This is a genomic window from Caldovatus aquaticus (assembly GCF_019458025.1).
Lineage (GTDB): Bacteria > Pseudomonadota > Alphaproteobacteria > Acetobacterales > Acetobacteraceae > Caldovatus > Caldovatus aquaticus.
The window spans coordinates 1-51,682 of sequence record NZ_JAHZUY010000019.1; the positions used below are offsets into that span (position 1 = coordinate 1).

The window sequence follows — 51,682 nt, forward strand, 5'->3', positions numbered from 1 at the left end:
CCCGCCGCCGCCCCGCCCCCGCCGCCGCGCGACCTGCTCGCCCCCGGCGCCGCGCCGCCGCCTCCGCCGCCGCCCGATCTGCTCGCCCCGCCTCGCGGCGGATGACGCTCCGCGGTATGGTCGGCGTCCCATCGCCGTGAGCCCTGCCCGATGACCGAGGAATTCCACCGCATCCGCCGCCTGCCGCCCTACGTCTTCGCCGAGGTGAACGCCGCCAAGGCGAGGGCGCGCGCCGCCGGCGAGGACATCATCGATCTCGGCATGGGGAACCCGGACAGCCCGACGCCGCCGCACGTCGTCGCCAAGCTGGTCGAGGCGGTGCAGGACCCGCGCACGCACCGCTACTCCGTCTCGAAGGGCATCCCCGGGCTGCGCAAGGCGCTCGCCGGCTACTACGCGCGCCGCTTCGGCGTCACGCTCGACCCGGAGACGGAGGTCGTGGCCACCCTCGGCTCGAAGGAGGGGCTGGCGAACCTGGCGCAGGCGATCGCCTCGCCGGGCGATACCATCCTGGTGCCGAACCCCTCCTACCCGATCCACCAGTTCGGCTTCATCATCGCCGGCGCCTCGGTGCGCTCGCTGCCCTGCACGCCCGACGAGGCGATGCTGCGGGCGATGGACCGCGCGGTGCGCCATTCGGTGCCGAAGCCGACGGCGGTGATCGTCAACTTCCCCTCCAACCCGACCGCGCTGCTCGCCGACCTCGACTTCTACAAGGAGCTCGTCGCCTTCTGCCGCCGGCACGAGCTGTTCATCCTCTCCGACCTCGCCTACGCCGAGCTCTACTTCGGCGACCGCGTGCCGCCCTCGGTGCTGCAGGTGCCGGGGGCGAAGGAGGTGACGGTGGAGTTCACCTCCATGTCCAAGACCTACAACATGCCGGGCTGGCGCATCGGCTTCGCCGCCGGCAATCCGCGCCTGATCGCGGCGCTGGCGCGGGTGAAGAGCTACCTCGACTACGGCGCCTTCACCCCGATTCAGGTCGCCGCCGCCGCTGCGCTCAACGGGCCGCAGGATTGCGTCGAGCAGATGCGCAGGCTCTACCGCGAGCGGCGCGACGTGCTGGTGAAGGGGCTGCGCCAGGCCGGCTGGGAGGTGCCGGCGCCGGAGGGCAGCATGTTCGTCTGGGCGCCGATCCCGGAGCGCTTCCGCCACCTCGGCAGCGTCGAGTTCGCCAAGCTGCTGCTCGCCCGCGCGAAGGTCGCCGTCTCCCCGGGCCTCGGCTTCGGCGAGCACGGCGACGAGCACGTCCGCATCGCGCTGGTCGAGAACACGCAGCGCATCCGCCAGGCGCTGCGCGGCATCCGCGCCTTCCTCGCCGGCGACAACGCGGGACCCGCCGAGGCGCCGCAGCGGGAACTCACCGACGCATGACCCGCCCGCTCGCCGTCGCGGTCGCCGGCCTGGGCACGGTCGGCGCCGGGGTCCTCGCGCTGCTGCGCGAGAACGCGCCGCTGATCGCCGCGCGCGCCGGGCGGCCGATCGCCGTCACCGCCGTCTCCGCCCGCGACCGCGCCAAGGACCGCGGCGTGCCGCTCGCCGGCCTGCGCTGGTACGAGGACCCGGTGGCGCTCGCCGCCGACCCGGGCGTGGACGTGGTGGTGGAGCTGATCGGCGGCAGCGAGGGCCCGGCCCGCGCCCTGGTCGAGGCCGCCTTGCGCGCCGGCAAGCCGGTGGTCACGGCGAACAAGGCGCTGCTCGCGGTGCACGGCGCGGCGATCGCCGGGCTCGCCGAGGCGCGCGGCGTGCCGATCGCCTTCGAGGCCGCGGTGGCCGGCGGCATCCCGGCAATCAAGCTGCTGCGCGAGGGGCTGGCGGCGAACCGCATCCGGCACGTCGCCGGCATCCTCAACGGCACCTGCAACTACATCCTGACCACGATGCGCGAGCACCGGCGCGAATTCGCCGAGGCGCTCGCGGAGGCGCAGCGGCTCGGCTACGCCGAGGCCGACCCCTCCTTCGACATCGACGGGGTGGACGCGGCGCACAAGCTCGCGATCCTCGCCGCGCTCGCCTTCGGCCGGCCGGTGGACCTCGCCGCGGTGCATGTCGAGGGCATCCGCGAGATCTCGGCGCTCGACATCGCGCTGGCCGAGGAGCTGGGCTACCGGATCAAGCTGCTCGGCATCGCGAGGCGCGAGGAGGGCGGCATCTCCACCCGCGTCCATCCCTGCATGGTGCCGGCGGCGGCGCCGATCGCGCGGGTGGACGGGGTGTTCAACGCCGTGGTGGCGGAGGGCGACTTCGTCGGGCGCATCGTGATCGAGGGGCGGGGCGCCGGCGCCCGCCCGACCGCGAGCGCGGTGGTCGCCGACCTGATCGACCTCGCGCGCGGGCGGCACACCCCGGTCTGGGGCGCCGCCAACGGCGCGCTGGACACGACGCCCGCGGTGCCGATGGAGCGCCATGTCGGCGCCTACTACCTGCGCCTGATGGTGGTGGATCGCCCGGGCGTGATCGCCGACGTGACCGGGGTGCTGCGCGACCTGCAGATCAGCCTGGAATCCATGCTGCAGCGCGGCCGCGCCCCGGGCGAGGCGGTGCCGGTGGTGCTGGTGACCCACGACACCGAGGAGGCGGCGATGCGCGAGGCGCTGCGGCGCATCGCCGCGCTCGACGCGGTGCTGGAGAAGCCGGTCCTGATCCGAATCGAGCCTTTGTAGGCTCCCGCCTCCGGGCCGTTCCGCGCTAGTCTGCGCCCCGATTCGGAGGACGCAGCCATGGCCGAGACGAACGACGCCGGCGCCCCGCCGCCCGGCATGGTGGTGGATCGCAACCTCGCCCTCGAGCTGGTGCGGGTGACCGAGGCCGCGGCGCTGGCCGCGAGCCGCTGGATGGGCCGCGGCGACAAGAACGCCGCCGACGGCGCCGCGGTGGACGCGATGCGCCGCGCCTTCGACACGGTCGCGATCAGCGGCACCGTGGTGATCGGCGAGGGCGAGATGGACGAGGCGCCGATGCTCTACATCGGCGAGAAGATCGGCCTCGGCGGGCCGGAGGTGGACATCGCCGTGGACCCGCTCGAGGGCACCTCGATCACGGCGAAGGGCGGGCCGAACGCGATGGCCGTGGTGGCGCTCGCGCCGAAGGGCGGCTTCCTGCACGCGCCCGACATCTACATGGACAAGATCGCGGTCGGCCCCGGCCTGCCGCCGGGCGTGGTGGACCTCGACGAGACGCCGGAGAGGAACCTGCGCGAGCTTGCCAAGGCCAAGAAGACCGACATCTCGGACCTGGTCGTCTGCCTGCTCGACCGCGACCGGCACAAGGAGAAGATCCGCGCCATCCGCGCCGCCGGGGCGCGCATCATGCTGATCCCCGACGGCGACGTCGCCGGCGTGGTCGCGGTCTCGCAGCCGGAGACGGGGGTGGACATGTATCTCGGCTCCGGCGGCGCGCCGGAGGGGGTGCTGGCGGCGGCGGCGCTGCGCTGCATCGGCGGGCAGATGCAGGGCCGGCTGCTGTTCGAGAACGAGGAGCAGATCGCGCGCGCCCGCGCGATGGGCATCACCGACCCGAACCGCAAGTACGAGCTCGAGGACATGGCGCGCGGCGAGGTGATGTTCGCCGCCACCGGCGTCACCACGGGCGCGATGCTGCGCGGCGTGCGGCGCTTCGCGGGCGGCGCGATCACGCATTCCATCGTCATGCGCTCGAAGTCGGGGACGGTGCGCTACATCGAGGGGCACCACAACTTCGCCACCAAGCCGCGCGCCTTCGTCTCGTGAGCGCCGCCATGGCGCCCGGCGCAGGGGCGGAAGGCCCGGCCGCGGCCGGCGGCGCGCCGCGGCGCGCGGGGGGCGGCGCGTGATGGACGGCCTCGACGCGGCCGCGCCCGTGCTCGGCGTCGCCCGCAGCGTCACCGGGCGGCGCTGGGTCTGGCGCCTCGGCGACGCGCGCACCGGGCTCGGCATCGCGCAGCGCCTCGGTGTCGCCGAGGTGGTCGGGCGGCTGCTCGCCGGCCGCGGCGTCGGCGTCGAGGACGCCGGGCACTTCCTCGAGCCGACGCTGCGCGTCCTGCTGCCCGACCCCTCCTCGCTCGCCGACATGGACGCCGCTGCCGACCGCCTGGCGCGGGCGGTGCGCGCGGGCGAGCGGGTCGCGGTGTTCGGCGACTACGACGTGGACGGCGCCTGCGCCGGCGCGCTGATCGTGGGCTTCCTGCGCGACCTCGGCTGCGAGGTGCTGCCCTACGTCCCCGACCGGCTGAAGGAGGGCTACGGCCCCAACGCGCCCGCCATCGCCGCGCTGTGCGACGCGGGCGCGACCCTGATCGTCTGCGTGGACTGCGGCATCGCCGCCCACGCGGCGCTGGAGGCGGCGCGCGGGCGCGCCGACGTGGTGGTGCTCGACCACCACAAGGCGGAGGGGCCGCCGCCGCCCGTCCTCGCCGCGGTGAACCCGAACCGGCTCGACTGCCGCTCCGGCCTCCGCCACGTCTGCGCCGCGACGGTCGCCTTCCTCGCCGCGGTCGCGACGGTGCGCAGCCTGCGCCGCGCCGGCTGGTTCGCGCGCATGGGCGAGCCGAACCTGCTCGGCCTGCTCGACCTCGTGGCGCTGGCGACGGTGTGCGACGTGATGCCGCTGACCGGCCTCAACCGCGCCCTCGTCGCGCAGGGGCTGAAGGTGATGGCGCGGCGCGAGCGGCCCGGCATCGCCGCGCTGCTCGAGGTGGCGGGCAGCCGCGACGCGCCGACCGCGCACACCCTCGGCTTCGTGCTCGGCCCGCGCATCAACGCCTCCGGCCGCATCGCCGAGCCCGATCTCGGCCTGCGCCTCCTGCTCTGCGACGATCCGGTCGAGGCGCGCGCCATGGCCGAGCGGCTCGATGCGGTGAACCGCCGCCGCCAGGAGGTCGAGGGCGAGGTGCTCGGCGCCGCCTTCGCCGAGGCGGAGCGCCAGGCGGAGGCGGGCCGGCCGGTGCTGCTGGTCTGCGGCGCGGGCTGGCATCCCGGCGTCGTCGGCATCGTCGCCGGCCGGCTGCGCGAGCGGTTCAACCGCCCCGCCTGCGTGGCCGGCCTTGCGGGCGGCATCGCCAAGGGCTCGGGACGGTCGGTGCCGGGGGTGGATCTCGGCGCGGCGGTGATCGCGGCGCGCCAGGCGGGGCTGCTCGAGACCGGCGGCGGCCACGCCATGGCCGCCGGCTTCTCCTATCTCGCCGAGCGGCAGGAGGCGGTGCACGCCTTCCTCAGCGAGCGGCTCGCCCACGCCGCCGCCCTGCCGGCGGCGGCCGATCTGCTGGTCGAGGGCGCGCTCGGCGTGCCCGCCGCCACCGCCGACCTGGCGCGGGAGGTGGAGCGCCTCGCCCCCTTCGGCCCGGGCAACGAGGAGCCGGTCTTCGCCATCGCCCGCGCCCGCGTGGTGCGCGCCGACCGCGTCGGGCGCGAGGGCGCGACGGTGCGCGCGATCGTCGAGGGCGAGGGGGGCGGGCGGCTCAAGACCATCACCTTCCGCGCCAAGGATGGCCCGCTGGCGCAGCTCCTGCTCGCCGGGGACCGCGTGCCGCTGCACCTGTGCGGGCACCTGCGCGCGGAGCGCTGGAACGACGAGGTGACCGCCTGCCTGCAGGTGGTGGACGCGGCACCGGCTGGCGCACGATGAGGTTCCTCGCGCGGCGGGCGGCGCCCAGAGCGGATCGCGGACGGCCGGGGACAGCCGGGAGCGTGGATCCGCTCGACAGACGATGCGCCGGCGCCGTTGCCGCGAGCCCGGCCGAGCGGAAACGGCTCTAGCCGGGCGGGGGCGGCGCCGGCCGGGGCTGCGGGCTGGGCCACCGGGCCGAGGCGCGGCCGTGCGGCAGGGCCCGCGGCGCCCCTGCGGCCGTGCGCCCCCGGCCCCGTGGCGGGCGGTGCGGACCGGTCCGGCCTCTCGCGCTGAACCGCCCGCGCCGCGCCGGTTCGCCGCGGCCGCCCCGACCGCCGGCGGCGATCGCCGCGCCGCCGCCTCGCCTCACATTTCCGCGAGCGAGCCCGTTTCGTCGCCGCGCGGGGCGTGCTAGGGCAGGGGCCGCGTGATGAATCGCCCCCGATGCTCCGGCGGCTGACCCGCCTTCCCGCGGTCCAGGCGATGCTCGCCTGGCTGCTCGGCCACTATCTCGCCCTGGTGATCCGGACCACGCGCTGGTCCGTGGTGGGCGGGGGGCACGGCCTGCCCTTCCTCCGCTGCCGCACCCCGGTCGTGATCGCCTTCTGGCACGAGCGCCTGGCGGTGGTCCCCGCCTTCGCGGTGCTGGCGCGCCGCCTGTTTCCCGGGGCGGGCATCCGGCCGCACGTGCTGGTCTCGCGCCATCGCGACGGCCGCTTCATTGGCGCGGCGGTCCGGCGGTTCGGCCTCGCGACGGTGCACGGATCGTCCTCGCGCGGCGCCGCCGCCGGCGCGCGCGCGCTGGTGCGCGCCCTCCGCGCGGGCGAGATCGTCGCCATCACGCCGGACGGGCCGCGCGGCCCGCGCCGCGTGGCGGCGCCGGGCGTGGCGCAGCTCGCCGCGGTCTGCGGCGTGCCGGTCCTGCCGGTCGCGGCGGCGACCTCGGCCCGGCGCATCCTCGCCCGCACCTGGGACCGCATGGTGTTCCCGCTGCCCTTCGGCCGTGGCGTGCTCGCGATCGGCGCGCCGATCGCGGTGCCGCGCGACGCGCCGGAGCGGGCGTTGCCGGCCATCGCGGCGGCGCTGACCGCCGCCTGCGACGTCGCCGATGCCGCCGTCGCCGATCCGGTGGCGCATCCGGCCACGCCCTGGCGGAGCGTCCTGCCGTGAGCCCGGCCGCCGTGCCGCGGCCGGGCCAGGGGGGCGGACGGGCGGCCCGGGACGTTGTCGCGCGCTCCGCGCGCCGCGGCGGGCGGCGGCGATGACCGGGCCCGCCGCGCTCCTGTGGCGGGCGGCCGGGACGCTGGCCGCGCCGCTGCTGCCCTTCTATCTCCGCCGCCGCGCCCGCGCCGGCCGCGAGATCGCCGAGCGCCTGGCGGAGCGTCGCGGTGTCGCGGGCGGGCCGCGCCCGCCCGGGCGGCTGCTCTGGATCCACGCGGCGAGCGTCGGCGAGACGCTCTCGGTGCTGCGCCTGATGGACGCGCTCGCCGCGCGGCTGCCCGACCTCGCCTTCCTGGTCACGACCGGCACCGTGACCTCGGCCGGGCTGCTCGCGCAGCGCCTGCCGGCCGCGCTCGCGCCGCGGCTGCTGCACCGTTTCGTGCCGCTCGACGTGCCGGCCTGGACGGCGCGCTTCCTCGATTCCTGGCGTCCCGACGCCGGCGTGTTCGTCGAGAGCGAGCTGTGGCCGAACCTGATCGCCGCGGCGCACGCGCGCGGCATCCCGCTCGCCCTGGTCAACGCCCGGCTCTCCGCCCGCTCGGCCCGGCTCTGGGGGCGCGGCGCGCCGGGGCTGGCGCGCGCGCTGCTCGGCGGGTTCCGCCTCGTGCTGGCGCAGTCGCAGGCCGATGCCGAGCGCCTCGCCGCGCTCGGCGCCCCGCGCGCGGCCTGCTGGGGGAACCTGAAATACGCCGCCGACCCGCTTCCCGCCGACCCGGCCGAACTGGAGCGGCTGCGCCGGCTGACGGCCGGGCGCGAGATCCTGCTCGCCGCCAGCACCCATCCGGGAGAGGAGGTGCTGGCCCTGGTCGCGCATCAGCGCCTCGCCGCGCTCTATCCGCGGCTGCTGACTATCCTCGTGCCGCGCCATCCGCAGCGCGGGGAGGCGGTGGCGCTGGAGGCCGACGGGCTGGTCGGCCGCGACGCCGAGGCGCCGCGGCTGCGCGTGGCGCGCCGCGCGGCGGGGCAGGAGCCGGGGCCGGGCACGGTGGTCTATGTCGCCGACACGCTGGGCGAGCTCGGCCTGTTCTACCGGCTCGCCTCGGTCGCGCTGGTCGGCGGCTCGCTGGTCCGGCACGGCGGGCAGAACCCGCTGGAGCCGGCGCGGCTCGGCTGCCCGATCCTGCTCGGGCCGCACACCTGGAACTTCGCCGAGCCGGTGGCGCGGCTGGTGGCGGCGGGCGGGGCGGTGCAGCTCGCCCCGGGCGCGGACCTCGCCACCGCGCTGGCCCGCGAGGCGGCCGCCGTGCTAAGGGACCCTCACCGCGCGCGGGCCATGACGGCCGCTGCCGCCGCGGTCGCCGCCGATCAGGCCGGCCTGCCGGCCCGCATGGCGGAGGCGCTCGCCGAGGCGCTGCTGCTGTCGCCGCGACCGTCGTCGGTCGCGACGGAGTCGGGGCCGGTCCCGGCGGCGCAGGAAAGGGAGAGGGACTGACCGAGCCCATGCGGGCCCCCGAGTTCTGGGGCGGGGACGGCAAGGGAATCCTGCCGACGCTGCTCTCGCCGCTGGCCAGCCTGTATGCGGCCGCGACCGCGCGCCGCGTCGCCCGTCGCGGCTGGCGCGCGCCGGTGCCGGTGATCTGCTGCGGGAACGCCACCGCCGGCGGCTCGGGCAAGACGACGGTCGCGCTCGACCTCGGCCGGCGGCTGGCGAACCGGGGCGTGGCGGTGCACTTCCTGCTGCGCGGCTATGGCGGGCGTCTCAAGGGGCCGGTGCGCGTGGACCCGGCGCAGCACGACAGCCGCGCAGTCGGCGACGAGGCGCTGCTCCTCGCCGCCGAGCGCCCGACCTGGGTGGCCGCGGACCGCGGCGCCGGCGCGCAGGCGGCGGTCGCGGCCGGCGCGCAGGCGATCGTGATGGACGACGGGCTGCAGAACCCGACGCTGGAGAAGGACCTCTCGCTGCTCGTCGTGGACGGCAGCTTCGGTTTCGGCAACGGCCGCGTCATCCCCGCCGGGCCGCTGCGCGAGCCGGTGGCGGCGGCGGCGGCGCGCTGCCGGGCAGCGATCCTGATCGGGGCGGACGAGAGCGGCGCGCTCGCCCAACTGCCGCCCACCCTTCCGGTTCTGCGGGCGCGCCTCCGGCCGGGGCCGGAGGCCGAGGCGCTCGCCGGCCAGCCGGTCTTCGCCTTCTGCGGCATCGCCAATCCGCGCCGCTTCTTCGCCACGCTCCAGGAGGCGGGGGCGGTGCTCGCCGGCCGGCTCGCCTTCGCCGACCATTATCCCTACGACGCCGGCGACATGCGCGACCTGCTCGCCGAGGCGGAGGCGCTGCGGGCGATCCCGGTCACCACGCGCAAGGACTTCGTCCGCATCCCCCCGGCCTTCCGCGCGCGCGTGACGGTGCTGACGGTGCGCCTCGAATGGGAGGAGCCGGCGCAGATCGAGCAATTGCTCGAGCCGCACGCCGCGCGGGTGCCCGTGCCGGCGTGAGCCTTTGGCCCCCGCCGTGCGGGGCGTCCGGCCGGCCCGTCTTTCGGGCCCGCCGCCCGCCCGTCCCGGACGCCGAGGTGCGCGGGCCGCAATCCGAAGGGTGATCGCCATGCGCCGCCGACTCGTTCTCAGCCTCGCTGCCGCGCTGCCGACGTGGGGGCGCGCGCCGCGCGCCCAGACCGCGCCGCCGATCGAGGTCTCCGCCGCCTGGAGCCGCGCCGCGCCGCAGGGGGGGACGGGCGCCGGCTTCCTGGTGCTGCGCAACCGCGGCGCAACCCCGGACCGCATCGTCGCCGCGAGTTCCCCCCTCGCCCGTGCGGTCGAGCTGCACACGCACATCCGCGAGGGCGACGTGCTGCGCATGCGCCCGGTGCCGGCGATCGAGCTGCCGCCCGGCGCGGAGGTCCGGCTGGCCCCGGGCGGCCTGCACCTCATGCTGATCGGCCTGCAGCGCCCGCTGCGCGAGGGGGACCGCGTGCCCGTCACCCTGACGCTCGAACGCGGCGGCACCCTGACCGTGGAGCTGGAGGTCCTGGCGGCGGGCGCGCGCGGCCCGGCGGCGTCCGCGCCGGGGGGCGGGCATGGGGCGCCCGGCGGGCATGGCGGCGTACGTCCGCATTGACGGCGCGAGGCGCTGCCGCGAGCCTGACGCCGCATCCGGAGGGACGAGGAGGCCATGGCCCGTTCCTGCCTGCCGCTGTTCGCGGCGGCGCTCGCGCTGCTCGTCTTCGCCGCGCCGGGAGCCGCCGCTGTCCGGCCCGGCGCCGCGGCGGCGGTGCGTCCCCCGACCCTGGCGCAGCAGCCGCAGCCCGATCCGCCGCGCGGTCCTGTCCCGCCCTCGCCCGCGCCGCGGCCGTCGCGCTGCCGCCCGGCGCCGGCGCCGCCGACCAGTTGAGGGCGGCCGGCCGGCGGCGCGGCGGGGACGGGCGGCAGTCGCCGCGCGCGCCATCCGCCGGCGCCCCGCGCCGCGCGTGGCGGCGCCTCAGGCCGTGGCTCGCGCCCGTCGCGCCGTGCGTCGCCATCGCCGCGGGCGGCCGGGCGACGGCGCAGGATCCGCGCGGCGCGTCGCCGGGCGTGCCGCGTCCGGGCATCGGCGCCGAGGACCCGCGCCGGCCGGTCGCCGACCGGAGCGCCGCGCCCTGGCGCGCCCTCGGGCGGGTGCAGACGGAGCTCGGGGCGCGCTGCACGGGGGCGCTGGTCGGCCCGCGCCTGGTGCTCACCGCCGCCCGCTGCCTGCGGGGACGGGGCGGGGCTGGGATGGTGCGGCCGGAGTCGGTGCACTTCCTGCTCGGCTATCACCTCGGCGGGTGGACCGCGCACGCCCGCGTGGCCGCCTTCGCCACCGGCGCCGGCTTCACGCCGCATCCGGTGCGGCCGGGCACGCGCTGGCGCTGCTGCGCGGGCCGCTGCCGCCGCACACGCCGCTCCTGCTGGCCGGATATCAGCAGGACCGGCCGGAGGTGCTGCTCGCCGGCGCGGGCTGCCGGGTCCTCGGCGTCGAGCGCCGCGCGGCGGGGGAAAGCCTGCTGGTGCACGACTGCGCCGGCGCGCGCGGCCGCGCCGTCCCGGCCGGCACGATCGGACCGGTGCCGGACGGGCCGCGCTGACGGGGGAGAGGGCGGGGCGCGGCTACCGGCTCGGATAGGTGCGCGGATAGGTGACCTGCTCGGGCGGCCCCGGCGGGCGCACCGGGCCGACGCGGCCGCAGGCGGCGAGCAGCGTCGCGGCCGTGGCCAGCAGCATCGCCGCCGCGAGCGCCGCCGCCCGGCGCCGGCGCGTCGTCGGCATCATGCCAGCCGCTCCTTCCACTCCGCCGCCATGCGGGCGACGTTCGCCGGCGCCGTGCCGCCGTAGGAGGTGCGCGAAGCGACCGAGGCCGCGACCGTCAGCACCGAGAACACCTCGGCGGTGATGCGCGGCTCCACGCTCTGCATCTCGGCGAGCGTGAGGCCCGCGAGGTCGCAGCCCTTGGCCTCCGCCATCGCCACCAGGCGCCCGGTGACGTGGTGCGCGTCGCGGAACGGCATGCGGAGCACGCGCACCAGCCAGTCGGCGAGGTCGGTCGCGGTCGAGAACCCGGCGCCGGCCGCCTCGGCGAGCCGCGCCACGTCCGGGCGCATGTCGCGCACCATGCCCTCGACGGCGGCGAGGCAGAGGGCGAGGGTCTCGGCGGCGTCGAAGACGCCCTCCTTGTCCTCCTGCAGGTCCTTGAAATAGGCGAGGGGGAGGCCCTTCAGCACGGTGAGCAGCCCGACCAGGGCGCCGGTGACGCGCCCGGTCTTGGCGCGCACCAGCTCCGCCGCGTCCGGGTTGCGCTTCTGCGGCATGATCGAGGAGCCGGTGGTGAAGGCGTCGGAGAGCCGGACGAAGCCGAAATAGGGGTTGGTCCAGAGCACCAGCTCCTCGGCGAAGCGCGAGAGGTGGGTGGCGCACATGGCGCAGGCGAACAGGAACTCGGCGGCGAAGTCGCGCGCGGCGACGGCGTCGAGGCTGTTGCGCATCGGCCCGCCGGCGAAGCCGAGGGCGGCCGCCGTCATGTGGCGGTCTATGGGGAAGCTGGTGCCGGCCAGCGCCGCGGCGCCGAGCGGGCACTCGTCGAGCCGCGCGCGGCAGTCGCGGAAGCGGCCGCGGTCGCGCGCGAGCATCTCGACATAGGCGAGCAGGTGGTGGCCGAGCGTGACCGGCTGGGCGGGCTGGAGGTGGGTGAAGCCCGGCATCACCGTCGCCGCGTGCTCCTCGGCGCGGGCGACGAGGGCGCGCATCACCGCCTCGATCTGGTCGGCGAGGCCGTCAATGGCGTCGCGCACCCAGAGGCGGAGGTCGAGGGCGACCTGGTCGTTGCGGCTGCGCGCGGTGTGCAGGCGCTTGCCGGCCTCGCCGATCGCCTCGGTGAGGCGCGCCTCGATGTTCATGTGGATGTCCTCGAGGCCCTCGTCCCAGGGGAACGTGCCGGCCTCGATGCGGCGCGCGATGTCCTCGAGGCCGCGGCGGATCGCCTCCTCCTCCTCGGCGGAGAGCAGGCCCACATGGCGCAGCATGGCGGCGTGGGCGAGGCTGCCGCGGATGTCCTGGCGCCACAGCTTGCGGTCGAAGCCGATCGAGGCGTTGATCGCGCGCATGATGGCCGAGGGGCCGGCGGCGAAGCGGCCGCCCCATTGCGGGTTGGCGAGGCTCTCGCCGCGTCCTTGGGTCGCGTCCGGACTGGTCACGTGAGGAGGTGCTTCCCGTGCTGCTGCGTCGTCCGACCCGCCGAGGGGTGATCTCGGCCCTGGCCCTGGCGGGCGGCGCCGGGACCCTAGCGGTCGCGCTGCCGGCGCGGCAAGGCCGGGCCGCCGCCCCGCAGGGCCTCGAGCGGCTGCGCGTGACCGACCCGCCGCGGCCCCTGCCCGCGGACTTCGCCTTCACCGACGCGGACGGCGCGCCGCAGACCCTGGCCCGCTTCGCCGGCCAGGGGGTGCTGCTGAACTTCTGGGCGACCTGGTGCGCGCCCTGCGTCGCCGAGATGCCCGCGCTCGACCGGCTGGCGGAGGCGCTGGCCGGGGACGGGATCGTGGTCCTGGCGCTGTCCTCGGACCGCGGCGGGCGGGAGCAGGTCGAGGCGTTCTATCGTCGCCTCGGCATCCGCAGGCTCGGCGTCTGGCTCGATCCGCGCGGCGCGGCGGCGCGCAAGGCGGGGGTGCGCGGCCTGCCGACCAGCATCCTGCTGGACCGCGAGGGCCGGGAGCGCGCGCGGCTGGAGGGCGCGGCCGAGTGGGACAGCCCGGAGTTCGTCGCCATCATCCGCGAGCTGGCCGGTCGCGCCGCGGGCGGGGCGGGCTGAGCGGCGGGCCGGGCGGACGCAGCGGGAGCGCGGCGCTGTCCATTCGCCGGGCAGGGTGCCCAGGCGACGGGCAGATCCCGCAGGCGGGAGGCCGAACCGCGCGGAATTGCCCCCTTGCGCGTCCGGCGCGGCGTTTGCTCCGCTGGGCCGCATGAGCGAGACCCCGACCGATCACCGCCCCGGTCCCGGCAACGGCCCGGCCCGGCCCCTCCTGCTGGTGCGCGACCTCGTCAAGCACTTCCCGATCCGCGGCGGCCTGCTCGGCCGGCCGGTCGGCACGGTGCGGGCGGTGGACGGCGTCTCCTTCGCCGTGCGCGCGGGCGAGACGCTCGGCATCGTCGGCGAATCGGGCTGCGGCAAGTCCACCACCGCGCGCCTCCTGATGCGCCTGCTCGAGCCGGACGGCGGCGGCATGGCGTTCGACGGCGCGCCGGTGGGCGCGAGCGGCGGCGGGATGGCCCTGAAGGAGTACCGCCGCCAGGTGCAGATGGTGTTCCAGGACAGCTACGCCTCGCTCAACCCGCGCCTCCCCATCGAGGACACCATCGCCTTCGCCCCGCGCGTGCACGGCGTCCCCGCGCGCGAGGCCGGGGAGCGGGCGCACGCGCTGCTCGCCGCGGTCGGGCTCGACCCCGCGCAGTTCGCCCGCCGCTATCCGCACGAGCTCTCGGGCGGCCAGCGCCAGCGCGTCAACATCGCGCGCGCGCTCGCGCTGAACCCCCGCCTCGTGCTCCTCGACGAGCCGGTCTCCGCGCTCGACAAGAGCGTCGAGGCGCAGGTGCTGAACCTGCTCGCCGACCTCAAGGAGCGCTTCGGCCTGACCTACGTGTTCATCAGCCACGACCTCAACGTGGTGCAGTGGATCTCCGACCGCGTGCTGGTGATGTATCTCGGCAAGGTGGTGGAGGAGGGGCCGGTCGAGGCGATCTACGAGCGGCCGGCGCATCCCTACACGCGCGCGCTGCTCGCCTCGCGCCCCGCGATGGACCCGGCGCGGCGGCGGACCGAGCCGCCGCTGACCGGGGACCCGCCGAACCCGGTCAACCCGCCCTCCGGCTGCCGCTTCCGCACGCGCTGCCCCTTCGCCGAGCCGGTCTGCGCCGAGCGCGCGCCGGCCGCGGCCGATCTCGGCGGCGGGCATGCGGCGGCGTGCCACATGGCGCTGCCGGGCAGCGGGCATTCCCGGGCCGGGAGGCTCGCGGCATGAGCGGCGCGGCGGCGGCGAGGGAGGCCGCGCGGCCCGCGGCGAACGGCGCGCCGCTGGTGCGGGTGCGCGACCTCACGGTGCGCTTCGTCTCGCGCGACGCGACCGTGTGCGCGGTGAACGGCGTGGACCTCGACCTCGCCGCGGGCGAGGTGCTGTGCATCCTCGGCGAGTCCGGCTCCGGCAAGTCGGTCAGCCTGCGCGCGCTGATGCGCCTGCTGCCGCGCACCGCCCGCGTCGGGGGCAGCGTCGAGGTCGCCGGCCAGGACGTGCTGGCGATGGACGAGCGCCGGCTCGCGGATTTCCGCGGCGGCGTGGTCTCGATGATCTTCCAGGAGCCGATGACCGCGCTCGACCCGGTCTTCACCATCGGCCGGCAGATCGCCGAGACGGTGCGGCGCCACGAGGGGGTCTCGCGCGCCGCGGCCGAGGCGCGCGCGCTCGAGCTGCTGGAGCTGGTGCAGATCCCCTCGGCCAGGCGCCGGCTCTCCGCCTATCCGCACGAGCTCTCGGGCGGGCTGCGGCAGCGGGCGATGATCGCCGTCGCCCTCGCCTGCCGGCCGCGGCTGCTGCTCGCGGACGAGCCGACCACGGCGCTCGACGCCACGGTGCAGATCCAGATCCTGCTGCTGCTGCGCCGGCTGCAGGAGGAGCTCGGGATGGGGGTGATCTTCGTCACCCACGACCTCGGCGTGGCGGGCGAGATCGCCGACCGGGTGGCGGTGATGTACGCCGGGCGGGTGGTGGAGGAGGGGCCGGTCGGGGCGCTGCTGGCGGCGCCGCTGCACCCCTACGCCAGGGGCCTCCTGGGCGCGACGGTGCACGCCGGGCTGCGCGGTGCGCGCCTGACCACCATTCCCGGCGCGCCGCCCTCGCTCGAGCGGCTGCCGGAGGGCTGCGCCTTCGCGCCGCGCTGCGCCGAGGCCGAGCCGGCGTGCCTCGCCGCCGTGCCGGCGCCGCGCCGGCCGGCGCCGGGGCGGATGGCGCGCTGCGTCCGGGTCGGGGACGCCGCACCGGCGGCCGCGGCGGGCGCGCCGCGCGCGGTCTGACGCGCGCCGCACGCCGGGGCCGCTGCCTGTCGCGCCGATTCGCGTCCCGGCCGCTTCCGGCCGTCGGCGATCTGCTCTAGGGTCCGCGCGCATTCGCGGGAGTGAACGCATGCCGGAGACGAGGCGGGGAGGGGCGCACCACGCGCCGCGCCCAGGGGGCAAGCTCTTGGCCGACGCGCTGGTGGCGCAGGGCGTGACGCACGCCTTCTGCGTGCCGGGCGAGAGCTATCTCGACCTGCTCGACGGCCTCTACGCGGTGCGCAACCGCATCCAGCTCGTCACCTGCCGGTTCGAGGCGGGCGCGGTGCACATGGCCGAGGCCTACGGCAAGCTCACCGGCCGCCCCGGCGTCGCGATCGTCACGCGCGGCCCCGGCGCCTGCCACGCCAGCATCGGCGTGCACGTCGCGTTCCAGGATTCGACGCCGCTGGTGCTGATCGTCGGCCAGATCCCCTTCGCCGAGACCGACCGCGAGTCCTTCCAGGAGGTGGACTACCGGCGGATGTTCGCCCCGCTCGCCAAGTGGGTGACGCAGATCGACGACGCCCGGCGCATCCCGGAACTGATGGCGCACGCCTTCGACGTCGCGGTGAGCGGCCGCCCCGGACCGGTGGTGGTCGCGATCTCGGAGGAGATGCAGAAGGAGCTGGCGAGCGTGCCGGACATCGGCCCCGCGCCGGTGCTGCCGCCGCACCCGGCGCCGGAGGCGATGCCGCGGCTGATGACGATGCTCGCCAAGGCGCAGCGGCCGCTCGCCATCCTCGGCGGCTCGCGCTGGACGGCGGAGGGGCGCGCCGCGATCCGCGAGTTCCTGGTCGCCAACGACCTTCCCGTCGCCGTCAGCTTCCGCCGCCAGGGGCTGTTCCCGGGGACGCATCCGAACTACGCGGGCGACCTCGGCGTCGGCGCCGATCCCGGCCTGGTGGCGCGGGCGAAGGAGGCGGACCTGATCCTCGCCATCGGCACCCGCCTCGGCGAGCCGGTGAGCCAGGGCTACACGCTGCTCGACATGGCCGGCCACGGCACGCCGATCGTGCACGTCTATCCGGAGCAGGGCGAGATCGGGCGGGTGTACCGGCCGGCGCTCGGCATCGTCTCCGACCTCAACGCCTTCGCGCTGGCGGCGCGGGCGACGCCGCCGGTGAGCGACCCGCCCTGGTCGGCCTGGACGCGGGAGGCGCGCGCGGCGCGGCTCGCCCAGGCCAGGGCGCCGGAGTACGGCGGGCGGATGAACCTCGCCGTGGCGCTGCAGGAGCTGGAGAAGGTCCTGCCGCCCGACACGATCTTCACCACCGACGCCGGCAATTTCGCGACCTGGCCGACGCGCTTCATGCACCTCTCCGAGGGCCAGGACTTCCTCGGTCCGACCAACGGCGCGATGGGCTACGGCGTGCCGGCGGCGATCGGGGCGAAGATCGTGCATCCCGACCGCACCGTGGTCTGCTTCGTCGGCGACGGCGGCTTCCTGATGACCGGGCAGGAGATCGCGACCGCCTTCCACCACGCGGTCGCGCCGATCATCCTGGTGTTCAACAACCAGATGTACGGCACCATCCGCATGCACCAGGAGCGCACCTACCCGGGCCGCGTCTCCGGCACGGCGCTGACCAACCCGGACTTCGCCAAGTTCATCGAGAGCTTCGGCGGCCACGGGGAGACGGTGGAGCGCACCGAGGACCTCGTGCCCGCCTTCCAGCGCGCGGCGGCGAGCGGCCGGCCGGCGGTCATCGAGGTGGTGATGGATCCGGAGCAGATCACCCACCGCGCCACCATCGCCGATCTGCGCGAACAGGCGCGGAAGGCGGCGGAGGGGGCGGCGGCGAAGCCGCAGCCGGCGGCGGCGCACGCCCCGGCTCCGCATGGCGGCGGCGGGCCGGCGCCGCGGCGCACGGGGCCGCGCATCCGCTGACGCGCCGCCCCGGCGCGGGACGGCCGGCCGTCAGGGGAAGCCGTTGAAGACGGAGAACAAGACGCCGTCACCGGCGGTGAAAGCGGCGTCGGCAGCGTGCAGCATCGGGTTGTCCGATTGCAGCGTGGCGTGCCAGTCGAAGACGTAGAACGACTTGTCTCGCATCCGGATTCCGGTCGCGGTGTGTGCCGTCGTCGTCCCCTGCCGTCGTGGCTGTCGGCGCGCGCGACGAGGGCAAGGCTCGAGCCGGGCTTGGCGGTGCGCAGCGCCTTGTTGATCGCCGCTGCGGTCGCGGCAGCGATGCCGGTGCAGACCAGGCGGGCCTGTTCGTCGGTGGTGCCGAGGCTGAAGAGGGTGCCGGTCTCCTTCCGGACCTCGTTGAAGAACCGCCCGCCCTCGACGGGCCAGCCGCCTCGCGCCATCAGCGAGGCGCCGTAGCTCGCACCGAGGAGGGCGGCGGCGTTCCGGGCGATGAAGCCCAGGTTCCGCAGGCCTCCCGCCCAGCCGAAGCGGCCCGCGATGCGCCCGAGCGCGCTGCCGATCACCTCGCGGCAGCCTGGATCCGCCGCGACCGCGGCGACGACCGCCGCCGCCGTTCCACGCCCCAGGGCCATCCGCCGCCTCCCGGTCTTCGGGTCCCGTTGCCTGGCCGCCGGCCGGTCCGCACGCCGGTGCGGGCCCTTTCGCCCCCAGCTAGGTGGCGGCTGGGCCGGACGGCAATTCACTCGCGTTTCCGTGAGGGGAACCGGGCAGCCGCAGGTCGGGGACGGCGAACGTCGCGTGCGCCGCAGGCGCGCCGGAGAGGGACCGCGACTGCCGCGGCGCCGGTCAGCCCTCGAGCCGGATACCCGTCAGCGCCACCAGCTCCTCCCAGCGCCGGACCTCCTCGCGCTGGAAGGCGGCGAAGGCGGCCGGGTCCAGCGGCGCGGCGGCAAAGCCCTGCTGCTGCAGCCTGGCGACGATCTCCGGCTCGGCGAGCACGCGGAGCAGGGTCGCGCCCAGGCGCGCGACGACGGCGTCCGGCGTGCGCGCCGGCGCCCACAGGCCGAACCACGCGTCCACCGCCATGTAGCCGGCGCCGAGCTCGGCGAAGGTCGGCACCTCCGGCAGGTCGGGCAGCCGCTGCGGCGCGCCGATGCCGAGCGCGCGCAGCCGGCCGTCCCTGACCAGCGCCACCACCTGCGGCCAGGTCGAGACGAAGAAGTCCACCACGCCCGCGACGGTGTCGGTCGTCGCCTGCGCGCCGCCGCGGTAGGGGACGTGCGTGGCGGCGAGCCCCTCGCGCCGGACGAAGCTCTCGGCGATGACGTGGCTCGCCGAGCCGACGCCGGAGGAGGCATAGGCGAGCCGCCCGCCGCCCTTCCCGCGCGCGGCGAGGTCCTGGAGCGTGCGCGCCGGGCTGCTCGCCGGCACCACCAGCGCATGGTGCACTTCGGCGATCCGGCCGACCGGCGCGAAATCCGCCAGCGGGTCGTAGGGCAGGCCGCGCAGCATCGCCGCGTTGGCGGCATGCGTCTGGTTGTTGCCGAGGGCGAGCGTGTGGCCGTCCGGCGCGGCCTGCGCGACCGCCTGGGTGCCGACCACCGCGGCGCCGCCGGGGCGGTTCTCGACCACGAAGGTCGCGCCCGGGATCAGCTCCTGCAGGCGCGGCACGATGGTGCGCGCGAGCACGTCGGTGGAGCCGCCCGGCGGGTAGGCGACGACGACGCGCACGGGGCGCGAGGGCCAGGACGCGGCGGCGGATGGCTGCGCGCGCGCCGGCGCCGCCGCCAGGGCGGCGGGCAGGGCAAGACCGGCGGTCATCAGGGCGCGGCGCGTGAGAGGCATGGCGATCCTTCCTGACGGTTCGGGCGGCGTGGTCGCAACGGCGCGAGGACGGGTCAAGCGGGGCGGGGCGTGTTCCGCGGCGCCGGTCCCGCCCTCCCGCACCTCCCGCCGCAGGGAAGCGTCGGCCCGGCCTCGCGCCGTCGCCGCCGGCACGGTCCGGCCGGTGGCCGCAGCCGGGGCGGGGCCGCCGCTCACGCCGCTTCCAGCCGCTCCTGCAGCTCCAGCCACTCGGCCTCCAGCGCCTCCACTTCCCTGGCGATGGCGGCGCGGCGGGTGCCGGCCCAGGCGATGTCCTCGGGCTTGAAGCGGGCATAGGTGGCGGGGTCGGCCAGCTTCGACTCGATCAGCGCCGCCTCGCGGTGCAGCCGGTCGAGCCGCGCCTCGATCTCCTTCACGCGGGCGCGGAGCGGCGCCTGCGCGGCGCGGGTCTCGGCGCGGTCGCGCCGCGCGTCCGCGCGCGTCGGCGGCGCCGCGGCGTGCGGCTTCGCCGCGCCCTCGCCCGCGGCGCGCGCGCGTTCGGCGAGCAGGGCGCGGTAGTCGTCGAGGTCGCCCTCGAACGGCCGCACGGTGCCGTCGGCCACCAGCCACAGCCGGTCGGCGACCAGCTCGACCAGATGCGGGTCGTGGGTGATCAGCACCACCGCGCCGCCGAACTCCGCCAGCGCCTTCACCAGCGCCTCGCGCGCGTCGAGGTCGAGGTGGTTGGAGGGCTCGTCGAGGATGAGGAGCTGCGGCGCGTCGCGCGTGCAGAGGGCGAGCAGAAGCCGCGCCTTCTCCCCGCCCGAGAGCGCGGCGACGGCGGTCTCGGCCCGGTCCGCGTCGAGGCCGAAGCGGGCGAGCTGGGCGCGGCACTGCTCCGCGCTCGCCTGCGGCAGCGCCGCCTGCATGTGGGAGAGCGGCGTGCCGGCGGGGTCGAGCTCCTCCGCCTGGTGCTGGGCGAAGTAGCCGACCCGGAGGCGCGGCGCGCGCCGCACCTCGCCCGCCAGCGGCGCGAGGCGGCCGGCGAGCAGCTTCGCCAGGGTGGACTTGCCGTTGCCGTTGGCGCCGAGCAGCGCGACGCGGTCGTCCTGGTCGAGCCGCAGGTCCAGGTTCCGCAGCACGGGGCGGCCGTCGTAGCCCGCGGCGGCGCGCGTGAGGGCGATCAGGGGCGGCGGCAGCGCGGGCGGCTCGGGGAAGGCGAAGCGCACCGGCTGGTCCTCGACCACCGCCTCGATCGGCGGCAGGCGCGCGAGCGCCTTCAGCCGGCTCTGCGCCTGGCGCGCCTTGGTCGCCTTTGCGCGGAAGCGGTCCACGAACGCCTGGATGCGGGCGCGTTCGGCGGCCACGCGCTCGTTCTGCGCCTTCTGCTGCGCGAGGCGTTCGGTGCGGATGCGGGTGAACTCGGCGAAGCCGCCGGGGTAGAGGGCGATGCGGCCGCGGTCGAGATGCGCGATCGCGTCCACCGCGCGGCCGAGCAGGTCGCGGTCGTGCGAGACGAGGAGGGCGGCGCCGGGGAAGCGCGCGAGCCAGCCCTCGAGCCACAGCGCCGCCTCCAGGTCGAGGTGGTTGGTCGGCTCGTCGAGCAGCAGCAGGTCGGGCTCGAGGAACAGGGCGCGGGCGAGGGCGACGCGCATGCGCCAGCCGCCGGAGAACGCGCCGATCGGGCGCGCCTGCGCCGCCGCGTCGAAGCCGAGGCCGGAGAGGATGGCGGCGGCGCGCGCCGGGGCGCTGTCGGCGCGGATGGCGATCAGGCGGTCGTGGATCTCGGCGAGGCGCGCGGCATCGGGCTCGGCCGCGAGCTCGGCGAGGAGGGCGGCGCGCTCCGCGTCGGCGGCAAGGACGGTCTCGAGCAGGCTGGCCTCGCCGCCGGGCGCCTCCTGCGCCACGTAGCCGAGGCGGGCGCGGGCGGCGAGGCGGATCTCGCCGCCATCGGGCTGCACCTCGCCGGCGATGGCGCGCAGCAGGGTGGACTTCCCGGCGCCGTTGCGGCCGACCAGGCCGATCTTGCGGCCCGGGTCCACGGCGAGGTCGGCGCCGTCGAGCAGGGTGCGGCCGGCGATGCGCACCGTCAGGCCGCGGATGGCGAGCACGGTCATGCCGGCCCGATAGCGCGCGCCGCCGCCGCGGGCGAGCCTGCCGCCCCCGGCCGGCCGGGCGCGGGCGTCGCGGGGCGCGGCGGGGCTTGCCTCGGGGGGCGCGCTCCCCTATCGGGCGCGCCGCCATTCCCCGAGACGCAAGGAACGCCCATGGCCATCGAGCGCACCCTCTCGATCATCAAGCCGGACGCGACGCGCCGCAACCTCACCGGCCGGATCAACGCGAAATTCGAGGAGCAGGGCCTGCGCATCGTCGCCCAGAAGCGCATCCGCCTGACGCGCGAGCAGGCCGAGGCATTCTACGCCGTGCACCGGGAGCGGCCCTTCTTCGCCAGCCTCGTCGCCTTCATGACGAGCGGCCCGGTCGTGGTGCAGGTGCTCGAGGGCCCGGACGCGGTCGCGCGCAACCGCGAGATCATGGGCGCCACCGACCCGGCCAAGGCCGCGCCCGGGACGATCCGCAAGGAGTTCGCGGAGAGCATCGAGGCGAACTCGGTGCACGGCTCCGACAGCCCGGAGAACGCCGCGCGCGAGATCGCCTTCTTCTTCTCGGAGATCGAGATCGTCGGCTGAGCCCGGCGCCGCCGCGGCAGGCTCAGACGAGGAAGATCGCCATCAGGGCGAGGACCGTGGCCGTGGCGGCGACCGTCCAGGCGAGGAAGCGGCAGAAGCGGTTCCAGAACTGCTGCCGTTCGGCCAGCAGCTCCTCCATGCTCACCGGCGGGGCGGCGTCGGCGGTGGTCGTGTGGTGCGCGTCGGCGGCCATCGGGTCCTCGGTCAGTCCTCGGGCGGATCGTCGGCGCTTCTAGGCAGGCCCGTCCACTCCGGCAAGGGGCTCGCCAGCGCCGCGCCGGGCCGGCCCGAGGCGCCGAGGATCACGGCGCGGGATCCTTCCACCCGCACCCGGCCGGCGGCGAGCCAGGCCAGCGCCGCCGGATAGATCCGGTGCTCCTGCGCGAGCACGCGCGCCGCCAGGGTCTCCGGGGTGTCCTCGGCCAGCACCGGGACCGCGGCCTGCGCCAGGATCGGGCCGGCATCCACCTCCGCGCGCACGAGATGCACCGTGCAGCCGTGCAGCCGAACCCCGGCGGCGAGCGCGCGCGCGTGGGTGTCGAGGCCGGGGAAGGCCGGCAGCAGCGAGGGGTGGATGTTCACCAGCCGGTCCTGCCAGCGCGCGACGAACCAGGGCGTCAGCACGCGCAGGAAGCCGGCGAGCGCGACCAGCTCGATGCCGTGGCGCGCGAGCGCGGCGTCCAGCGCCCGCTCGAACGCCTCGCGGTCGCCGCGGAAGGGGCGGCTCTCGACGACCGCGACCGGCACGCCCTCCGCCTCGGCGTGCGCGAGGCCCGGCGCGTCGGCGCGGTTGGAGAGCACCAGCGCGATCTCGGCCGGATAGGCAGGATCGCGCGCCGCCGCGACCAGCGCCCGCATGTTGGAGCCGCGGCCGGAGATCAGCACCGCGACGCGGCGGCGGCGGGGGGTGGTGCTCATGCGCCGCCGCGCCGCGGCCAGCCGTCCGGCAGGTTCTCGATCCGCAGGGCCGCCGGGCCGGGGGCCGCCTGGAGCCGGCCGATGGCGAACACCCGCTCGCCCTCGGCCTCCAGGAGGCGGATCGCCTCGGCGCGGTCGGCCTCGGCGACCACGACGGCCATGCCGATGCCGCAGTTGAACACGCGCAGCATCTCCCCGGGCGCGATGTCGCCGGCCTCGGCGAGCCAGGCGAACACGGGGGGCACCGGCCAGGCGGCGGCGTCCAGCACCGCCTCGATCCCTGCCGGCAGCACGCGCGGCAGGTTGCCCGGCAGGCCGCCGCCGGTGATGTGCGCGGCGGCCTTGACCAGCCCGCGGCGGTGCAGGGCGAGCAGGGCGCGCACGTAGATCCGCGTCGGCGCGAGCAGCGCGTCGGCGACGGTCGCGGCCGGGGCGAAGGGCGCGGGCGCGCCGGGGGGGAGCCCGGCCCGCGCCAGCACCCGCCGCACCAGCGAGAAGCCGTTGGAGTGCACGCCGGAGGAGGCGAGGCCGAGCACCGCATCGCCCGGCGCAAGGTCGCTTCGCGGCAGCAGCCGGTCGCGCTCCGCGGCGCCCACGGCGAAGCCGGCGAGGTCGTAGTCCTCGGCCGCGTACATGCCGGGCATCTCGGCGGTCTCGCCGCCGACCAGGGCGCAGCCCGCCTGGCGGCAGCCCTCGGCGATGCCGGCGATCACCGCGCGCGCCTGCGCGACGCGCAGCCGGCCGGTGGCGAAGTAGTCGAGGAAGAACAGCGGCTCCGCCCCCTGCACCACGATGTCGTTGACGCACATGGCGACGAGGTCCACCCCCACCGTGTCGTGGCGGCCGGCCTCGATGGCGAGGCGCAGCTTGGTGCCGACCCCGTCGGTCGAGGACACCAGCACCGGGTCGCGCAGCCCGGCGGCGCGCAGGTCGAAGAGCGCGCCGAACCCGCCGAGGCCGCCCATCGTTCCGGGGCGGTCGGTGGTGCGCGCCAGCGGCTTGATTGCGTCCACCAACGCATCACCTGCATCGATGTCCACGCCGGCATCCCGGTAGGTCAGGCTGGTCATGACGGCCTCCTATCGGCTATGGGCAGGGGTGTGTCCCGGCAGGACGCGGAAGGGAAGGGACGGATGCGGGGATTGGCCCGGCTCACCGTCGGACGGCGGGCCTGGCAGGGGCCGCGGCGGCGCGGACATGACCACGCCGGCCGCGGCGGCGCAATCGTGGTGGTGGCGGCGATGCTGGCCGGCGCGCTGCCGGCGCTTGGCGGGCGGGCGGCGTACGCGCAGGAGGCGCCGGCCGCCGAGGCGTCCGTGCCGGCGCGCTCCGCCAATCCCTTCGTCCAGCGGGGCGTCGCGGCGGAGGCGACGGCGGAGAACGGCGTCGTGGCGCGCGAGCGGGCGCTCGCGGCGGGGCGGCGGGCGGCGTGGGAGCGGCTGGCGGCGGAGATCGGCGCGCCGCCGCGCCTGTCCGACGCCGAGATCGAGGCCCTGATCGACTCGATCATCATCGAGCAGGAACGGACGACGCCGACCCGCTACAGCGGCCGCATCACGGTGAACTTCAACCCGGGGCGCGTCCGGGCCCAGACGGGCGCGGGGGCGGTGGCGGGGAATGCCGCCGGCGGCGGGCTCGCGGGCACCGCGGCGGATCCCGAAGCGCCGCGCGCCCTCGGCCCGCCGGTCGCCACGGTGGACGCCATCGCCCGCTACCAGTCGCTCGGCGAGTGGCTGGAGCTGCGGCGGAGGCTGATCGGCGCGCCGGAGGTGGCGCGCCTCGACATCGTCGCGATCGCGGTGGACGGCGCGCGGCTGCGGCTCGGCCTCCGCCAGCCGCCGGTGGCGGCGGCGGAAGGGCTGCTGCACGGCGCCGGCGTGGCGCTCGCCCCGGGCGCCGGGCCCGCGGGGGCGGGCTGGCAGGTCGGCCTTGCCCGAGGGTATTGACCCGAACGGCGCCGGCACCACCCCGCGCCCGCGCGCGGATGCCGCGGCGGCCGCGCTGTTCACGCTGCCCAACGCGATCACGCTCGCGCGCCTCTGCGCGGTGCCGGCGGCGATCTGGCTGATGCTCCAGCACCGGCTCGACATCGCCTTCTGGGTGTTCGTCGGCGCCGGGGTGTCCGACGCGGCCGACGGCTGGCTCGCGCGGGCGCGCAACGCGCGCAGCGCGCTCGGCGCGGTGCTCGACCCGATGGCGGACAAGGCCTTGCTGGTCTCGGTGTATGTGACGCTGGCGGCGATCGGCGTGCTGCCGGACTGGCTGGCGATCCTGGTGGTGTTCCGCGACCTGCTGATCGTCGGGGGCGTGCTGGTGCTCGCCGTCATCGGGGCGCCGCCGCCGATCCGCCCGCTGCTGGTCTCGAAGGTGAACACCGCGGCGCAGATCGGGCTTGCGGCGCTGGCGCTGCTGGTCGGCGGCTACGCGCTCGAACTCGGCGGGCTCGTCGCCGCGATGGTCTGGATCGTGGCGGCGACGACCCTTGCCTCGGGCGCGGCCTATGTCGTCTCCACCATCCGGCGCGGCGAGGCCGGCTCCCGGTGAACGGACTGATCGCGCCACGTCAGGCCGCGAGGCCGGGGGAGACGGCGCCGCCGCGGCGCCAGGACCCGGCGCCGGCCCCGGCCCTCGAGCCGGCGCCGGGACGGGCCGGGCATCGCTTGCCGCCGCCGTCGCCGGGCGGCGGCGGGCCGCGCACCGCGACGCCGCGCCAGCGCCTCGGCCTGGTGCTCGGCCTGTTCGGCGCGCTGCTGTTCGGGCTGTGGCTGTTCCAGAGCATCCTCACGCCCTTCGTGCTGGCCGGAGTGATCGCCTATTTCCTCGACCCGCCGGCGACCCGGCTGACGCGGCTCGGCCTGCCGAGGGGGGTTGCCGCGCTCCTGCTCGTGCTCGCGCTGGTGCTGTTCGCGCTGCTCTGCGTGGTGCTGCTCTGGCCGCTCGTGATCGCGCAGATCGGCGTGCTGGTGACCAGCCTGCCGAGCTACGTCGCGCGCGTCGGCGCGGCGCTGCGCGACGCGCTGGAGCGGCTCGGGGAGGCGGTGGGGCCGGAGTACATGGACGCGCGGCTGCGCGAGCTGGCGATCAGCCAGGTCGGGGGGATGCTCTCCTGGCTCGGCACCTCGGCGACGCGGCTGCTCGGCGGGGGGGTTGCGATCTTCAACGTGTTCACCTTCGTGGTGGTCACCCCGATCGTCGCCTTCTACCTGCTGCGCGACTGGCCGCGCATGCTCGCGCGCATCGAGAGCTGGCTGCCGCGCCGCTCCGCCAACACCATCCGCCAGCTCGCCCGCGACACCGACCGGGTGCTGTCGGCCTGGCTGCGCGGGCAGCTGCTCTGCTCCACCGGGCTCGGCATCTACTACGCGCTCGGGCTGACCTTCGCGGGGCTCGAGCTCGGGCTGATGGTCGGCCTGCTGTCCGGCATCCTGACCTTCATCCCCTATGTCGGCTCGACCACCGGCCTAGTGCTGGCGACGCTCCTCGCGATCGGCCAGTTCGGCACCTGGGACGGGGTGCTGCTGGTGGTGGCGATCTTCGTCGCCGGGCAGATCGTGGAAGGCTACATCATCTATCCCTACCTTCTCGGCGACCGGGTGGAGCTGCATGCGGTGTGGGTGATCTTCGCGCTGTTCGCGGGCGGCGTGGCCTTCGGCTTCCTCGGCGTGCTGCTCGCCGTGCCGATGGCCGCCGCGCTCGGCGTGGTGGCGCGCTACTGGCTGCGCCGCTACCTCGAGAGCCCGCTCTATCTCGATCCCCCGCGCACCGGGACATGAGGGACGGCGGGCCGGGCGGGCGCGGCGGGAAGCGTCGCCCGCGGCAACTGGCCCTGGCGCTGCCGGTCGCGACCTCCTTCGCGCGCGAGGAGGTGCTGGAGGACGAGTCGAACGCCGCTGCGCTCGCCTGGCTCGACCGCGTCGCGGATTGGCCGCAGGGCCGTCTCGCGCTGTGGGGGCCGCCCGGCGTGGGCAAGAGCCACATGCTGCGTGGTCTCGCCGCCGCGCGCGGCTGGCGCGTGCTGGAGGGGCCGGCGCTGCGCGGCCTGCCGGAGCCCGGGCCGGCTGCGCTGGACGACGCCGACTGCGCGGCCGAGGAGCGGGCGCTGCTGCACCTCATCAACCTGTGCGCGGAGCGGGGCGAGCCGCTGCTGCTCGCCGGCCGCGACCCGCCGGCGCGCTGGCCCGTGGCGCTGCCCGACCTGGCGAGCCGGCTGCGCGCCACCCACGCCGTGGCGATCGGCCGGCCGGGCGAGGCGCTGCTCGCGGCGCTGCTCGCCAAGCACTTCGCCGACCGGCAACTGCGCGTCGCGCCGGAGGTGCAGGCCTGGCTGCTCGCCCGGCTGCCGCGCGAGGGCCGGGCGCTGGCCGAGGCCGCGGCACGGCTCGACCGCGCCGCGCTCGCCGCCGGCGGGGCGGTGACCCGGGCGCTGGCGCGCGAGGCGCTGCGCGGCCTCGAAGGGTTCGACGACGGAACGGACGCGGCGGACGACGGGGCCGCGCCCGCCGCGCCGCGGGATTCCACGGCGGCGTCCCTCCTGCTGTAGTCTTGGCACATGAACGTCCCCGCCGTCGCCGATGCCGCCCCCGCCGCGCTGCGGACGCCGCCGCCGGAGCCGGCGGAGGGGCCGCCCGCGATCGCGCCGGACAGCCCGGAGCGGTTCATCAACCGCGAACTGTCCTGGCTCGACTTCAACCACCGGGTGCTGGAGGAGGCGGCGAACCCGCGCCATCCGCTGCTCGAGCGGCTGCGCTTCGTCGCCATCTCGGCCTCCAACCTCGACGAGTTCTATTCCGTGCGCGTCGCCGGGCTGGTCGGGCAGGAGCGGGCGGGCGTCACCAGGCCGTCCCCGGACGGGCTGACCCCGGCGCAGCAGCTCGCCGCGATCCACGCCCGCGCGCAGCGGCTGATCGAGGAGCAGCAGCGCAGCTGGCTCGAGCTGCGCGGGCTGCTGCGCGCCGCCGGGGTGGTGGTGGTGGAGCCGCGCGAACTCTCCGAGGCCGATCTGCGCTGGCTCGAGACCTGGTTCATGGAGCGGGTCTTCCCGGTGCTGACGCCGCTCGCCGTGGACCCCGCCCATCCCTTCCCCTTCATCGCCAACCTCGCGCTCTGCATGGTGCTCAAGCTGGTGCGCGAGGAGGACGGCGGGACGATGCGCGCGCTGCTGCCGCTGCCGCCGCAGATCGAGCGCTTCATCCGCCTGCCGGCGCCGGCGGGCGGGAACGCGGCCCCGCTCGGCCCCGGCCCGGCGACGATCCGCTTCCTGCTGCTCGAGGACCTGATCGGGCTGTTCCTCAACCGGCTGTTCCCGGGCTTCCTCCTCGCCGAACAGGGCCTGTTCCGCCTCATCCGCGACACCGACGTGGAGTTCGAGGAGGAGGCCGAGGACCTGGTGCGCTCCTACGAGACGGCGCTGAAGCGGCGCCGCCGCGGCCGTCCGATCCGCCTCTCCGTCACCGCGGCGACGCCGCCCGACATGGTGGACTTCGTGGCGGAATCGCTGGCGGCGGACCGCGGCAGCGTGTTCGTGGTGGACGGGCTGCTCGGCGTGGCCGACCTCCGCCAGCTCATCGTGGACGACCGGCCGGACCTGCTGTTCACGCCCTACACGCCGCGCTTCCCGGAGCGGATCCTGGACTACGGGGGCGACTGCTTCGCCGCGATCCGCGCCAAGGACATCGTGGTGCACCACCCCTACGAGAGCTTCGACGTGGTGGTGCAATTCCTGCGCCAGGCGGCGCGCGACCCGAACGTGGTGGCGATCAAGCAGACGCTCTACCGCACCAGCCGCGAGAGCCCGATCGTCAAGGCGCTGATCGAGGCGGCGGAATCCGGCAAGAGCGTGACCGGCGTGGTCGAGATCAAGGCCCGCTTCGACGAGGAGCGCAACATCGCCCTCGCGCGCGAGCTGGAGGCCGCCGGCGTGCAGGTGGTGTACGGCTTCGTGGACCTGAAGACCCACGCCAAGGTGAGCCTGGTGGTGCGGCGCGAGGGCGGGACGATGCGCTCCTACGCCCATTTCGGCACCGGCAACTACCACCCGGTCACGGCGCGGGTCTACACCGATCTCTCCTTCTTCACCGCCGACCCGGCGCTGACCCGCGACGCGGCGCGCCTGTTCAACTACCTCACCGGCTACGCGCGGCCGGAGCGGATGGAGGCGCTCGCCTTCGCCCCGCTCACCATGCGTCCCGTGCTGCTCGGGCTGATCGAGCAGGAGATCGCCTTTGCGCGCGAGGGCAAGCCGGCCGGCATCTGGATCAAGGTGAACAGCCTGGTGGACGAGCAGATCATCGACGCGCTCTACCGCGCGAGCCAGGCGGGCGTGAAGATCGACCTGGTGGTGCGCGGCATCTGCTGCCTGCGGCCGGGCGTGAAGGGCCTCTCGGAGAACATCCGGGTCAAGTCCATCGTCGGCCGCTTCCTCGAGCACAGCCGCATCTACGTGTTCGGCAACGGGCACCGCCTGCCCTCGCGCCGCGCGCGGGTGTTCATCTCCTCGGCCGACCTGATGGCGCGCAACCTCGACTGGCGCGTCGAGACGATGGTGCCGGTCGAGAACCCGACGGTGCATGCGCAGGTCCTCGACCAGATCATGGTGACCAACCTGAAGGACACGATGCAGTCCTGGGTGCTCGGGCCGGACGGGGTCTATCGCCGGCTCGATCCGGGGCCGAACCCGGTCTCGGCGCACGAGTACTTCATGACCAACCCCTCCCTCTCCGGCCGCGGCAGCGCGCTGCACCGCGCGCCGCCGCGCCCGGTCGCCCCCGTGCCGCGGCGCGGCCGGCCGGACCGCGTGCAGCAGGACTGAACGCCTTGGATCTCTCGCTTCTCCCCGGCGGCGCGGCGGACGCCGCCCCCGCCGTGCCGCCCGCGGTCGCGCCGCGCTGCGGCGTGGTGGACCTCGGCTCGAACTCGGTGCGCCTCGTCGTCTTCGAGGGGCGCCTGCGCAATCCGGTGACCGTGTTCAACGAGAAGGCGGTGCTCGGCCTCGGCCGCGGCCTCGCCTCCACCGGGCGGCTGAACGAGGCGGCGGTGGAGCAGGCGCTGACGGTGATGGGCCGCTACCACGCGGTGGCGCGCGCCATGGGCGCCGACCCGGTCGAGGTGCTGGCCACCGCCGCGGTGCGCGACGCCGTCAACGGCCCTGCCTTCGTCGCGGCGCTGCGCGCCCGCCTCGGCCCCGACGTGCCGATCCGCATCCTCACCGGCGAGGCGGAGGCGCGGCTCTCGGCGGAGGGCGTGCTGCTCGGCTTCCCCGGCGCCGATGGCGTGCTCGCCGATCTCGGCGGCGGCTCGCTCGAGCTGGTCGAGCTGGTGGAGGGGCGGCCGGGGCGGGTCGCCAGCCTGCCGCTCGGCACGCTGCGCCTCGCCGAGCGCGCCGGGGGCGAGCCCGCCCGCGCGCGCGCCGTGGTCCAGTCGGAACTGGAGCGCGTGGCCTGGCTCAAGGAGCGCGCCGGCCGCGACCTCTACCTGGTCGGCGGCGCCTGCCGCGCGCTGGCGCGGATGCACATCGCGCAGACCGCCTATCCGCTGATGATCGTCCACCACTACGCGCTGCCGCGCGACGAGGCGCGCGACCTCGCCTCCATGGTGATGGCGGCGACGCGCCGCACGCTCGAGCGCATGCCGGGCGCGCCGGCGAAGCGGCTGGCCGACCTGCCCTTCGCCGCGGTGGTGCTGCGCCGGCTGCTGCGCGCCAGCGGCGCGCGGCGCATCGTGTTCTCGGCCAACGGCCTGCGCGAGGGCTGGTACGCGGGGCTGCTGCCCGAGGCGGTGCGGACCGCCGATCCGCTGCTCTCGGCAGCGCAGGATCTCGCGCTGCGCTTCGGCCGCGACCACCGCCTGCCGGAAGCGCTGTTCCGCTGGACGGCGCCGCTGTTCGAGAGCGAGCGCCCGGCGGAGCGCGCCTTGCGCGAGGCGGCCTGCTGGGTGAGCGACATCGGCAGCCACGACCATCCGGACTACCGCGCCGAGCAGGCCTTCCTGCGCGTGCTGCGCCAGCCCGGCGTCGGGCTGGACCATCACGCGCGCGCCTTCCTCGCCCTCGTGGTGGCGCTGCGCTACGAGGCCGAGCCGGACGCGCCCTGGATGCGGACCAGCCGCGTCCTGCTCGATGCCGCCGCGGTGCGCCGGGCGGAGATGCTGGGCGCGGCGCTGCGCCTGGCCTACACGCTGTCCGGCGGCACGCCGGCGCTGCTCGCCGGCACCGCGCTCTCGCGCCGCGGCGGGCGGCTGGTGCTGCGCCTCGTCGAGGGCGGCGGCGTGTTCGCCGGCGAGAGCGTCCTGCGCCGCGTGGAGGCGCTCGGCGCCGCCTTCGGGCTGGAAACCGTGGTCGAGGTGGCGGGCGGCTGAAGCGGCCGCCTGCGGTCCCCTGGCCGCGGGGCGGAGGAGGGCGCGCCGGAGCGCGCCTTCGCCGGGCCGCTGTCGCGCAGGCCTGCCGGCGTCGTGGCCCCGTGCCGGACGCGCCGTCGTTGCCGCGGGCGAGCGGAGGCGAGGCGGCGCGCCATGCCGGAGGTTTCCGCTGGCGGCCGCCGCGCCTCGTCCCAGGGCCGGAGCGACCGGCCGCCGGTCCCTCAGGCGCGCTCGGCGGCGGCGCCGGCGGTGACGAAGCCCTCCACTAGGTTGGCGGCGGCGAGCTGGGCGCGGCGCCACTCGGCCAGCTTCTCGCCGCGCACCATCAGCGTGACCGACAGGCCGGGCCGGACGTCGAAGGTGAGGGTGCAATTCGCGCCCGGATCCACGGTCGCGGTCTGCCAGGAGAGCGGCATGTTCGCCGGCGTCTCCTGCAGGTCGCGGGGCGAGCGCGGACAGCGGCCATAGACCAGCTGCCCGCTCGCCACGCGCTCCCCGAACTCGAGCGAGCCGCCGGGCTGTCCGCGCGGGCCCGCGGGGGCGGTGAAGAAGCGGACGCCGTAGGGATCGCCGCCGCCGACCGGCGTCAGCCTGCGCCGCACATCCGCCCATTGCTGCTCCGCCGAGGTGCGGTTGGCGGTGACCACCATGGTGAAGGAGTCGCGGCAGCGGGGGCGGGTCTCGATGCAGCGCCGCGAGGCCTCCGAGCCCGGATTCTCGGGGTCGGCCCAGGCGAGATAGGCGACGAAGCCGCGGGAGCGGCGCGCCGCGTCCGCCCGGTTGCCGCCCAGGAGGTGGCTGGGCACGGCGAGACGATGCGGGCCGACCTCCAGCACCTCGGTCGCGGCCGGGCCACTCCAGGCCTGCTGCCCCGCGTGCAGGGGCCGTGGCGCCGGGCTGGTCGGCCCGGTGCCGCTGTTCGGCCAGACCTCGCCGAGCACGACGCCCAGGAAGAAGGCGAAGACGCCGCCGAGGAGCCAGCGCAGGCCGTGCCTGGCCTCCTGGGCGGCGCCGGGATCGAGCTCCCGGGCAAGGGGCACCTGGATGACGTTGTGATGCTCTGCCGCCTCCCGGGAAGTGCGCACGTTCCTTATCGCCATGACGCACCACCTCCGGCGCCGCGAGGGACTCGCCCCTGGGCTTGGCGCGCGGCCCTCTGCCCGCGCCCCCTGGCGGGAGCGGTGGAGGGGAGGATCCCGTCGGGGGGCGGTATTCTCCTCATCGTCCCTGCCTGAACCCGGGGGGAGGGCGGCCGAGGCTGCACATCAACCAGGCAGCGATTAGTTTGGATATCACGAATTTTGGGGAGGGTGCAGGTGAGAATGCAGACCGCATCGTGAATTTAAACAGTCCGCACCGAACGGCTCGTACCGACATTTCCGCCGACATGGCCTGGATGTCACACTGTTGCTTGCACGCAGCGGAGTCCTGACGAAAGTCCAGACCGCTCCCGACCCGACAGCACGAACAATTCGTCGCCATGACGATCGGCCGCCCGGTCGCCGGCGGCCGGCAGGCGTCGTTGGGGATGGCGCGTTCCCCGGGGTTCCGTCCCGGGACACAGGCCGGGGTGCCTTCCGCCCCGCCTCGACGGCTGCGGGGAGACGTTCGCCCCGCTCCGGTCGCGTCCTCCCGTTCCTGCCGCGAGGGCCGATCGTGTGCGCGCCGGGCGACGGCCGTGCCGTGTCCGGTGCGGCCGGACGGGAGCGGAGCGCACGGGGCAGGGCTGCGACGGAAAACGAGACGGCCCACGCGAGGTGGGACGTCGGCGCGGCGGTTCCTCCTCCGGCCGGAACCGTCCTGGCCCTCGGCCTGCAGGCCGTCCCCACCCCGGCCCGCCGGGGCGGCCGGTTGCGGCGCAAGCCGGCATCGGCGGCCCTTCGCCTCGCCGCCCTCGCAGGGCGCGTGTGCTGCTGCGGCTGGGTTTCCGCGCCGCCGGGCGCCCGCGGCGAGGGCCGCCGATGGCGCCGCGGCGGCCCCTGCTGGTCGGGTCCGGCGGCGGACTGTACACCTTCGCCGACAGGGCCGAGGGGCGCAGCCGGCGCCCCGATCCGGCCGGACGGGGGGCGGGGGACCGGCCATGCGACCGATCGGGGTGGACACGCCTGCGGCCCGGAGCGCCGCCGATCCGGGCGCCTGCCGGACCTTCCCGCCCGCCGAGCGGGCGCGCCGCGATCTCGATCTCCGCGCCACGGCGCGGCGCCGCGAGGACGCGCCGCGAGGCGGTGACGGGCAGCCTGCGGCCGGAGCCCCGCGGCCGGCGGATCCCCGGCCGCCACGTCGCCCTGCAGGCGCGCACCGCCTTCGGGGCTGGCGCGGAGCCGGAGCGCCGGCGCGACACCTGCCGCGCCGTGGCGTCGCGCACGGTGCGCGGCGGCATCCGCGGCCGGAACCGTGACGCGCGCCGCCGCGCCTTCGGGCGCCGCCAGGCCGCGGCGCCCGGCCTGGTCCGCGCGGACCGGCGCGGCGAGCCGCGCCGGTCGCGATCGCCGGACGCCACACCGCCCGGCGCCCGCCCGCCCTGCCCGTCCGGGTGGCCATGAACCGGGGTGACGTGCGGCCGGACCGCGCCGCCGCGGACGGGGCGGAGGACGCGCCGGGGGGCGTGGCGGCGGCGCGGGCCGGATCGCGCCTTCTCGCCGCCGCCGCGCCGCTGCTCCTGCTCGCCGCCGCGCTGGCGCTGCGTGCGCTCGGCTTCGTGCCCGCGGTGATCGACACCGACGAGGGGCTCTACATCCTCCAGGCGCGCGCCTGGCTGCGCGGCGACGGCTGGCCGCTCGCCGCCGTCTGGGACATGCATCCGGTCGGCGCGCCCGCCCTGTTCGCGCTGGCGATGGCGCTGCTCGGCGAGAGCCTCGGCGCGGTGCGGCTGTTCGGCGCGATCGCGGTGGCGCTGACCGGCTGGGCGCTCCACGGCGCGGCGCGCGCGGCCGGGGCGCCGCGCGCCGTGGCGCTCGGCGCGGGGCTGCTCTACGCCGCCTACAGCGTCCGCCTCGGCGGGCTCGCGACCAACACCGAGCTGCTGCTCGCGCCCTTCGTCGCGGCGGCGATGGCGATCGCGATCCGCGCCGCCGGGCGCGCGGCCGAGGGGGACGGGGCGGCGCCGCGCTGGGGCGAGATCGTGGCGATGGGGCTCCTGGTCGGCGCGGCGCTGACGGTGAAGCCGGTGGCGGCGCCGGAGGGGTCGCTCGCCTTCCTGCTCCCGACCCTGCCGGCGTGGTGGCGCGGCGCGCTGCCCTGGCGGCGCGGCCTCGCCATGGCCGGCGCCTACGCCGCGCTCTGCGCCGCGCCCACCGGTCTGTTCGCGCTGGCCTACGCGCTGCACGGCGCGTTCGCGGCGTTCCTCGACGGCTCCTTCCTCGCGCCGCTGCGCTATGCGGGCGGCCGTGCGCCCCTCGACGTCGTGGCCTGGCAGGTCGGGACGGCGCTGCTCGTGCTCACCTGGCTGCTCGTCTTCGCCGGGCTCGCGCTGCTGGTGCGGCACGGGCGCGGCGCGGCGGGCTGGTTCCGGCGCCTGACCGCGATCGGCGCGCTCTGGTTCGTCGCCGCGACCCTCGCCGTCGTCATGCCGGGCATGTATTTCGACCACTACTTCCTGATCTGGCTGCCGCCGCTCTCCCTGCTCGCGGCCGCCGGCGCCTGGTGGCTGGCCACGGCGCGCATCGCCCCGCTCGCGCGCCGGGCGGGCCTGGTCGCCTTCGCGCTGCTGATCGGCGCGCTCAGCGTGAACTCCTGGCTCGGCGACGCGGTGCCGCGGCTGCGGCGCGGCATCGGCCTGCGCGAGCCGGATCCGGTGCGCGAGGTCGCCGCCGCGCTCGCCGCCACGGTGCCGCGCGGGGCGCCGGTGCTGATCGCCAACTACCATCCGGTGGTCTATGCGCTGGCCGATGTCGGGCTCGCCACGCGCTATGCCTTTCCGGCGCAGCTTACCGGCCCCTACGGCGCGGTCGCGGGCATTGACATGGACGCCGAGGTGGCGCGGGTGCTCGGCGCGCGCCCCGCGGCGATCGTCGTGGACCGCGGCTGGTGGACGGCGATGCGTCCGGCGGTGCGGGGGATGGTCGAGGAGGCGCTCGCCGCCGGCTACGAGCTCGCCGCGACCGTGCGGGAGGAGCGCGGGCCGGTCGAGATCTGGCGCCGGCGCTAGGGCCGGTCGCGGGCGGCGGAAAGCGACCGGAAGCGTGGACCGGCCCGACAGGCGACGCGCCGGGGCCGCCGCAGCGGGCACGGCCGAGCGGAAGCGGCCCTGGAGCCGGTTTCGCACGCTCCGGTTCGCCGCGACCGCCCTCGCCCGGTGTCTGCCGGACCGATCCGCGCTCCCGGCCGCCTGCCCCGTCCGCGGCCGGCTCTCGGGGGACCGCTCTGGCCAGCGCCGGGCGGCCTCGCTAAAGCCGTTTCCGCTCGGCCGTGCGCGCGGCAACGGCTCCGGCGCGTTGGCTGGCGAGCGGATTCGCGCTCCCGGCCGTTTCCCGCCGTCCGCGATCCGCTCTAAGGGGGCGCCGCGACGCCGCGCCGATGCCGGGGGCCGTCCGTGTCCGAACAGCTCAGCTACGTGCTCTCTAAGGTGCTCTGGTTCCCGCTGCGGCCGGGGACCCTGGCGCTGCTGCTCGGCTGGCTCGGCCTCTGGGCGCTGTGGCGGCGGCGGCGCTGGGGGCGCTGGCCGCTGCTCGCCGCGCTCGGCTTCTATACCGCGATCCTCGCCACGCCGCTCAGCCAGTGGGTGCTGATCCCGCTCGAGGAGCGCTTCCCCCGCCCGGCCGAGGCGCCGGCGCGGGTGGACGGCGTCGTCGTGCTCGGCGGCATGGTGGACCAGAACCTCACCGAGGCGCGCGGCCTGCCGGCGCTGAACGGCGCGGCGGAGCGGCTGACCGAGATGGTCGCGCTGGCGCGCCGCTACCCGGAGGCGCGGATCGTCTTCACCGGCGGCCAGGGCTCGCTGGTGCATGGCGGGCTGACCGAGGCGGATGTCGTGCGCTCGCTGCTCGCCGCGCTGGGCGTGCCGGAGGCGCGCGTGACCTACGAGGACGCCGCCCGCAACACGCACCAGAACGCGGTGCTGACGCGCGTGCTGGTGCGGCCGCGGTCGGGCGAGACCTGGCTGCTCGTCACCTCGGCCAGCCACATGCCGCGCGCGATGGGCGTGTTCCGCAAGGCGGGGTGGGAGGTGGTGGCCTGGCCGGTGAACTACCGCACCGGCCGCAGCCTCGCCGCCTGGTACGACGCGCCCTTCCCGGAGCGGCTGGCGCAGTTCGAGACCGGGCTGCGCGAGTGGCTCGGCCTCGTCGCCTACCGGGCGATGGGCCGCACCGACGCGCTGTTCCCGGCGCCCTGACGGCGGCGGCGGGCGCTCCGGATCCCCGCCGCTCCGGAGCGGCCCGTGCGGGCGGGAGGCATCGAACCGGTGCCGGCCGGCCGGGAGGGGCGGCTCCCCCCGCCGCCGCTCACCGCCGCGGCCGGGCGAAGAGGCGCAGCATCGGCGGCAGGGTGACGAGGACGGCGAGGAGAATGCAGGCGAGCGAGAGCGTCAGCAGGACGCCCATGCTCGCCGTGCCGGGATGCGAGGAGAGGATCAGCGTGCCGAAGGCGCCGAAGGTGGTGAGGGTGCTGAACAGCACGGCGCGCGTCAGCCCCGTCGCGAGCAGGCTCCGCCGCCCGGCCTTCCAGGCCGCGACGTAATACACGTCGAACGCCACGCCGATGCCGAACAGCAGCGGCAGGGCGATGATGTTGGCGAGGTTGAGCGCCGGCCCGAACAGCGCCGTGATCGCCAGCGTCATCAGGCCGGCGAGGCCGAGCGGCGCCAGGGCCAGCACGACGAGGCGCAGGTCGCGCAGCGCGGCCAGCAGCAGCGCCGTGACCAGGGCCAGGGCGAACGCGCCGGCCTGGAGGAAGGAGCGCAGGATGCTCGCCGAGGCCTCCAGCATGGATACCGGCGGGCCGCTCGCCTCGGGCGCCACCGCCTGCACCGCGCGCGCGAAGCGGCGCAGCACGCGGTTGTCGTCGGAGAGGTCGCGCGGCGCCACCTCGACGCGGGCGCGGCCGTCGGGCGTCAGCCAGTCGCGGCGCAGGTCGGGCGGCAGGTCCTCGGGCCCGAACGGCTCGGTCACGGCGAGCGCCTCCGCGAGGCGGTCGAGGGTGTCGCGCAGGCCGGGCAGGAGCGCCGCGGCCAGCCGCGCGCGGCCCTCCGGCGGACCCTCCGCCACGGCGCGCAGGGCGGCGGCGGCGCGCGCGACGTTCGCCGCCTCGCCCCGGCCCCGGGCTGCCCTCGCCAGCGCCTCGGACGCCGCGGCCAGGGCGCGCGCCACGGCCGCGTCCGTCGCCGGCGGCGCGGCCGCCGCCTCTGCGGCCGCGAGGCTCGGCCCGAGCAGCGATGCGGCGTCGGCGATGAGCGCGAGCTTCTCCTCCTGGTCCGCGGGGACGAAGCTCAGCAGGGTGCGCGCCTGCCCGACCTCGGGCAGCGCCTCGAGGCGCGCGGCCAGCGCCGCCGCCGCCTCCAGGCTGGGGGCGAGCACGTCGAGCGTGTTCGGCGTCGTCTCGATGTCGCGCATCAGGTCGCGGATGGTGGCGACCGATTCCTTGCGCGCATCGCGCAGGTTCATCGGGTTGAAGTCGAACGGCACGCGCGGCAGCAGCGCGAGGCAGCCGAGCGCCAGCAGCAGCGCCGCCGTGACCACGGCGCGCGCCCGGCGGACCAGCGCCGCCTCGATGCGGCCGAGGACGGCGAAGCCGATCGGTTCCGCCTCGCCCGGCGCCCGGAACAGCAGCAGCAGCGCGGGCAGCAGGGTCAGGCTCAGCAGCCAGCCGACCAGCATGCCCGTGCCGGCGATCACGCCAAGCTCGGAAACGCCGCGAAACTCGCCGGGTGCCAGGGCGAAGAAGCTGCCCGCGATGGCCAGCGCGGCGAGCAGCATCGCCGGACCGGCGCTGTGGCCGGTGGCCCGCAGCGCCTCCTCGAGGCGGTCGCCGAGCAGGTGGCGCTCCTCGCGGTAGCGCACCGCGTACTGCGCGGTGAGGTCCTCGCCGAGGCCGATGAACAGCACGGCGAAGGCCACCGAGAGCAGGTTGAAGGCGCCGAAGGCGAGCAGCCCGAAGGCGCCGGTGAGCACCAGGCCGGCCAGCACGGTGAGCAGCACCGGCGCGATCACCCGGACCGAGCGCAGGGCGAGGAACAGCAGCGCCGCCTCGAAGGCGATCGAGAGGGCGGTGGTCAGCGTTGCCGATTCGCCGAGGGTGGCGAACTCGTCGTCGGAGAGCACGACCGGCCCGGTCAGCCGGACCCGCACCCCGGCATCCTCGGTCAGCCCCAGCCGGGCGATCTCCGCGCGGATGGCCTCGGTCGCCGCGGCACCGGGCGAGAGCGCGGAGAAGTCGAGCACCGGCTGGACCAGCACGAAGCGCCTGAGCGCCAGCCGCGAGGGCGGCCGGTCGGTCAGCAGCGCGGTCCAGTCGAGCGGCGCCACCCGCCCGGCGCGCGCCGCCTCGGCCGACCGCGCCAGCGCGCCGAGGGGGCGGTCGAGACTGGCGAGCGTCGTCTCCCCGCGCGCCACGCCCTCGGCCATCAGGTCGAGCGCGTGGGCGACCCCGCGCAGCGTGGGGTCCGCGGCCAGCGTGCCGAGCAGGGGCTGCGCCTCGATCAGCCGCTCGGTGGTGGCGCGCAGCTCCTCGAGCGGCAGGTAGAGCAGGGCGTGGCGGCGGAAGAACGCGCCGGCGCCGGGCCGGCGGACGGAGCGGAACAGCTCCGGTCGCGCCCGCAGCGCCGAGTCGAGCGCCGCCGAAGCGCGCTCGGCGACGTCCGGCGTGACCCCGTCCACCACCGCCACGATCAGGTCCTCGCGCTGCGGGAAGGCCGCGGACAGCGCCTCCTCGGTCTGCCGCCACGGCAGGTCGGGCGGGAACAGCTTCACCACGTCGGTGTCCATGGCGAAGTTGCGCACGAGGTGGAGCCCGCCGGCGAGGACCAGGACAAGGCAGGCCAGCGCGACCGCGCGCGGCCGGCGGCAGGCGAAGCCGACCAGCGCCGTGCAGAGCCGTTCGAGGAGCGGCCCGGGCCGTTCAGGATTCACGGTAGAAGGTCAGGATCGTGCCGACGAGGATCAGGCAGGCGGGCCAGATCCAGCGCGCCGGACGGGCCAGCGCCTCCGGCCCGCGCAGTTCGGTCCAGCGGGCGCAGCCGCCGGCCACCGCGAGGACCGCGAGCGGGAGATGCGAGAGCTCGACCAGCAGCGCCTCCTTCCGGTCGGCGATGGCGTGGGAATGCGCGAGCAGCAGCACGCCGCCGGCGACCATGGCGAGCGGGAAGACAAAGCGCGCGCCCATGTTGCGGAGTCGTCCCAGGCGCACCCCCCATTCCGAGAGCGCGAACGCCGCCACCAGCAGCCCTGCGAGCTTGTGCTGGACCACCTCGGGATCGCGCAGGGCGGTAATTAGGTCGATGGGGCCGAGGGGCCAGACCTCCGGGTCGGAACGAACCAGGATGAAGCCGGCGAGGCCGAGGAAGACGAGCGGCCAGTGTCGCGCGAGCGGGATGCGCCGGCTCGCGTCGAGCAGGGCGGCGAGGCCGACCAGCAGCACGAGAAGCCCGGACCAGTTGTGGTTGTATTCCGACCACGCGACGTTCTGCGCGTTGCGCGGCGGCGGCTCGCCCGCACCGGGCACGTAGCCGGCCGGCGCCCGGGCTGCCGGGGTCCGCCGCGCCTCCTCCTCGAGTCGCGCCTGCAGCGCGGAAATGGCAAGGGTGGCGTGGTCGGGGCCGACGAGGCGGGGCGCGCGGGGCGTGAAGCGCTCGACGATCTCGGCCAGGGTGAGGCGGTCCTCGCGCAGATCCACCGCCGGTGGCAGCGAGGTGATCGAGGCGGCGGCGGCGAAGACCGCGAGCCCGAGCGCGATCTCGCACTCGACGAAGCGCCGGACCAGCGGCAGCCGCCTGCCGGCGGCATCGTCCGCCCGGTGCAGCAGCAGGAAATTCGCGCCGCCGAGGGCGAGCAGGAGGGCGAGCATCGCCGCCTTGGTCATCGCCATCGCGCCGTAGGCGGTGCCGTAGAGCGCCTCCGGCTCGCCCAGGTAGCCGTCCCAGAACCCGACCACCCCGAGCAGGACCAGCCCCGCTCCGGCCGCCGCCTGGCGCGAGTAGGCGCGGCCGACCTGCCGTGCGGGGGCGGGCTCCAGCCGGCGCAGGGCGTCGAGCAGCGGCGGCAGCCCGCCGAGCCAGAGCGCCGCGCCCGCCTGGTGCGCCAGGGTGGCGAGGAACAGCAGGCCGCGCCCCTCCGGCCGCGCGACGGCGTGGCTGCCGGCGGCCGCGGCGGCGAGCAGGGCGAGCGCCGCGGCGCCGAGCGCGGCGCGGCGCCAGCCCGGCGGCGCGGCACGCGGCGCCGCGAGCGCCGCCAGAACCAGGGCGGCGCCGAGCATGGCCCCGCTGGCCTGCACCGGCGCCGCCCCGAGCGAATCGCCCACCGGCCGTCCCAGCGTGCCGGCCAGGACCACGGCCTGGAGCGCCGCCGCGGCCAGGGTGACGACCAGCGTCGCGACCGCTCCGCGCAGGGTCCAGCGCCGGGCGAGGGCGAGCAGCAGCGCGCCCTCCGGCCGCGCGGCGCCGCGCGGCGCCGCGATCAGCGCCAGGACCGCCGCGCCGCCCGCCAGCGCCGCGCGCGCGGCGTCGCCGGCGGCGTCCAGCAGCACCGCGCCGAACCCGTAGATGTCGAGCAGATACTCCACGGTGGCCGCGCCGCGTCAGGGCGCCGTGGGGGGGACCACGGTGAAGCGGATGTCGCCGCGGGTGATGTGGCCGTCGAGCGCCAGGACCTGCCAGCGCAGCCGCCAGGCGCCCGGCGTCAGCGGCGGGGTGCGCGCGGCGAGGACCACCGGCTCGGCCCCGGGCGGTGGCGCCGGCGCCAGCGGGACCTCGGCGCCGTCCGGGCCGATCGCCACCAGGCGGCAGCGGGCATGGTCGATCCGGCTGTTGAAGCGCAGCCGGACGGTCGCCGGGCCGGGCGGAAGCCTCGAGTCCGGTGCCGGCTCGGAGGCGAGCACGACGGCATGGGCATGGGCGCGGCGGCCCGCCGGCGGAAGCGCGAGCGCCGCGGCGAGGGCGGGCACGAGGCCGCGCCGCCGGCAGGGAAGGGGGCGCCGGGGCCGCGGCGAGGCCACGATCCGGGGGGAATTCAGAGTCGACAGGTCAGGAAATCCTTTTCAAAGACGCATCCGGACCGGCATGTTCGCCTGGCCGGCGAGGGCCCGCCGCCCTGCCCCGTTACCACGGGGCGCCGGAGATGCGAATGTTGCGGATGCCGTGACGGGGCGATGGTAGAGACCGACCGGGGCGCGGCCTGCGGCGCCCGATGGGGGGGTGAGGCATGCGGGTGATCCTGGCGCAGCCGCGCGGCTTCTGTGCCGGCGTCGTGCGGGCGATCGCGATCGTCGAGCGCGCCATCGAGAAATACGGGCCGGGCGTCCATGTGCGCCACGAGATCGTGCACAACCGGCGCGTGGTGGAGGAGCTGGAGCGCCGCGGCGCGATCTTCGTCGAGGAGCTCGACCAGGTGCCGCCCGGCGCGGTGACGGTGTTCAGCGCCCATGGCGTGGCGCGGCAGGTGGAGGCGGAGGCCAGGGCACGCGGCCTCGACGTGCTCGACGCCACCTGTCCGCTGGTCTCCAAGGTGCACAACGAGGGCCGCCGCTACGCGGCGCAGGGCCGGGCGGTGATCCTGATCGGCCATGCCGGCCATCCGGAGGTGATCGGCACGCTCGGCCAGATCGACGGCGAGGTGCATCTGGTGGCGGACGCGCAGGACGTGGAGCGGCTGCCGCTGCCGCGCTCGCGGCCCGTCGCCTACGTGACGCAGACGACGCTCTCGGTGGACGACACGCGCGCCACCATCGAGGCGATCCGGGCGCGCTTCGACGACGTGGTGGGGCCCGACACGCGCGACATCTGCTACGCCACCCAGAACCGCCAGCAGGCGGTGCGCGCACTGGCGCGCCAGTGCGACGTGCTGCTGGTGGTGGGGGCGGCCAACAGCTCCAACTCGAACCGGCTGCGCGAGATCGGGGCGGAGCAGGGCGTGCCGTGCCACCTGATCCCGGACGCCTCGGCGCTGCGGCCGGAATGGGTCGCCGGCGCGCGCACCGTCGGCATCACCGCCGGCGCCTCCGCGCCCGAGAGCCTGGTGCAGGAGCTGGTCGAGGCGCTCGGCCGCATCGCCCCGGTCGAGGCGGTGAGCACGCTCGAGGGCGTGGTCGAGAACGTGCACTTCCGCCTGCCGGCCGCGCTCGAGCCGCGCGCGGCGGAAGCCGCGGCGCCGGCGGAATAGGCGCGCCATGGGCATTCCCCTCGCGCAGCAGCTCCGCATCGGCGCCTACATCCTGCGCCAGCGCCTGAAGGGGCGGACGCGCTATCCGCTGGTGCTGATGCTGGAGCCGCTGTTCAGGTGCAACCTTGCCTGCGCCGGCTGCGGCAAGATCGACTATCCCGACCCGATCCTGGACCGCCGCCTCTCCTACGAGGAGTGCATGGAGGCGGTGGACGAGTGCGGCGCGCCGGTGGTGGCGATCGCCGGCGGCGAGCCGCTGCTGCACAAGGAGATGCCGCGCATCGTCGAGGGGTGCCTGGCGCGCGGCAAGGTGGTGATCCTCTGCACCAACGCGCTGCTGCTCGAGAAGCAGCTCGACAAGTTCAGGCCGCATCCGCGCCTCACCCTCGACATCCACCTCGACGGCGACCGCGAGCAGCACGACTGGGCGGTGAGCCGGAAGGGCGTCTACGACCGCGCGGTGAAGGCGCTGAAGGCGGCGCGCGAGAAGGGCTTCCGCGTCGCGATCAACTGCACGCTGTTCAACAACGCCGACCCCGATCGCATGGCGCGCTTCTTCGACGACGTCACCGCGATGGGCGTGGACGCCATCATGGTCTCGCCGGGCTATGCCTACGAGCGCGCGCCGGACCAGGAGCACTTCCTCAACCGGCGCCGCACCAAGGAGCTGTTCCGGGCGATCTTCGCCCGCGGCAAGGGGCGCGGCTGGCGGTTCGGCAACTCGCCGCTGTTCCTCGACTTCCTCGCCGGCAACCAGAGCTACCGCTGCACGCCCTGGGGCAACCCGACGCGCAACGTCTTCGGCTGGCAGCGCCCCTGCTACCTGCTCGGCGAGGGCTACGCGAAGAGCTTCCGCGCGCTGATGGAGGAGACCGACTGGGACGCCTACGGCACCGGCAACTACGAGAAGTGCGCCGACTGCATGGTGCACTCCGGATACGAGGCGACGGCGGTGATGGACGCGGCGCGGCGGCCGTGGAAGGCGCTGTGGGCGGCGCTGCGGGGGCCGCGCACCGCGGGGCCGATGGCGCCCGAGATCCCGCTCGAGGGCCAGCGCCCGGCGCGCTACGTGTTCTCACGCCATGTCGAGCAGGCGCTCGCCGAGGAGGAGGAGCGGCAGAAGCGCGGGCGCGCGGCACCCCAGATCGCGGCCGAGTAGCGCGGCCGCGCGCGCGAGCGCGGCGAGCGCCGCCCGGCTGCGCCGGGCAAGGCGGAGCAGGTCCGCGAGGTCGCCGGGGCGGCGCGCGAGCGCGCACAGCACGCCGAGCGGGGCGGCGCGGCCGTCGGGGGCGACGCCGGCGAGGGCCGCGGGCGGGATGGGTTCCGCGGCGGTGTCGGCGACGGCGCGCAGCGCGGCGAAGGGAACGCCGCGCGCCGCGGCGAAGGCGGCAGCGGGCTCCGATTCGAGATCCACGGCGAGCGCGCCGGTCGCCGCACGCAGCGCGCGCTTGGCCTCCGGCGTGGCGGCGACCGCTCCGGCGCCGGCGAGCGGGCCGCGCCGCGCCCCGGTGACGGCGGCGAGCCGGGCGGACCAGGCGGGATCGGCCGGATGGACCGCGCCGCAGGCGCTGCGGATCTCGGTGGCGGCGAGCAGGGTGCCGGGACCCAGCGCCGGATCGAGGGCGCCGGCGAGGCCGAAGCTGAGCACCGCGCCGGCGCCGCCCCGGGCCGCGAGCAGCCGCGCCGCCCGGCGCGGATCGCCCCCGGTGCAGACCACCGCCACCCCCTCCGGCAGCAGCGCCGCCTCGCGCCGCAGGCCGACGACGACCAGGAGCGGCGCGGGCGGCGTCACAGCCCGTGCGGCACCGCGCGCGAATTGCCGCGTCGCAGGCTGCGCAGCCGGGCCAGCGCCCAGAGCGGGAAGATCTGGGGGTAGCCGTGGTAGCGCAGATAGAACACGCGCGGGAAGCCGGTGCCGGTGTAGGCCTCCTCCGGCCAGGTCCCGTCCGGCCGCTGGGCGCGCAGCAGGAAGGCGGCGCCGCGCTCCACCGCCTCGTCCTGCACCGCGCCGGCCGCCATCAGCGCAAGCAGCGCCCAGGCGGTCTGCGAGGCGGTGCTCGGCGCCGCGCGCGGCCGCTCCGGGCCGAGCGCGTAGCTCGCCCCGTCCTCGCCCCAGCCGCCGTCGGGGTTCTGGTGCGCCTTCAGCCAGGCGACCGCGCGCCGCAGCGGCGGCGCCTCCGGCGGCACGCCGGCCGCGTTCAGCGCCGTCACCACCGACCAGGCGCCATAGACGTAGTTCACGCCCCAGCGGCCGTACCAGGAGCCGTCGGACTCCTGCTCGCCGAGCAGCCAGTCGCGCGCCCGCGCCAGCGCGGGGTCCTCCGGCCCGCGGCCGAGCTGGGCGAGCAGGGCGAGGCAGCGGCCGGTCACGTCCGCGGTCGGCGGGTCGAGCAGCGCGCCGTGGTCGGCGAAGGGGATGTTGTTGAGCGCGTGGTGCTCGTTGTCGGCGTCGAAGGCGCCCCAGCCGCCGCCGCGCGACTGCATGCCGCGCACCCATTCCTCGGCGCGCGCGATCGCGCGGTCCACCTCGGGGCCGCGCAGCAGGCCGGAGCGCCGCGCGCGGTCGAGCGCGAGCGCGACGGCGGCGGTGTCGTCCACGTCCGGATAGTGGGGGTTGGCGTACTGGAAGGCCCAGCCGCCCGGCCGCACGCCGGGGCGCTGCCAGGCCCAGTCGCCGGCCACGTCCAGGACCTGGCGCGGCAGCAGCCAGGAGAGGCCGGCGCGCGCGGCCTCCGCGGCGCGCGGCTCGCCGGTCTCGAGCAGCGCGTGGCAGGCGAGCGCGGTGTCCCACACCGGCGAGAGGCAGGGCTGGACGTAGATCTCGCCGTCGGCGCGCTCGGTCACCAGCTTCTCGATCGCGGCGCGGGCGGCGAGCAGGCGCGGATCGTCCGCCGTGGCGCCGAGGCAGCGGTACATCAGCAGCGCGTTGACCATGGCGGGGAAGATGGCGCCGAGGCCGTCCTCGCCGTTCAGCCGCTCGGTGACGAAGCGCTCGGCGAGCGCCTCGGCGCGCCGGCGCGGCCCGGCGGGGAACAGGCGCTGCGCCGGCTGCAGCACCCGGTCGAGGGCGCGGAACAGGCCGGCCCACGGCTCCCTCTCGTGCCCGCCGCCGGGCCAGCGGCGCACCTGCTCGGGCGGCACGAGGAACAGCTCGCGGACGCTCACGCCGCGCGGGTTGGCGGCGCGCGGGCGGTGCGCCATCACCACCAGGAGCGGCACCAGCACCGTGCGCGCCCAGTAGGAGATCTTCGCGATGTGGAACGGGAACCACCGCGGCAGCAGCATGATCTCCGGCGGCATCACCGGCACCGCGCGCCAGGGCACCTCGCCGAACAGGGCGAGCGCGATGCGGGTGAAGACGTTGCAGCGCGCCGCGCCGCCGGCGGCGAGGATCGCCTCGCGGGCGCGGCGCATGTGCGGCGCCCCGGGGTCGTCGCCGATCAGCCTGAGGGCGAAGTAGGCCTTCACGCTGCAGGAGACGTCGAGCGCGCCGCCGTGGAACAGCGGCCAGCCGCCGTGCTCCGGCGACTGCAGGCGGCGGAGGTAGCGGGCGAAGCGGGCCTCGCGCTCGGGCGGGTCGGGCTCGCCGAGGAAGTGGCGCAGCAGCACGTATTCGGCCGGGATGGTGGCGTCGGCCTCGAGCTCGAAGGCCCAGTGCCCGTCCGGGCGCTGGGCCGCGAGCAGGGCGGCGGCGCCGCGCGCGATCGCCGCATCGAGCGGGTCGCGGCCGAGGAGGTCGGCCGGCGCGGCAGGCGCCGCCGAGGAAAGATCCTGGATCTTCGACACGCTGGTCCGTCCCTGGGCCGGCCACCATAGCCCGGGGCGCGAGCGCGCCGGAAGGGACCGGGGGCGGGGAACGCCCAAGGGATGGCCGCCGCGGCTGCGGCGCGCGCCGCCGGACCGGCGCGACGGGATCAGCCGTCGGCGGCGCGCGACGGATCCGCCCGCGGCCCCGGCTCGCCCTTCCACAGGCCGCCGCGCCCGCGCGCCTCCTGCCAGGCCGAGTCCAGGGTGAACAGCATGTAGGCCGCGGCGATGCCCGGCAGCGCCAGGCTCCAGGCCGGCGAGAGCCCGTAGAAGCGCGCGATCGGGACGAAGGCGCCGGCCATGGCGAGCCAGCCCGCCGCGCCGAGCGTGCGCGCCGCGCCGGCGCCCGAGAGGGCGAGCGCCGGCGGCGCCAGGAACACGAGCGCCAGCGCGAGCAGCATCCCTGCCAGCGCCAGCGGACGGTAGCCGAGCTGTGCATAGGCGGTGCGCGCGACCATGCGGCGGATGCCGCCCACGCCGGCATAGCCGCGCAGGCTCGCCACGCGGTCGGTGAGGCCGATCCAGATCGGCCCCACCGCCTTCATCCGCCGGGCCAGCGCGCAGTCGTCGATGATCGCGCCGCGGATCGGCTCGAGGCCGCCGGCGCGCTCGAAGGCGGCGCGGCGCAGCAGCACGCAGCCGCCGGCGGCGGCGGCGGTGCGGGCGCGGGGGTCGTTAGCCCAGCGGAACGGATAGAGCATCTGGAAGAAGAACACGAAGGCCGGGATCAGTGCCCGCTCGGCCGGGCTTTCGCACCGGAGCCGCGCCATCAGCGAGACCAGCACGGCGCCGCCCGCCTCCGCCCGCGCCACCAGGCGGCGCAGGCTGTCCGGCGCGTGACGGATGTCGGCGTCGGTGAAGAGCAGGTAGTCGGCGGGCGGCGCGCCGGCGAGGCGGGCCAGGCCCTGGCGCAGCGCCCAGAGCTTGCCGGTCCAGCCGGCGGGGCGCGCCGCGCCGCGGACGACCTCGAGCCGCGGGTCGCCGCCCGCGGCCGCGCGCGCGGCCGCGGCGGTGCCGTCGCGGCTGCGGTCGTCCACCACCACGATCCGCAGCGGTCCCGGATAGTCCTGCGCGAGAAGGCTCGCGACGGTGGCGCCGATCGTCTCCGCCTCGTCGCGCGCCGGGACCACCACCGCCACCGCGGGCCACCTTCCGGCCGGCTCCGGCAGCGAGGCGGCGTCGCGGTCGGTGACGTCGCAGCGCCAGAAGCCGCCGCGGCCGAGGAGCAGCACCGCCCAGGCGAGGGCCGCCGCGAGCGCGACTGCGAGGCTCATCGCGCCAGCATCCCCTGCGCGCGGAACCAGGCGAGGGCGTCGTCCACCCCCTCGGTCCAGGGGCGCGCCCGGTAGCCCAGTTCGCGCTCCGCCTTGGCGCTGGAGAAGAACATCCGCCGCGCCGCCATGCGCAGCCCGTCGCGGGTCAGCATCGGCTCGCGCCCGGAGAGGCGTGCCCAGCCCTCGGCGGCGAGCGCGAGCGGCCAGAGCGGGGCGCGCGGCAGGCGCACCGGATCGCGTCGTCCCGCCCGGCGCGCGATGTGGCGCAGCAGGTCGCCGAGCGCGACGTCCTGGCCGCCGAGGATGTAGCGCTCGCCGACCGCGCCGCGCTCCAGCGCCGAGACGCAGCCGGCGGCGACGTCGTCGGCGTGGGCGAGGTTGAGGCCGGTGTCCACATAGGCCGGCATGCGGCCGCGCGCGGCCTCGAGGATCACCCGCCCGGTCGGCGTCGGCCGCCGGTCGCGCGGCCCGACCGGGGTCGAGGGGTTGACGATCACCGCCGGCAGGCCCTCCTCGCGCACCATCGCCTCCACGACGCGCTCGGCGAGGGTCTTGCTGCGCTTGTAGGGGCCGATCGCCTCCTCCGGCCGGGCGGCGTCGGTCTCGTCCGCCGGGGTGCCGTCGGGGCGGGGCTTCAGGGTGGCGACGCTGCTGACGTGCACGACGCGTTCCGCCCCGGCCGCGAGCGCCGCCCGCATCAGGGCGCGGGTGCCGGCGACGTTGACCTGCTCCATGCGGGCGGGGTCGGGGACCCAGAGGCGGTAGTCGGCGGCGCAGTGGATCACCGCCGCGCAGCCGGACGCGGCGGCGCGGAGCGAGGGGGGATCGAGCAGGTCGCCGGGCACCACCTCCACCTCCAGCCCTTCGAGCAGCAGGCGGGGGGTGCCGGGCCGGACCAGGGCGCGCACCGGCCGGCCGGTCGCGCGCAGGGCGCGCGCGATGGCCGAGCCGAGGAAGCCGGTGGCGCCGGTGAGCAGCACGCGTTCGGGCATGGTCTCCGCGGGGCGGGGGCTCCGCCGCAGGTGTCGCCGGGGGCGGTGCCGGTGTCCAGTCTCGCGCGGCGCCGCCCGTGCTATGCCCCCGGCCATGATCCGTCCCGATCCACGCCGCCGCCCCGTCCTGCTCGGCGCCGCCGCGGCCGCCGCCTGCGCCGCCGCCCGGTTCCGTCGCGCCGCTGCCCAGGCCGGCGGCGCAGCCGCCGGTCCGGCGGCCGACCCGGTCGCCGTCGTCGAGCGCTTCCACGCCGTGCTGCTCGACGTCATGCGCCATGCGCGGCAGCTCGGCCCGCGCGGCCGCGAGCGGCGCCTGCGGCCGGCGATGGAGGCCGCCTTCGACCTGCCCGCCATGGCGCGGATCGCCGTCGGCCCGGCCTGGACCCGGATGACCCCGGCGCAGCAGGCGGCGGTCGCGGAGGCCTTCGCCGACTGGTCCGTCGCCACCTACGCCGCCCGGTTCGACGGCTACTCCGGCGAGACCTTCACCACCCACGGCGTGACCGAGTTGCGCGGCGGCGACCGGCTGGTGCGCACGACGCTGAACCGGAGCGACGGCGAGCCGGTGCAGCTCAACTACCTGCTGCGCCAGGGCGCCGATGGCGCGTGGAAGATCGTGGACGTCTACCTGACCGGGACCATCAGCGAGCTCGCCTCCCGCCGGGCGGAGTTCGCCACGATCCTGCGCGAGGGCGGGCCGGAGCGCCTGGCCGCCGAACTCCGCCGCCGCAGCGAGGCGTTGCTGCGCGGCTAGCGCCGTTTCCGCTCGGCTGTGCGCGCGGCAACGGCTCCGGTCTGCTGTCTGTCGGGCGGATTCGCGCTCCCGGTCGGTTCGGGCCCTCCGCGATCCGCTCCGGCGCCGATCGGGGACGGCCGGCCGGGCGCGGGACCGGCCCGGACAGGGAGCGGGCGGCGTCGGCGCGGACGCCGCCGGGCAGGACGGCGCGGGGCCTTCGCGGCGCCTGGCCGGTCAGCGCGGGCCGGACCCCGCTCCCGGCCCCGCGGGCGGGGGGCGGGTCGCGCCGGGATCCTCCAGCACCTGGGGCGGCGCCTCGCCGGGTTCGGCCGCCCCGCCCGCGGCGAGGGAGCGCCGCAGCTCGGCCGCCCGCCGCTGGCGCCAGATGCTCCGCAGCCGCGCATAGAGGTCGAGCGATTCCTCGCGCAGCCTCTCGAACGACTCGATGTTCTGCTCGCGCAGGTCGAGCCCGGCCACGGCGCCGCGGGCGAGGTTCGCCTCCCACGGGATCAGCCAGTTGAGCGGGTTGAGGAAGCCGTCGCCGACCAGCCCGACCGTGTCGCGCACGCTCGACGGCCCGGCGATGGGCAGCACGAGATAGGGCGATTCGGCAATGCCCCAGACGTAGAGCGTCTGGCCGAAATCGCCGGTGCGCCGCGCGATGCCCCAGTCCGTCGCGACGTCGAACAGGCCGCCGAGCCCGACCGTCGAGTTGAAGAAGAAGCGCATGGTGGTGTGGCCGGCGTCCTCCAGCCGGCCCTGCAGCACGTTGTTCACCAGCACGCGCGGCTCCTCGAGGTTGTCGAGGAAGCGGCGGATGCGCACGCGGGCGAATTCCGGCACCACGGCGCGGTAGGCGCGGGCGGCCGGCAGGATCACCGCGTCGTCCACGGCGAGGTTGAAGTCGAGCACGCCGCGGTTCAGCCGCTCGTTCGGGTCGCCGGGATCGGTCGGCTCCTCGTCGGCCGAGGCGGCCGAGGCGCCGCCGGCGGTGCCGTTGCCGTTCCCGCCGGCGGTGGCGCAGGCGGCAAGCGGACCGAACAGCAGGATCAGGAGCAGCCCGCGGAGCAGGCCCTGGTGGAGGGATCGGGGCAGACGCATCACATAACCATAGCGGATCGTACGGAAAATCGGGCAAGCGCGAAACGCGGCGGGGACGGATGCGGCCCGCGCGGGACGGCCGTCGGGCGGGGCCGGTCCCCCTGCCGGGCGCCGGCCGGCGGGCGCCGCCGGGCAATCCCGCTCCGGCGCGGGCGGGTCCCGGCCGGACGGCGCCGCCCCGCCCGGGTGGCGGGCGAGCCGGGCGCGCCCCCCGCCGCCGATTTCGATTCGCCCGGCCTTCCGGCTCCCCCGCCCGATGGGCTAGATCCTGTCCATGGCCGGGCAGATCACCACCGAGGATTTCGAGCGGGTCGAGATCCGCGTCGGCACCGTCGTGGACGCGCAGCCCTTCCCGGAGGCACGCAAGCCGGCCGTCAAGCTGTGGGTGGATTTCGGCGCCGCGCTGGGGGTAAGGCGGTCCTCGGCCCAGCTCACCACCCATTACACGCCGGACCGGCTGATCGGGCGGCAGGTGCTGGCGGTGGTGAACTTCCCGCCGCGCCGGATCGCGGGCTTCGAGAGCGAGGTGCTGGTGCTCGGCGTGCCGGACGAGAACGGGGCGGTCGTGCTGATCCGGCCCGACTTCAAGGTGCCCGACGGCGGGCGGCTGTTCTGAGGCGCCGCATGTCGCCCGCCTCGCCGCGCTACTACACCGTCACCTGGGACCAGCTGCACCGCGATTCGAAGGCGCTCGCCTGGCGCCTGGTCGGCCTGGGGCCGTTCCGGGGGGTCATCGCGATCACCCGCGGCGGGCTGATCCCGGCCGCGATCGTGGCGCGGGAGCTGGAATGCCGGGTGATCGAGACCGTCTCCGTGCTGACCTACGAGGAGGAGGCGCGGGGCGCGCCCCGCGTCGCCAAGCTGCCCGCCGCCGCGGGCGACGGCGCCGGCTGGCTGCTGGTGGACGACCTGGTGGACACCGGCACCACCGCGAAGGTGGTGCGGGCGCTGCTGCCGAAGGCGCACTTCGCCACGGTGTACGCGAAGCCCCAGGGCCGGCCGCTGGTGGACACCTTCATCACCGAGGTCAGCCAGGACACCTGGATCCTGTTCCCCTGGGACACCGAGCCGCAATTCATCGCGCCGATCGCGAAGGCGCGGGCCGACGGCGGCGCGCGCTAGAGACGGCCGCGGACGGCAGGCCCGGGCCGTGGCGGCGGGCACGGCCGGGCGGGAACGGCGCTAGGGTCTGTACCCAATTGCCGTGGGAACGGTGCGGTGATTCGCCCTGCCCAACGGCGGGAGATGAAGGGTGTCGCGCCTGTTCGGGCTGAGCGACGTGCCGTGGGCGGCGAGCGAGCCGCATCCGGCGATGGTCCACACCGGGCCGCGGCGCGTGGACGACCGGCGGGGGATCGGCGGCATCGTGCACCGTTTCCGCGAAGGCTGCCGCTGGCGCGCCCTGCCGCCGGAATAGGGGCCATACGCCACCGTCTTCAACCGTTGGAACCGCTGGAGCCAACGCGGGCTCTGGCAGCGCATCCTCGCCGCCCTCGTCGCCTGCG

The 51,682-nt window shown here is 76.5% G+C and carries 46 protein-coding genes; 29 read left to right on the plus strand and 17 right to left on the minus strand.

The genetic code is table 11. The features are described from left to right. Nucleotides 1-150 precede the first annotated feature (150 nt). The 10 genes from K1J50_RS09130 (at nucleotide 151) to K1J50_RS19080 (ending at nucleotide 10,841) form a co-directional block, all read left to right on the plus strand. Nucleotides 151-1,374, plus strand: a complete 1,224-nt coding sequence (locus K1J50_RS09130; RefSeq protein ID WP_220117405.1) for an LL-diaminopimelate aminotransferase — start codon at nucleotides 151-153, stop codon at nucleotides 1,372-1,374. Beyond that, complete coding sequence (locus K1J50_RS09135; protein WP_220117406.1) at nucleotides 1,371-2,663, plus strand: homoserine dehydrogenase; 1,293 nt, start codon at nucleotides 1,371-1,373, stop codon at nucleotides 2,661-2,663. The genes K1J50_RS09130 and K1J50_RS09135 overlap by 4 nt, the downstream gene beginning before the upstream one ends. Nucleotides 2,664-2,720: 57 nt before the next feature. Next, complete coding sequence (gene glpX, locus K1J50_RS09140) at nucleotides 2,721-3,728, plus strand: class II fructose-bisphosphatase (protein ID WP_255575119.1); 1,008 nt, start codon at nucleotides 2,721-2,723, stop codon at nucleotides 3,726-3,728. Nucleotides 3,729-3,810: 82 nt separating this feature from the next. Beyond that, nucleotides 3,811-5,601: a single-stranded-DNA-specific exonuclease RecJ gene (gene recJ, locus K1J50_RS09145; RefSeq protein WP_220117407.1), complete on the plus strand. Its 1,791-nt coding sequence runs from the start codon at nucleotides 3,811-3,813 to the stop codon at nucleotides 5,599-5,601. Nucleotides 5,602-6,027: 426 nt separating this feature from the next. Next, complete coding sequence (locus tag K1J50_RS09150; RefSeq protein WP_220117408.1) at nucleotides 6,028-6,753, plus strand: lysophospholipid acyltransferase family protein; 726 nt, start codon at nucleotides 6,028-6,030, stop codon at nucleotides 6,751-6,753. Between the two features lie 91 nt (nucleotides 6,754-6,844). Further along, on the plus strand, nucleotides 6,845-8,236 hold the full coding sequence (locus K1J50_RS09155) for a 3-deoxy-D-manno-octulosonic acid transferase (RefSeq protein WP_220117409.1): 1,392 nt from the start codon (nucleotides 6,845-6,847) through the stop codon (nucleotides 8,234-8,236). 8 nt (nucleotides 8,237-8,244) lie between these two features. Next, entirely contained in the window at nucleotides 8,245-9,234 is a 990-nt protein-coding gene (gene lpxK / locus K1J50_RS09160) for a tetraacyldisaccharide 4'-kinase (protein ID WP_220117410.1), read from the plus strand. A 109-nt stretch (nucleotides 9,235-9,343) separates the two neighbouring features. After that, nucleotides 9,344-9,856, plus strand: coding sequence for a copper chaperone PCu(A)C (locus K1J50_RS09165; protein WP_220117411.1), 513 nt, complete (start codon nucleotides 9,344-9,346; stop codon nucleotides 9,854-9,856). 54 nt (nucleotides 9,857-9,910) lie between these two features. Beyond that, nucleotides 9,911-10,129 carry a hypothetical protein gene (locus tag K1J50_RS19430; protein WP_220117412.1) on the plus strand — a complete coding sequence of 73 codons (219 nt, stop codon included), beginning with the start codon at nucleotides 9,911-9,913 and terminating at the stop codon, nucleotides 10,127-10,129. Nucleotides 10,130-10,694: 565 nt separating this feature from the next. Then, a complete protein-coding gene (locus K1J50_RS19080) occupies nucleotides 10,695-10,841 on the plus strand; it encodes a hypothetical protein (RefSeq protein WP_255575120.1) in 147 nt (48 codons plus the stop codon). Nucleotides 10,842-10,863: 22 nt separating this feature from the next. Here the strand turns inward: K1J50_RS19080 and K1J50_RS19085 are convergent, their stop codons facing one another. Then, nucleotides 10,864-11,025, minus strand: coding sequence for a hypothetical protein (locus tag K1J50_RS19085; protein ID WP_255575133.1), 162 nt, complete (start codon nucleotides 11,023-11,025; stop codon nucleotides 10,864-10,866). After that, nucleotides 11,022-12,443, minus strand: a complete 1,422-nt coding sequence (gene argH / locus K1J50_RS09180) for an argininosuccinate lyase (protein ID WP_369413561.1) — start codon at nucleotides 12,441-12,443, stop codon at nucleotides 11,022-11,024. Before argH ends, K1J50_RS19085 begins: the two co-directional genes overlap by 4 nt. Before the next feature lie 17 nt (nucleotides 12,444-12,460). Between argH and K1J50_RS09185 the strand changes: the two genes are divergently transcribed. The 4 genes from K1J50_RS09185 (at nucleotide 12,461) to K1J50_RS09200 (ending at nucleotide 17,216) form a co-directional block, all read left to right on the plus strand. After that, nucleotides 12,461-13,054, plus strand: coding sequence for a TlpA disulfide reductase family protein (locus tag K1J50_RS09185; protein ID WP_369413562.1), 594 nt, complete (start codon nucleotides 12,461-12,463; stop codon nucleotides 13,052-13,054). Nucleotides 13,055-13,205: 151 nt separating this feature from the next. After that, nucleotides 13,206-14,261 (plus strand): ABC transporter ATP-binding protein, encoded by a 1,056-nt coding sequence (locus K1J50_RS09190; protein ID WP_220117414.1) that lies wholly within the window; start codon nucleotides 13,206-13,208, stop codon nucleotides 14,259-14,261. Then, nucleotides 14,258-15,307, plus strand: coding sequence for an ABC transporter ATP-binding protein (locus K1J50_RS09195; RefSeq protein ID WP_220117415.1), 1,050 nt, complete (start codon nucleotides 14,258-14,260; stop codon nucleotides 15,305-15,307). The genes K1J50_RS09190 and K1J50_RS09195 overlap by 4 nt, the downstream gene beginning before the upstream one ends. Before the next feature lie 109 nt (nucleotides 15,308-15,416). Continuing rightward, nucleotides 15,417-17,216, plus strand: coding sequence for a thiamine pyrophosphate-binding protein (locus tag K1J50_RS09200; RefSeq protein ID WP_220117416.1), 1,800 nt, complete (start codon nucleotides 15,417-15,419; stop codon nucleotides 17,214-17,216). Between the two features lie 30 nt (nucleotides 17,217-17,246). Here the strand turns inward: K1J50_RS09200 and K1J50_RS19090 are convergent, their stop codons facing one another. The 3 genes from K1J50_RS19090 to K1J50_RS09210 all read right to left on the minus strand — a co-directional run bounded on the left by K1J50_RS19090 (nucleotide 17,247) and on the right by K1J50_RS09210 (nucleotide 21,118). Continuing rightward, complete coding sequence (locus K1J50_RS19090) at nucleotides 17,247-17,381, minus strand: hypothetical protein (RefSeq protein WP_255575121.1); 135 nt, start codon at nucleotides 17,379-17,381, stop codon at nucleotides 17,247-17,249. Nucleotides 17,382-18,044: 663 nt separating this feature from the next. After that, nucleotides 18,045-19,043, minus strand: coding sequence for a Bug family tripartite tricarboxylate transporter substrate binding protein (locus K1J50_RS09205; RefSeq protein ID WP_255575122.1), 999 nt, complete (start codon nucleotides 19,041-19,043; stop codon nucleotides 18,045-18,047). A gap of 191 nt (nucleotides 19,044-19,234) precedes the next feature. After that, nucleotides 19,235-21,118, minus strand: a complete 1,884-nt coding sequence (locus tag K1J50_RS09210; RefSeq protein ID WP_220117417.1) for an ABC-F family ATP-binding cassette domain-containing protein — start codon at nucleotides 21,116-21,118, stop codon at nucleotides 19,235-19,237. A gap of 150 nt (nucleotides 21,119-21,268) precedes the next feature. Between K1J50_RS09210 and ndk the strand changes: the two genes are divergently transcribed. Continuing rightward, nucleotides 21,269-21,691, plus strand: a complete 423-nt coding sequence (gene ndk, locus K1J50_RS09215) for a nucleoside-diphosphate kinase (RefSeq protein WP_220117418.1) — start codon at nucleotides 21,269-21,271, stop codon at nucleotides 21,689-21,691. A gap of 22 nt (nucleotides 21,692-21,713) precedes the next feature. Here the strand turns inward: ndk and K1J50_RS09220 are convergent, their stop codons facing one another. Genes K1J50_RS09220 through purM form a run of 3 tightly spaced genes read right to left on the minus strand, consistent with a single transcriptional unit; the run spans nucleotide 21,714 to nucleotide 23,679 of the window. Further along, nucleotides 21,714-21,884, minus strand: coding sequence for a hypothetical protein (locus K1J50_RS09220; RefSeq protein WP_220117419.1), 171 nt, complete (start codon nucleotides 21,882-21,884; stop codon nucleotides 21,714-21,716). An 11-nt stretch (nucleotides 21,885-21,895) separates the two neighbouring features. Then, the gene (gene purN / locus K1J50_RS09225; protein ID WP_220117420.1) at nucleotides 21,896-22,609 is read right to left on the minus strand and encodes a phosphoribosylglycinamide formyltransferase; all 714 of its coding nucleotides are present in this window, start codon (nucleotides 22,607-22,609) and stop codon (nucleotides 21,896-21,898) included. Further along, entirely contained in the window at nucleotides 22,606-23,679 is a 1,074-nt protein-coding gene (gene purM, locus K1J50_RS09230; protein WP_220117421.1) for a phosphoribosylformylglycinamidine cyclo-ligase, read from the minus strand. Before purM ends, purN begins: the two co-directional genes overlap by 4 nt. Before the next feature lie 72 nt (nucleotides 23,680-23,751). Between purM and K1J50_RS09235 the strand changes: the two genes are divergently transcribed. From K1J50_RS09235 to K1J50_RS09260, 6 genes are all read left to right on the plus strand, one after another. Continuing rightward, nucleotides 23,752-24,555, plus strand: coding sequence for a hypothetical protein (locus K1J50_RS09235; RefSeq protein WP_220117422.1), 804 nt, complete (start codon nucleotides 23,752-23,754; stop codon nucleotides 24,553-24,555). Then, a complete protein-coding gene (locus tag K1J50_RS09240; protein ID WP_255575123.1) occupies nucleotides 24,539-25,153 on the plus strand; it encodes a CDP-alcohol phosphatidyltransferase family protein in 615 nt (204 codons plus the stop codon). Before K1J50_RS09235 ends, K1J50_RS09240 begins: the two co-directional genes overlap by 17 nt. A 116-nt stretch (nucleotides 25,154-25,269) precedes the next feature. Beyond that, nucleotides 25,270-26,382 carry an AI-2E family transporter gene (locus K1J50_RS09245; protein ID WP_255575124.1) on the plus strand — a complete coding sequence of 371 codons (1,113 nt, stop codon included), beginning with the start codon at nucleotides 25,270-25,272 and terminating at the stop codon, nucleotides 26,380-26,382. Continuing rightward, nucleotides 26,379-27,149, plus strand: a complete 771-nt coding sequence (locus K1J50_RS09250; protein WP_220117423.1) for a P-loop NTPase family protein — start codon at nucleotides 26,379-26,381, stop codon at nucleotides 27,147-27,149. The genes K1J50_RS09245 and K1J50_RS09250 overlap by 4 nt, the downstream gene beginning before the upstream one ends. A 9-nt stretch (nucleotides 27,150-27,158) precedes the next feature. Beyond that, complete coding sequence (locus tag K1J50_RS09255) at nucleotides 27,159-29,417, plus strand: RNA degradosome polyphosphate kinase (protein ID WP_220117424.1); 2,259 nt, start codon at nucleotides 27,159-27,161, stop codon at nucleotides 29,415-29,417. A 53-nt stretch (nucleotides 29,418-29,470) separates the two neighbouring features. Further along, nucleotides 29,471-30,961, plus strand: coding sequence for a Ppx/GppA phosphatase family protein (locus K1J50_RS09260; protein ID WP_456304555.1), 1,491 nt, complete (start codon nucleotides 29,471-29,473; stop codon nucleotides 30,959-30,961). A gap of 221 nt (nucleotides 30,962-31,182) precedes the next feature. Here K1J50_RS09260 and K1J50_RS09265 read toward each other — a convergent pair whose 3' ends face one another. Beyond that, nucleotides 31,183-32,046, minus strand: a complete 864-nt coding sequence (locus K1J50_RS09265; RefSeq protein ID WP_220117425.1) for a hypothetical protein — start codon at nucleotides 32,044-32,046, stop codon at nucleotides 31,183-31,185. Nucleotides 32,047-33,500: 1,454 nt separating this feature from the next. Between K1J50_RS09265 and K1J50_RS09270 the strand changes: the two genes are divergently transcribed. Both K1J50_RS09270 and K1J50_RS09275 read left to right on the plus strand, forming a co-directional pair. Next, nucleotides 33,501-35,108 carry a glycosyltransferase family 39 protein gene (locus tag K1J50_RS09270; protein WP_220117426.1) on the plus strand — a complete coding sequence of 536 codons (1,608 nt, stop codon included), beginning with the start codon at nucleotides 33,501-33,503 and terminating at the stop codon, nucleotides 35,106-35,108. Nucleotides 35,109-35,492: 384 nt separating this feature from the next. Continuing rightward, nucleotides 35,493-36,293: a YdcF family protein gene (locus K1J50_RS09275; protein WP_220117427.1), complete on the plus strand. Its 801-nt coding sequence runs from the start codon at nucleotides 35,493-35,495 to the stop codon at nucleotides 36,291-36,293. A 109-nt stretch (nucleotides 36,294-36,402) separates the two neighbouring features. On the opposite strand, the gene K1J50_RS09280 is transcribed toward K1J50_RS09275, so the two are convergent. Genes K1J50_RS09280 through K1J50_RS09290 form a run of 3 tightly spaced genes read right to left on the minus strand, consistent with a single transcriptional unit; the run spans nucleotide 36,403 to nucleotide 41,053 of the window. Continuing rightward, nucleotides 36,403-39,024: an MMPL family transporter gene (locus tag K1J50_RS09280; protein WP_220117428.1), complete on the minus strand. Its 2,622-nt coding sequence runs from the start codon at nucleotides 39,022-39,024 to the stop codon at nucleotides 36,403-36,405. Next, on the minus strand, nucleotides 39,014-40,672 hold the full coding sequence (locus tag K1J50_RS09285) for a CopD family protein (RefSeq protein WP_220117429.1): 1,659 nt from the start codon (nucleotides 40,670-40,672) through the stop codon (nucleotides 39,014-39,016). The genes K1J50_RS09280 and K1J50_RS09285 overlap by 11 nt, the downstream gene beginning before the upstream one ends. Nucleotides 40,673-40,687: 15 nt before the next feature. Further along, nucleotides 40,688-41,053 carry a copper resistance CopC family protein gene (locus tag K1J50_RS09290; protein ID WP_220117430.1) on the minus strand — a complete coding sequence of 122 codons (366 nt, stop codon included), beginning with the start codon at nucleotides 41,051-41,053 and terminating at the stop codon, nucleotides 40,688-40,690. Between the two features lie 257 nt (nucleotides 41,054-41,310). Here K1J50_RS09290 and ispH point away from each other — a divergent pair, with 257 nt between their 5' ends. Further along, nucleotides 41,311-42,267, plus strand: a complete 957-nt coding sequence (ispH, locus tag K1J50_RS09295; RefSeq protein WP_220117431.1) for a 4-hydroxy-3-methylbut-2-enyl diphosphate reductase — start codon at nucleotides 41,311-41,313, stop codon at nucleotides 42,265-42,267. A 7-nt stretch (nucleotides 42,268-42,274) separates the two neighbouring features. After that, entirely contained in the window at nucleotides 42,275-43,426 is a 1,152-nt protein-coding gene (gene hpnH / locus K1J50_RS09300; RefSeq protein ID WP_220117432.1) for an adenosyl-hopene transferase HpnH, read from the plus strand. Here the strand turns inward: hpnH and K1J50_RS09305 are convergent. The 4 genes from K1J50_RS09305 to hpnA all read right to left on the minus strand — a co-directional run bounded on the left by K1J50_RS09305 (nucleotide 43,343) and on the right by hpnA (nucleotide 48,340). Next, the gene (locus K1J50_RS09305; RefSeq protein ID WP_220117433.1) at nucleotides 43,343-44,059 is read right to left on the minus strand and encodes a phosphorylase family protein; all 717 of its coding nucleotides are present in this window, start codon (nucleotides 44,057-44,059) and stop codon (nucleotides 43,343-43,345) included. The two genes, hpnH and K1J50_RS09305, sit on opposite strands and share 84 nt — an antisense overlap. Continuing rightward, nucleotides 44,056-46,044, minus strand: a complete 1,989-nt coding sequence (gene shc / locus K1J50_RS09310; RefSeq protein ID WP_220117447.1) for a squalene--hopene cyclase — start codon at nucleotides 46,042-46,044, stop codon at nucleotides 44,056-44,058. The genes K1J50_RS09305 and shc overlap by 4 nt, the downstream gene beginning before the upstream one ends. Nucleotides 46,045-46,181: 137 nt before the next feature. Further along, nucleotides 46,182-47,348: a glycosyltransferase gene (locus K1J50_RS09315; protein WP_220117434.1), complete on the minus strand. Its 1,167-nt coding sequence runs from the start codon at nucleotides 47,346-47,348 to the stop codon at nucleotides 46,182-46,184. After that, nucleotides 47,345-48,340, minus strand: coding sequence for a hopanoid-associated sugar epimerase (gene hpnA, locus K1J50_RS09320; protein WP_220117435.1), 996 nt, complete (start codon nucleotides 48,338-48,340; stop codon nucleotides 47,345-47,347). The genes K1J50_RS09315 and hpnA overlap by 4 nt, the downstream gene beginning before the upstream one ends. A 94-nt stretch (nucleotides 48,341-48,434) precedes the next feature. On the opposite strand from hpnA, the gene K1J50_RS09325 reads away from it, so the two are divergent. Beyond that, nucleotides 48,435-49,094, plus strand: coding sequence for an ABC transporter substrate-binding protein (locus K1J50_RS09325; RefSeq protein WP_220117436.1), 660 nt, complete (start codon nucleotides 48,435-48,437; stop codon nucleotides 49,092-49,094). Nucleotides 49,095-49,310: 216 nt separating this feature from the next. Here the strand turns inward: K1J50_RS09325 and K1J50_RS09330 are convergent, their stop codons facing one another. Continuing rightward, nucleotides 49,311-50,177, minus strand: a complete 867-nt coding sequence (locus tag K1J50_RS09330) for an MlaA family lipoprotein (protein WP_220117437.1) — start codon at nucleotides 50,175-50,177, stop codon at nucleotides 49,311-49,313. A 274-nt stretch (nucleotides 50,178-50,451) separates the two neighbouring features. On the opposite strand from K1J50_RS09330, the gene K1J50_RS09335 reads away from it, so the two are divergent. From K1J50_RS09335 to K1J50_RS09345, 3 genes are all read left to right on the plus strand, one after another. Continuing rightward, entirely contained in the window at nucleotides 50,452-50,793 is a 342-nt protein-coding gene (locus K1J50_RS09335) for a tRNA-binding protein (RefSeq protein WP_220117438.1), read from the plus strand. Nucleotides 50,794-50,801: 8 nt separating this feature from the next. Beyond that, the gene (gene gpt, locus K1J50_RS09340) at nucleotides 50,802-51,299 is read left to right on the plus strand and encodes a xanthine phosphoribosyltransferase (protein ID WP_220117439.1); all 498 of its coding nucleotides are present in this window, start codon (nucleotides 50,802-50,804) and stop codon (nucleotides 51,297-51,299) included. Between the two features lie 130 nt (nucleotides 51,300-51,429). Next, complete coding sequence (locus K1J50_RS09345) at nucleotides 51,430-51,594, plus strand: transposase (RefSeq protein WP_220116431.1); 165 nt, start codon at nucleotides 51,430-51,432, stop codon at nucleotides 51,592-51,594. Nucleotides 51,595-51,682: the final 88 nt, after the last annotated feature.

Excerpts from the sequence above, each read along its gene's own strand:
- K1J50_RS09130 (WP_220117405.1), top strand. The coding sequence starts at position 151 with ATGACCGAGGAATTCCACCGCATCCGCCGCCTGCCGCCCTACGTCTTC.
- K1J50_RS09135 (WP_220117406.1), top strand. The coding sequence starts at position 1,371 with ATGACCCGCCCGCTCGCCGTCGCGGTCGCCGGCCTGGGCACGGTCGGC.
- glpX (WP_255575119.1), top strand. The coding sequence starts at position 2,721 with ATGGCCGAGACGAACGACGCCGGCGCCCCGCCGCCCGGCATGGTGGTG.
- recJ (WP_220117407.1), top strand. The coding sequence starts at position 3,811 with ATGGACGGCCTCGACGCGGCCGCGCCCGTGCTCGGCGTCGCCCGCAGC.
- K1J50_RS09150 (WP_220117408.1), top strand. The coding sequence starts at position 6,028 with ATGCTCCGGCGGCTGACCCGCCTTCCCGCGGTCCAGGCGATGCTCGCC.
- K1J50_RS09155 (WP_220117409.1), top strand. The coding sequence starts at position 6,845 with ATGACCGGGCCCGCCGCGCTCCTGTGGCGGGCGGCCGGGACGCTGGCC.
- lpxK (WP_220117410.1), top strand. The coding sequence starts at position 8,245 with ATGCGGGCCCCCGAGTTCTGGGGCGGGGACGGCAAGGGAATCCTGCCG.
- K1J50_RS09165 (WP_220117411.1), top strand. The coding sequence starts at position 9,344 with ATGCGCCGCCGACTCGTTCTCAGCCTCGCTGCCGCGCTGCCGACGTGG.
- K1J50_RS19430 (WP_220117412.1), top strand. The coding sequence starts at position 9,911 with ATGGCCCGTTCCTGCCTGCCGCTGTTCGCGGCGGCGCTCGCGCTGCTC.
- K1J50_RS19085 (WP_255575133.1), bottom strand. The coding sequence starts at position 11,025 with ATGATGCCGACGACGCGCCGGCGCCGGGCGGCGGCGCTCGCGGCGGCG.
- K1J50_RS09190 (WP_220117414.1), top strand. The coding sequence starts at position 13,206 with ATGAGCGAGACCCCGACCGATCACCGCCCCGGTCCCGGCAACGGCCCG.
- K1J50_RS09195 (WP_220117415.1), top strand. The coding sequence starts at position 14,258 with ATGAGCGGCGCGGCGGCGGCGAGGGAGGCCGCGCGGCCCGCGGCGAAC.
- K1J50_RS09200 (WP_220117416.1), top strand. The coding sequence starts at position 15,417 with ATGCCGGAGACGAGGCGGGGAGGGGCGCACCACGCGCCGCGCCCAGGG.
- K1J50_RS19090 (WP_255575121.1), bottom strand. The coding sequence starts at position 17,381 with ATGCGAGACAAGTCGTTCTACGTCTTCGACTGGCACGCCACGCTGCAA.
- K1J50_RS09205 (WP_255575122.1), bottom strand. The coding sequence starts at position 19,043 with ATGCCTCTCACGCGCCGCGCCCTGATGACCGCCGGTCTTGCCCTGCCC.
- K1J50_RS09210 (WP_220117417.1), bottom strand. The coding sequence starts at position 21,118 with ATGACCGTGCTCGCCATCCGCGGCCTGACGGTGCGCATCGCCGGCCGC.
- ndk (WP_220117418.1), top strand. The coding sequence starts at position 21,269 with ATGGCCATCGAGCGCACCCTCTCGATCATCAAGCCGGACGCGACGCGC.
- K1J50_RS09220 (WP_220117419.1), bottom strand. The coding sequence starts at position 21,884 with ATGGCCGCCGACGCGCACCACACGACCACCGCCGACGCCGCCCCGCCG.
- purN (WP_220117420.1), bottom strand. The coding sequence starts at position 22,609 with ATGAGCACCACCCCCCGCCGCCGCCGCGTCGCGGTGCTGATCTCCGGC.
- purM (WP_220117421.1), bottom strand. The coding sequence starts at position 23,679 with ATGACCAGCCTGACCTACCGGGATGCCGGCGTGGACATCGATGCAGGT.
- K1J50_RS09250 (WP_220117423.1), top strand. The coding sequence starts at position 26,379 with ATGAGGGACGGCGGGCCGGGCGGGCGCGGCGGGAAGCGTCGCCCGCGG.
- K1J50_RS09255 (WP_220117424.1), top strand. The coding sequence starts at position 27,159 with ATGAACGTCCCCGCCGTCGCCGATGCCGCCCCCGCCGCGCTGCGGACG.
- K1J50_RS09270 (WP_220117426.1), top strand. The coding sequence starts at position 33,501 with ATGAACCGGGGTGACGTGCGGCCGGACCGCGCCGCCGCGGACGGGGCG.
- ispH (WP_220117431.1), top strand. The coding sequence starts at position 41,311 with ATGCGGGTGATCCTGGCGCAGCCGCGCGGCTTCTGTGCCGGCGTCGTG.
- hpnH (WP_220117432.1), top strand. The coding sequence starts at position 42,275 with ATGGGCATTCCCCTCGCGCAGCAGCTCCGCATCGGCGCCTACATCCTG.
- K1J50_RS09315 (WP_220117434.1), bottom strand. The coding sequence starts at position 47,348 with ATGAGCCTCGCAGTCGCGCTCGCGGCGGCCCTCGCCTGGGCGGTGCTG.
- hpnA (WP_220117435.1), bottom strand. The coding sequence starts at position 48,340 with ATGCCCGAACGCGTGCTGCTCACCGGCGCCACCGGCTTCCTCGGCTCG.
- K1J50_RS09325 (WP_220117436.1), top strand. The coding sequence starts at position 48,435 with ATGATCCGTCCCGATCCACGCCGCCGCCCCGTCCTGCTCGGCGCCGCC.
- K1J50_RS09330 (WP_220117437.1), bottom strand. The coding sequence starts at position 50,177 with ATGCGTCTGCCCCGATCCCTCCACCAGGGCCTGCTCCGCGGGCTGCTC.
- K1J50_RS09335 (WP_220117438.1), top strand. The coding sequence starts at position 50,452 with ATGGCCGGGCAGATCACCACCGAGGATTTCGAGCGGGTCGAGATCCGC.
- gpt (WP_220117439.1), top strand. The coding sequence starts at position 50,802 with ATGTCGCCCGCCTCGCCGCGCTACTACACCGTCACCTGGGACCAGCTG.